Origin of the sequence: Methylotuvimicrobium sp. KM2 (genome assembly GCF_038051925.1) — a bacterium.
Classification (GTDB): Bacteria; Pseudomonadota; Gammaproteobacteria; order Methylococcales; family Methylomonadaceae; genus Methylotuvimicrobium.
In genome coordinates, this window is record NZ_CP150634.1 from 4901413 (window position 1) to 4959083 (window position 57671).

General features: G+C 50.1%; 48 protein-coding genes and 1 pseudogene (2 of these 49 only partly in view). 17 read left to right on the forward strand and 32 right to left on the reverse strand.

The features are described from left to right. Together WJM45_RS20650 and WJM45_RS20655 are read right to left on the reverse strand one after the other, a co-directional pair. Positions 1–355, reverse strand: the beginning of a protein-coding gene (locus WJM45_RS20650) for an IS110 family transposase (protein ID WP_341326888.1). It extends 662 nt beyond the left edge of the window; only the first 355 of its 1017 coding nucleotides appear in the window; it begins with the start codon at positions 353–355; the stop codon falls past the left edge of the window. A 266-nt stretch (positions 356–621) separates the two neighbouring features. Continuing rightward, positions 622–2763, reverse strand: coding sequence for an AsmA family protein (locus WJM45_RS20655; RefSeq protein WP_341326889.1), 2142 nt, complete (start codon positions 2761–2763; stop codon positions 622–624). A 271-nt stretch (positions 2764–3034) separates the two neighbouring features. On the opposite strand from WJM45_RS20655, the gene WJM45_RS20660 reads away from it, so the two are divergent. Then, a complete protein-coding gene (locus WJM45_RS20660) occupies positions 3035–3331 on the forward strand; it encodes a hypothetical protein (RefSeq protein ID WP_341326890.1) in 297 nt (98 codons plus the stop codon). A 76-nt stretch (positions 3332–3407) separates the two neighbouring features. Here WJM45_RS20660 and WJM45_RS20665 read toward each other — a convergent pair whose 3' ends face one another. Beyond that, positions 3408–4013 carry a peroxiredoxin C gene (locus WJM45_RS20665; protein WP_014150373.1) on the reverse strand — a complete coding sequence of 202 codons (606 nt, stop codon included), beginning with the start codon at positions 4011–4013 and terminating at the stop codon, positions 3408–3410. 286 nt (positions 4014–4299) lie between these two features. On the opposite strand from WJM45_RS20665, the gene WJM45_RS20670 reads away from it, so the two are divergent. Further along, on the forward strand, positions 4300–4809 hold the full coding sequence (locus WJM45_RS20670) for a hypothetical protein (RefSeq protein WP_341326891.1): 510 nt from the start codon (positions 4300–4302) through the stop codon (positions 4807–4809). A 61-nt stretch (positions 4810–4870) separates the two neighbouring features. On the opposite strand, the gene WJM45_RS20675 is transcribed toward WJM45_RS20670, so the two are convergent. From WJM45_RS20675 to WJM45_RS20700, 6 genes are read right to left on the reverse strand one after another with little or no spacing between them, the layout of a single operon-like run. Further along, positions 4871–6085, reverse strand: a complete 1215-nt coding sequence (locus WJM45_RS20675; protein WP_341326892.1) for a tetratricopeptide repeat protein — start codon at positions 6083–6085, stop codon at positions 4871–4873. Further along, on the reverse strand, positions 6082–6753 hold the full coding sequence (locus WJM45_RS20680; protein ID WP_341326893.1) for an energy transducer TonB: 672 nt from the start codon (positions 6751–6753) through the stop codon (positions 6082–6084). Before WJM45_RS20680 ends, WJM45_RS20675 begins: the two co-directional genes overlap by 4 nt. Further along, positions 6750–7163, reverse strand: coding sequence for a biopolymer transporter ExbD (locus WJM45_RS20685; protein ID WP_341326894.1), 414 nt, complete (start codon positions 7161–7163; stop codon positions 6750–6752). Before WJM45_RS20685 ends, WJM45_RS20680 begins: the two co-directional genes overlap by 4 nt. Before the next feature lie 15 nt (positions 7164–7178). Then, complete coding sequence (locus tag WJM45_RS20690; protein WP_341326895.1) at positions 7179–7703, reverse strand: MotA/TolQ/ExbB proton channel family protein; 525 nt, start codon at positions 7701–7703, stop codon at positions 7179–7181. After that, the gene (locus WJM45_RS20695) at positions 7703–9031 is read right to left on the reverse strand and encodes a DUF3450 family protein (protein WP_341326896.1); all 1329 of its coding nucleotides are present in this window, start codon (positions 9029–9031) and stop codon (positions 7703–7705) included. The genes WJM45_RS20690 and WJM45_RS20695 overlap by 1 nt, the downstream gene beginning before the upstream one ends. Further along, the gene (locus tag WJM45_RS20700) at positions 9028–9801 is read right to left on the reverse strand and encodes a DUF3450 domain-containing protein (protein WP_341326897.1); all 774 of its coding nucleotides are present in this window, start codon (positions 9799–9801) and stop codon (positions 9028–9030) included. Before WJM45_RS20700 ends, WJM45_RS20695 begins: the two co-directional genes overlap by 4 nt. 186 nt (positions 9802–9987) lie before the next feature. Between WJM45_RS20700 and WJM45_RS20705 the strand changes: the two genes are divergently transcribed. Together WJM45_RS20705 and doeB2 are read left to right on the forward strand one after the other, a co-directional pair. Beyond that, positions 9988–10422, forward strand: coding sequence for a hypothetical protein (locus tag WJM45_RS20705; protein WP_341326898.1), 435 nt, complete (start codon positions 9988–9990; stop codon positions 10420–10422). 462 nt (positions 10423–10884) lie between these two features. Further along, positions 10885–12120 (forward strand): N(2)-acetyl-L-2,4-diaminobutanoate deacetylase DoeB2, encoded by a 1236-nt coding sequence (gene doeB2, locus WJM45_RS20710; protein ID WP_341326899.1) that lies wholly within the window; start codon positions 10885–10887, stop codon positions 12118–12120. A gap of 3 nt (positions 12121–12123) precedes the next feature. Here doeB2 and WJM45_RS20715 read toward each other — a convergent pair whose 3' ends face one another. Then, complete coding sequence (locus WJM45_RS20715) at positions 12124–12324, reverse strand: hypothetical protein (RefSeq protein ID WP_341326900.1); 201 nt, start codon at positions 12322–12324, stop codon at positions 12124–12126. Here WJM45_RS20715 and WJM45_RS20720 point away from each other — a divergent pair. From WJM45_RS20720 to WJM45_RS20730, 3 genes are all read left to right on the forward strand, one after another. Beyond that, the gene (locus tag WJM45_RS20720) at positions 12323–13600 is read left to right on the forward strand and encodes an aspartate aminotransferase family protein (protein ID WP_341326901.1); all 1278 of its coding nucleotides are present in this window, start codon (positions 12323–12325) and stop codon (positions 13598–13600) included. The two genes, WJM45_RS20715 and WJM45_RS20720, sit on opposite strands and share 2 nt — an antisense overlap. Next, positions 13597–14772 (forward strand): ectoine hydrolase, encoded by a 1176-nt coding sequence (gene doeA, locus WJM45_RS20725; RefSeq protein ID WP_341326902.1) that lies wholly within the window; start codon positions 13597–13599, stop codon positions 14770–14772. Before WJM45_RS20720 ends, doeA begins: the two co-directional genes overlap by 4 nt. Before the next feature lie 441 nt (positions 14773–15213). Next, positions 15214–16575 (forward strand): NAD-dependent succinate-semialdehyde dehydrogenase, encoded by a 1362-nt coding sequence (locus WJM45_RS20730; protein WP_341326903.1) that lies wholly within the window; start codon positions 15214–15216, stop codon positions 16573–16575. A 511-nt stretch (positions 16576–17086) separates the two neighbouring features. Here WJM45_RS20730 and WJM45_RS20735 read toward each other — a convergent pair. The 8 genes from WJM45_RS20735 to WJM45_RS20770 all read right to left on the reverse strand — a co-directional run bounded on the left by WJM45_RS20735 (position 17087) and on the right by WJM45_RS20770 (position 25706). Next, a complete protein-coding gene (locus tag WJM45_RS20735) occupies positions 17087–17977 on the reverse strand; it encodes a hypothetical protein (protein WP_341326904.1) in 891 nt (296 codons plus the stop codon). 4 nt (positions 17978–17981) lie between these two features. Continuing rightward, on the reverse strand, positions 17982–19208 hold the full coding sequence (locus WJM45_RS20740) for a hypothetical protein (RefSeq protein WP_341326905.1): 1227 nt from the start codon (positions 19206–19208) through the stop codon (positions 17982–17984). Further along, positions 19205–19837, reverse strand: coding sequence for a hypothetical protein (locus WJM45_RS20745; RefSeq protein WP_341326906.1), 633 nt, complete (start codon positions 19835–19837; stop codon positions 19205–19207). Before WJM45_RS20745 ends, WJM45_RS20740 begins: the two co-directional genes overlap by 4 nt. Beyond that, positions 19830–23504, reverse strand: coding sequence for an ATP-binding protein (locus tag WJM45_RS20750; protein ID WP_341326907.1), 3675 nt, complete (start codon positions 23502–23504; stop codon positions 19830–19832). The genes WJM45_RS20745 and WJM45_RS20750 overlap by 8 nt, the downstream gene beginning before the upstream one ends. A gap of 17 nt (positions 23505–23521) precedes the next feature. Continuing rightward, positions 23522–24226 carry a transposase gene (locus tag WJM45_RS20755; protein ID WP_341326908.1) on the reverse strand — a complete coding sequence of 235 codons (705 nt, stop codon included), beginning with the start codon at positions 24224–24226 and terminating at the stop codon, positions 23522–23524. Between the two features lie 111 nt (positions 24227–24337). Then, positions 24338–24637, reverse strand: a complete 300-nt coding sequence (locus WJM45_RS20760) for a hypothetical protein (RefSeq protein WP_341326909.1) — start codon at positions 24635–24637, stop codon at positions 24338–24340. A gap of 479 nt (positions 24638–25116) precedes the next feature. Beyond that, positions 25117–25455 carry a type II toxin-antitoxin system HicB family antitoxin gene (locus WJM45_RS20765; RefSeq protein WP_341326910.1) on the reverse strand — a complete coding sequence of 113 codons (339 nt, stop codon included), beginning with the start codon at positions 25453–25455 and terminating at the stop codon, positions 25117–25119. Further along, positions 25452–25706 (reverse strand): type II toxin-antitoxin system HicA family toxin, encoded by a 255-nt coding sequence (locus tag WJM45_RS20770; protein ID WP_341326911.1) that lies wholly within the window; start codon positions 25704–25706, stop codon positions 25452–25454. The genes WJM45_RS20765 and WJM45_RS20770 overlap by 4 nt, the downstream gene beginning before the upstream one ends. Positions 25707–26288: 582 nt before the next feature. Between WJM45_RS20770 and WJM45_RS20775 the strand changes: the two are divergent. Continuing rightward, positions 26289–27404, forward strand: a pseudogene (locus WJM45_RS20775) (class I SAM-dependent DNA methyltransferase); the annotation flags it as partial. Positions 27405–27797: 393 nt separating this feature from the next. Here WJM45_RS20775 and WJM45_RS20780 read toward each other — a convergent pair. From WJM45_RS20780 to WJM45_RS20810, 7 genes are all read right to left on the reverse strand, one after another. Further along, on the reverse strand, positions 27798–28418 hold the full coding sequence (locus tag WJM45_RS20780; protein WP_341326912.1) for a hypothetical protein: 621 nt from the start codon (positions 28416–28418) through the stop codon (positions 27798–27800). A gap of 628 nt (positions 28419–29046) precedes the next feature. Continuing rightward, positions 29047–29826 (reverse strand): energy transducer TonB, encoded by a 780-nt coding sequence (locus tag WJM45_RS20785; protein WP_341326913.1) that lies wholly within the window; start codon positions 29824–29826, stop codon positions 29047–29049. Continuing rightward, positions 29823–30257: a biopolymer transporter ExbD gene (locus WJM45_RS20790; RefSeq protein WP_341326914.1), complete on the reverse strand. Its 435-nt coding sequence runs from the start codon at positions 30255–30257 to the stop codon at positions 29823–29825. The genes WJM45_RS20785 and WJM45_RS20790 overlap by 4 nt, the downstream gene beginning before the upstream one ends. 168 nt (positions 30258–30425) lie before the next feature. After that, positions 30426–30953: a MotA/TolQ/ExbB proton channel family protein gene (locus WJM45_RS20795; protein ID WP_341326915.1), complete on the reverse strand. Its 528-nt coding sequence runs from the start codon at positions 30951–30953 to the stop codon at positions 30426–30428. Between the two features lie 204 nt (positions 30954–31157). Continuing rightward, entirely contained in the window at positions 31158–32321 is a 1164-nt protein-coding gene (locus WJM45_RS20800) for a MotA/TolQ/ExbB proton channel family protein (protein ID WP_341326916.1), read from the reverse strand. 2 nt (positions 32322–32323) lie between these two features. Then, positions 32324–32905, reverse strand: a complete 582-nt coding sequence (locus WJM45_RS20805; RefSeq protein WP_341326917.1) for a DUF3450 domain-containing protein — start codon at positions 32903–32905, stop codon at positions 32324–32326. Between the two features lie 261 nt (positions 32906–33166). Next, the gene (locus tag WJM45_RS20810; RefSeq protein WP_341326918.1) at positions 33167–33679 is read right to left on the reverse strand and encodes a PepSY domain-containing protein; all 513 of its coding nucleotides are present in this window, start codon (positions 33677–33679) and stop codon (positions 33167–33169) included. 217 nt (positions 33680–33896) lie between these two features. Here WJM45_RS20810 and rpe point away from each other — a divergent pair, with 217 nt between their 5' ends. Then, a complete protein-coding gene (rpe, locus tag WJM45_RS20815; protein ID WP_014150400.1) occupies positions 33897–34568 on the forward strand; it encodes a ribulose-phosphate 3-epimerase in 672 nt (223 codons plus the stop codon). A 206-nt stretch (positions 34569–34774) separates the two neighbouring features. On the opposite strand, the gene glgP is transcribed toward rpe, so the two are convergent. From glgP to WJM45_RS20830, 3 genes are all read right to left on the reverse strand, one after another. Beyond that, positions 34775–37306, reverse strand: a complete 2532-nt coding sequence (gene glgP / locus WJM45_RS20820; RefSeq protein ID WP_341326919.1) for an alpha-glucan family phosphorylase — start codon at positions 37304–37306, stop codon at positions 34775–34777. 203 nt (positions 37307–37509) lie between these two features. Then, entirely contained in the window at positions 37510–38847 is a 1338-nt protein-coding gene (gene mgtE / locus WJM45_RS20825; protein ID WP_341326920.1) for a magnesium transporter, read from the reverse strand. Between the two features lie 575 nt (positions 38848–39422). Then, on the reverse strand, positions 39423–40337 hold the full coding sequence (locus WJM45_RS20830) for a MerR family transcriptional regulator (protein ID WP_341326921.1): 915 nt from the start codon (positions 40335–40337) through the stop codon (positions 39423–39425). A 158-nt stretch (positions 40338–40495) separates the two neighbouring features. Here WJM45_RS20830 and WJM45_RS20835 point away from each other — a divergent pair, with 158 nt between their 5' ends. The 6 genes from WJM45_RS20835 (at position 40496) to WJM45_RS20860 (ending at position 47618) form a co-directional block, all read left to right on the forward strand. Next, positions 40496–41920 carry an RNA polymerase sigma factor RpoD/SigA gene (locus WJM45_RS20835; protein ID WP_341326922.1) on the forward strand — a complete coding sequence of 475 codons (1425 nt, stop codon included), beginning with the start codon at positions 40496–40498 and terminating at the stop codon, positions 41918–41920. 90 nt (positions 41921–42010) lie between these two features. Further along, a complete protein-coding gene (gene hflK, locus WJM45_RS20840; protein WP_341326923.1) occupies positions 42011–43171 on the forward strand; it encodes an FtsH protease activity modulator HflK in 1161 nt (386 codons plus the stop codon). Beyond that, positions 43168–44034, forward strand: a complete 867-nt coding sequence (gene hflC / locus WJM45_RS20845) for a protease modulator HflC (RefSeq protein WP_341326924.1) — start codon at positions 43168–43170, stop codon at positions 44032–44034. Before hflK ends, hflC begins: the two co-directional genes overlap by 4 nt. Positions 44035–44069: 35 nt before the next feature. Beyond that, positions 44070–45968, forward strand: a complete 1899-nt coding sequence (gene ftsH / locus WJM45_RS20850) for an ATP-dependent zinc metalloprotease FtsH (RefSeq protein ID WP_341326925.1) — start codon at positions 44070–44072, stop codon at positions 45966–45968. 81 nt (positions 45969–46049) lie between these two features. After that, positions 46050–46496: a hypothetical protein gene (locus tag WJM45_RS20855; RefSeq protein ID WP_341326926.1), complete on the forward strand. Its 447-nt coding sequence runs from the start codon at positions 46050–46052 to the stop codon at positions 46494–46496. A 207-nt stretch (positions 46497–46703) separates the two neighbouring features. Next, a complete protein-coding gene (locus tag WJM45_RS20860) occupies positions 46704–47618 on the forward strand; it encodes a TIGR01777 family oxidoreductase (RefSeq protein ID WP_341326927.1) in 915 nt (304 codons plus the stop codon). 360 nt (positions 47619–47978) lie between these two features. On the opposite strand, the gene metG is transcribed toward WJM45_RS20860, so the two are convergent. From metG to WJM45_RS20880, 4 genes are all read right to left on the reverse strand, one after another. Next, positions 47979–49997: a methionine--tRNA ligase gene (gene metG, locus WJM45_RS20865; RefSeq protein WP_341326928.1), complete on the reverse strand. Its 2019-nt coding sequence runs from the start codon at positions 49995–49997 to the stop codon at positions 47979–47981. A 690-nt stretch (positions 49998–50687) separates the two neighbouring features. Then, positions 50688–51887 carry an HlyD family efflux transporter periplasmic adaptor subunit gene (locus tag WJM45_RS20870; RefSeq protein WP_341326929.1) on the reverse strand — a complete coding sequence of 400 codons (1200 nt, stop codon included), beginning with the start codon at positions 51885–51887 and terminating at the stop codon, positions 50688–50690. A 4-nt stretch (positions 51888–51891) separates the two neighbouring features. Further along, positions 51892–54258 (reverse strand): ABC transporter permease, encoded by a 2367-nt coding sequence (locus WJM45_RS20875; RefSeq protein WP_341326930.1) that lies wholly within the window; start codon positions 54256–54258, stop codon positions 51892–51894. Next, positions 54258–55046, reverse strand: a complete 789-nt coding sequence (locus tag WJM45_RS20880; protein ID WP_341326931.1) for an ABC transporter ATP-binding protein — start codon at positions 55044–55046, stop codon at positions 54258–54260. The genes WJM45_RS20875 and WJM45_RS20880 overlap by 1 nt, the downstream gene beginning before the upstream one ends. A 159-nt stretch (positions 55047–55205) precedes the next feature. On the opposite strand from WJM45_RS20880, the gene WJM45_RS20885 reads away from it, so the two are divergent. Together WJM45_RS20885 and WJM45_RS20890 are read left to right on the forward strand one after the other, a co-directional pair. After that, positions 55206–56096, forward strand: a complete 891-nt coding sequence (locus tag WJM45_RS20885) for a PfkB family carbohydrate kinase (RefSeq protein WP_341326932.1) — start codon at positions 55206–55208, stop codon at positions 56094–56096. 127 nt (positions 56097–56223) lie between these two features. After that, positions 56224–57671, forward strand: partial view of an ABC transporter substrate-binding protein gene (locus WJM45_RS20890; RefSeq protein WP_341326933.1) — the 5' portion only. The gene runs 1087 nt beyond the window's last position; the window shows 1448 of its 2535 coding nt (coding positions 1–1448); it begins with the start codon at positions 56224–56226; the stop codon falls past the right edge of the window.

The following is a 57671-nucleotide window of genomic DNA, read 5'->3' on the forward strand; positions in this document are numbered from 1 at the left end:
GTTGCATATCTTGCTGTACTTCGGTTTTGATCGACACCACCCGCTTATTGGGCCGGCCGACCGCATCAAAAATCGCTTGGGCATCGTTAAAATCATTCTTGTTGCCGACCACGAAGCTCTTGACAAACTTCGCGTTCAATAACATCACTTCATGGCCCAGTTTAGTTAATTCTCTAGCCCAATAATGGCTACTGCCGCACGCCTCGATACCAATCGTGCTGACCGGATAATTGGCGAAGAAGGTCAAGACTTGCGCCCGTTTGAGTTTTTTCTTGATGACTTTATTATCCGCATTCAACGTATACAGATGAAAAATGTTCTTTGCGATATCTAAACCAATTACGCTAGTATTCATCTCGGACTCCTCTTGTTTTGTTTTTTACTAAGGTGCTATTTGACACCAACAGAGTGAGAGGAGTCCATATCATCATCGTAGATCAAAATTCGGCCTCGGGGTGCCCGTCAAAGGACGCCGTGAATACGTCCATGTAGGCTCTATGCCAGCTCCATGCTGGCAAAGCCTTTACCGAGCACCCCGAGGCCTCCTCCGGCACTGCCGAAATTTGAAGTGTGAAAGGTATACCTTTCACGGCTCAATCTTCGGCATTGCCCTACACGCCGTCAAAAAAACTTTTTCAATATATCAGAGACGCCGGGACCGACTTTTTTGTCGAGTTTGTCCAGTAACTTGTCTTTTTTGCGCTCGAGCTCTTCAAGTTGCTGGTCTTTGAGGATGGATGCAATATCGAGTTTATATTGCGGATCTTTGAAATTACCGGTGATGTTAATGACGATTGGCAATTCCTTGATTTTGTCGAGCGTACTTTCAGCCGCTTTGCTCCGTACCAGTTTCGCATTGACCTGATAATCGACCCGTTCGGATTTCAAATCAGCGGTACCTTTCCCGGTGGCTTCGATCTTGGAAGCCGTAGCAATAAGATCGTTATTGTTAATAAGCCCATTGACAATTCGCGCGCTACCCTTGATTTCGGAAAAAGCGGTTTGATCCTTCGGGTTGTCCCGGAGAACCGGCGTCCCTTTTAACAACGATTTAGCATCGTCGATCATTTGTTGCAGATTAAAACCGCGAATAATGCTGTCCTTGAAAAAAAAATCAACTTGGCCGTTTAACGAAGATTTGAGCGCCTTGCTATCATTGCCGCTTGCTTGTAATTTAGTCGATGCGGTTAATGCGCCGGCAATTTTCGCACTGCCGGCATAATCGTTCAATAAGGGTTCGATTTGTATCCCGTTGAATTTTTCGTTGAGCCTCCATTGCGGCAACTCGCCGGTCACATCTAGGTTCATCGCACCTTCATAAGAGCCCCGATACAATGTTTTTACGCCTTGTTCGGTATTGACAATACCGTCTTTGGCAATCAGTTTGAGATCGACTCCGTGCAGCAATAGATTGCTTATCGTAAGCCGACCGATCGATAACAAACCGTTAATATTCAAACCTCTCAGGGTTTCAACCGGAATCATCGAAGCGCCCGCAGCGGCGGCGGCCGCCGGTCCTGCAATCGGTTGCGCCGTCTTATCCGATTCTTCTTCAGGCGCTAAATAACGATCGGCATTCAAGGTATCGACGTTTAAGTCGAATGAAATTGCCGGATCGTCGAAATTATCGACGCGAACGTTACCTTTAATCGCGCTATTGTCGAGTTGAATGCTAATGCTTTGTAAGTCCGCCGACTCGGAAGTAACCTGTAATCTGAAATCCGCGCCAAATGACGTCAATGCTTGTGTATCCCTCATAACAGGAGGGTCGATGCCGGCCTGCTTTAACCATGCCGATGGATTAAAACGGGCAATACTCACCGGGCCCTCGAAAACGGGCGCGTCGACGATATTCGTGCCGGTTAGCGTTGCGGTCGCATGTAATTGTCCGGATTCGACATCGAGCTTGGTCAATTCCAGCGTTTGTGCATTTAAATTCAGATCGGCTAAAGCCCCCATCTTTGCCGACTGGAAGCCGACTGGAATGTCTTTTCCTCTAATCTCGGTAGATAAATCGAATCGGGTCACTTGAAAATGATCAAAATTTTCGTTAATCGACACGGCAGAGGACAATTGGTAATGACTGGTTCTTTCTTGTTCAGGCTGATCCAATATAAATCTAAGTTTAAAATCTATTGGCTTGCCAAAAGCCAGGTCGCCCGAAACAAGATTTAATTCCTTGATTAAAAAGTGCTTATCGTTTTGCCTGTCGTGCCAATTCAACCGAGCGTTTTCAAGCGAAACACCGGCAACCGCTAGGCCGGCCACCGCCTTAAACTCTTCGGCGTCTTTATCTGTGTCGACAATATCGGCATCTTCCCACTCGGTCGATGTTGCCGCTGTATGCGCCTCGGGTTTTGTTCGCTTTAAGTCATCCCAATTGTTTACGCCAGCATCGTTTTTTTCTAGATTTAGCATCAAACCTTTCAAGACGACGCGATCCACTTCAAACTTTTTCGAAAATAAGGGCAGTAATTTGGCTCTGATTTGCGCGTTTTCGATTTCAGCGAACGGAATTTCTTGAAAGCCCTCGGCATTGCTTAAAGACAGTTTTTCGGCAGTAACGCCAATCCATGGAAAGATCGATAATTCGATATCGCCCCCGATAGTCAAATCGCGGCCGGTTTTGTCTTTAACCGCCGAAGCAATTTGCGGCTTGAAATCATTAGGACTGAACAATAACGGCAAAGCTACTGCTGCTATCACAATGAGCAAAATAATAGCCGCAAAAACCGATAAAACTATTTTCAGGGTTTTTAACACAGCCAGTCTCCTTCGTGAATAAAGATGTGATTAGCGATTCAATTTGAATTATTATGTATTGCTCATTCATTACGTTAAGCGTTAATGCGGCTTAAATCAATCGAAATATTGCACAAGGCCGCCGGAAGCTTCTGCCCCAAATGGGTTAACGAAATCAGATCGTGGTGGATCGATTACATGATTAAAAAATACGCCGTGACCTCGTGAAGTATTTAAAAGTGCTTTCATTAAGGCACACGACTAAATAAAAAAGAATAGGGAGGGTAACTCAATGTTGTTTGCTCAAATTGCCGGAATCGTTATGCTGGTATGGTTTTACCATACTGCGAAAAAACTGGGTGAAAACCCGATGAACTGGGCGATAACCGGCTTGGTCGGTTACTGGTTGACTTGGTGGATCGCCAAATTAACGATTAAAAGTTTACATTTGGATACGCTTGCAGGAAATTCGGGTATTTTGAAGTTCGTGATCATTTTAACACCTGCATTACTTGCGATACTTGCCACACTTTTCATTCGAAAGAAATATCTGGTCGATGCGGCCGAATCGAAACAAGACAATCAGTAAATTACGGATTATTAAAATAAAAAAAGGCGCATTGCCAAACGACAATACGCCTTTTTAAGCCTATCGAATCATTCGATTAGAGCTTGTCGGCATTTTTCTCCAGATAATCCGCAACGCCTTCAGGGCTTGCATTCATACCTGAGTCGCCTTTGTTCCAGCCCGCTGGGCAGACTTCGCCATTTTCCTCAAAGAATTGCAGGGCGTCGATCATACGAATCAATTCATCCATGTTACGGCCCAGAGGCAGATCGTTAACGACTTGATGACGAACCACGCCGTCCTTGTCGATCAAGAAAGTTCCGCGATAAGCAACGGCCGGTGCTGCAGCTTCGACATCGTAATCTTTACAGATACCGTGTGAAATATCAGCCGCCATTGTATAACGGACCGGACCGATACCGCCTTTGTTGACCGGTGTATTACGCCATGCATTATGTGTAAAGTGAGAATCGATCGAAACGGCAATCACTTCGACGCCACGGCTTTTGAACTCGTCAATGCGATGATCGAGAGCGATCAATTCGCTAGGGCAAACAAAGGTAAAGTCCAGCGGATAAAAGAAGACTACCGCATATTTTCCTTTTGTCGCTTCGGAAAAATTAAAAGCATCGACTATTTCGCCATTGCCTAATACGGCAGGAACAGTAAAGTCGGGGGCTTGTTTACCTACTAATACGCTCATCGAATGTCTCCAAGTGTTTAAAAATAGAAGGTTATGAGTTGAGGACAACCACCAGGAGGTGGCATAGCCGCATTCTACATCAAATTACTAGGGAATTGTCACAATTACCTAACTTTTAACTTGCTTTTATTTTGGGAATGAGGATAATTTGTAAGCATAGGCTTACATTAGTAGGCTTTCATAAATTTGTAATATTTTTCTGCTTCACGCGGAATAACCTCGATGTATTAGCGGCAAATATTCTCTGTTCAACAAATGGTGAAAACCGTTAGTAGGTTTAAATGCTATGGTAAAACATAAACAAATCACAGAACCCGATGTATTCGGGTATCAGGTCCGAATCGTTCGGCGAGGCAAGGAAACCAGTCGTTATTTTTCTCATAAGCTTTGGGGAAACAAAAATAAATCCCTGAAAGCCGCTATCGCTTGGCGCGATCAAATGTTAGTGGCTCTGAAAGGGAGCAAGACACGCTTTCTCAAGCCGCCGAAAAATAAAACGACTACGGGACTGACCGGCGTTTCCAGAACAATCAAATACGACCACCGCAAGGATAAGAGTTACTTATGCTATACGGTATTTTGGGTCAAGGACGGTAAATCTAGAAACAAAACATTTCAGGTCGGCAATGTGGAAACAGTCACTGCCGACGATGAATTGCACGCGTTTCGCACCGCCCGCTTATTCCGTAGTTGCTATGAATATGCGATAGACAATGATCTAGAATTCGACGATAGCCAATTTGCCGGCTGGAAAAAACGTCGATTGTACGACGACCCCAATCTCAAAGTTGTTTAAACCAATCGCCTTGTAGCAGAGCCCATAGTATTTAAGCTCTGCTAGCGAGTGGCTTTTCCGCTCAAGAAGTCTCGTTGGCTTTACTTAGATAACTGAGCCATTGCTCTGCATTTTTTCTATTGTTCGGAAAACTTTTCGCCTTGGCAAAAGATTGGCGGGCCTGTTCGGTGTTATTGTTTTCATAATAACTCATCCCGAGAATCATATAAGCTTGGCCGGGCTGTTTCAATCCTCCCTTCGCCAATGCCTTATTCATCGAGGCTATAGCCGCCTTCCAGTTCTCTTGTTCATAATAAATTTGTCCGAGCTGTTGATAAAGACTGCCTTTGTCATCGAGTTTAGAGGCCATCTCGAAAGCTTGAATTGCTTTTTCCAGCTCCCTGGCCTGCTTCCAGGCGTTAGCCAGTAATTCCCAATTTTTTACCGTACTCGTAACTTTTTTCGCATCAAGCTCGGACCGCAACACTGAGCCGGCTTTATATGGCAGCCCAGCATATAGAAATAAATTAACTAGACCCAAAATCTCCTTTTCCGAATTCAATAGGCCTTTTTTGTATGCCAGATGCATGACCGTGGCCGCTTGCGTAAACTGGTTCAATTGCTGATATACAGAAACCAACTGCGTCCAATAGTCTTTTTTTTCCGGATTAACGGCCATCAGCTTGCGCAATAACGGTATCGCCGATTGATAGTCTTTTAATTCATAATACAACGCGAGCTGCAGCTGATACCATGAATCCTCAGGCTTGGCCGTTAATTGAATGGCCTTGGAAATATGCGGCAAGGCATTGCGGTATTGTTTCAACTGAGTATAGGCATTCGCCAACAACACATGTGTTTGTGCATCCGGCACCGGATTTTTTGCCAGCCATGGTTTTAAAGTCTCAATCGCCTTGGCATATTGCTCGGAAGCCAAATACAGCTGCCCCAGATTCAAAAGCGCATCTTGCTGTTGTTTGTCAGGCAGGGCATTTAATGCAACGGCTTTTACCAGCCATTGGGCAGCCTTTGCATACTGTTCCTTGAGCGCATAAACCGAAGCCAGGCTCCGCATCACTACGGCTTGATCCAAGCCGCCGGCCTTGACTTCGTCGACCATCGACAATAATTGCTGTTCGGCCTTGCCGTATGCCTTATCGGCGATAAGCCGGTCCGTGGACTGAATTTTTTGATACAGCGCCGGAGAAATTGTCGCTTGCTTGGAATCAGCCGCGTCTGCAACCGGGGCGTTAATTAATGAAACAAGCAGTAAGCTAAATAAGTGCGTTCGCTTCATTTGGACAGTTTAAACTCCAAGGTTTGTTGAGCCCTTTGTTCGTAGGCCTTGCCATCGACCACTTTCGCTTTGAATTTCCAGCGCTTAACGGCGGCCAGCGCTTCGCGGTTAAAAATATTGCTGGGGTGCGATTCGACCACAACAGCATCGCTGACTTCACCGGTTTTCGTAATTGTGAATTCCACCTTTACCCAACCTTCGATACGCCGGCTCGCCGCACGCATCGGATAACGAGGCGGAATGCGTACCAAAGGCGTAACGTCGGTCGAGATCGTGCCGGTACCGACCACTGCGCTAGGCGCGGCAGGCGAAGCTGCCGCGCCAGCTGTCAAGCCTTCCAGAGCCGAACCGCCGAAACGAGCGCTCGGTAACTGCACGCTCAAATTCGGAATCGCTAAATTCGGTTGAGCGGCGGCCATCGGTTGTGTATGCTGCGTTTGCATCGGCGGGGGCGGCGGACGTTTTTCCGGAGGAGGTGGCGGTTTGACGGTCTTTTTTTCCTGAACCGGAGGCTTGATCTCTCGTTTCAAGCGAACGAATTCGACCATTTGCAAGTTATCGGTTTTCTTGAAACCGCTCCCTCTATTCATCACCATTGCTTGCATCAGCCAAAACAAAGCCAGCGTAACGCCTAGCCCGGCCAATAAAGAAATCGCAAGACGCTTCACTTCGATTCCGTTTCCGTCGCAATCGCCGCATTGGTGATACCGGCCAATCGAATTTGATCCATAACTTGAACCAGAACGTGGGTCTTGGTATCGCGATCGGCGGCAATGATGACCGAACCGAGCGGATTTTCGGCCTGCAAGCGCGCGACATTAGCCCTGACCGCACGGACATCGACCGCGCGTTTATCGATCCATATCTCGCCGTTAGACTTGATCGACACGATAATATTGGCCTGTTCTTTTTTTTCGGCCGTTTGCGCGGTGGGTCGATTAACATCGATACCGGATTCTTTGACGAAAGACGTCGTTACGATAAAAAAAATCAGCATGATGAACACGATGTCGAGCATCGGTGTCATATCGATATCGGAAATTTGATCGGATGTCGAGCGGCTGGTAGTACGTCGCATAAATAAACAATCTCGTTATTGGAATTTCAATAAATCGGCTAAATGATGGGTTTCGTCGCTGACGCGTTCTTCAATTGTTTTACTGAAATAAAGACCGGCGATCGCAATCACCATGCCCGACATGGTCGGAATCGTCGCGAGCGAAATACCGGAAGCCATCGCCCGGGCATTACCGGTTCCGGTCACGGCCATTACATCGAATACGTGGATCATACCGGTCACGGTACCTAATAGTCCGAGTAGCGGACATAAAGCGATCAGCATTTTGATGATAGTCAACGACTTACCCATTGTCAGCTTCGCTTCGGAAATAATAAAATTTCGAATGTTATGCGCATCGTAAGAACTTTTATCGACACGGCTATCCCATTGTTCCAGCCATACTTGCCGATCCTTCGGATAATTAAACCGAAAATACAACAAACGTTCGGCGATCAGGCACCACAAGCCGATAGAAACGAACAAAATAACCTTCAAAACGATGCCGCCGCTATCGAGAAAATGGCCGACCGAATCGAAAATAGCGAACAACCCGTTCATTACTTCCCGGCCCGGCGACTGATGATGCCGGCACTTTGTTCATCGAGAATTTGAATCAGTGCACGGCTACGGTAAGCCAACAGACTATGCAAAAACAGTAAAGGAACGGCTGCGCACAAGCCTAGCATCGTCGTAACCAAGGCTTGCGAGATGCCGCTCGCCATCAATTTCGGATCGCCGGTACCAAACAGACTGATCGATTGGAAGGTCGCGATCATACCGGTAACGGTGCCGAGCAGTCCCAAAAGCGGTGCGACGGCGGCCAATAGTTTGATCATCGACAAGCCTTTTTCCAAGACCGGCACCTCGCGGGTAATCGCTTCGTCGAGAATCAATTCCAGCGTTTCGGTGTTTTGTGTCTGATTTTGTTCGACCGCGACAATGATGCGGCCTAGAGGATTGGCTTCGGAAACGTCTTTCGAGATGATTTGCTCGCTAACCCGTTTATGCGTTTGCGTCAACATCAAAAACCGATACAGTCCGTAAATCAGACCGAAGCTGCCCAACGCCAAAATAATGTAGCCGATCGCGCCGCCTTGTTGAATTCGTTCAATAGAATCGGGCGCTTGGATGAGCATGCTTAAAATCACTCCGCGCGTGGGATCGACGCCCAAATCGGCGGTTCCGGACGAAGCCGAGGCAAACTTTTCGGCAAGACTGTTATAATTGCCGCCCGGTTGCCGTGCCAATTCGGCCAATTTTCCGGTTTCTGATAAATAGCGGAGATACTGCCCGTCGGCAATCGCATTGAAAGTGCCGATGCGCACAACTTCGGCCTGGCGCGGCTCGCCCGAAGCCGTCAAAATATCGCTATTAAATTTGACGACCTTGCCGGATTCGGCCATTTCCTGAAGCAGATAGAACCAAAGCGATTCAAGCTCCTCCAAGGTTGGCAATGCCTTGCTTTGCGTCATCGCGGCCAATTTTCCGGAACGTTCCGGAAACTGCGCTGAAACGATCGAATTTTCTAGATCGACTTTCAAATCGCCGGCAGCTTGGTTCGCGACGCCGGTCAATTCGCGCAAGATACCGCTACGGTTATCGAGCTCGGTTTGCAAACGATCGAGCTCTTGCTCGTTCGCCTCCATTTGATCCTTTAATTGCTTGCTCAAACGTTCTTGAGCCGCCAATTCGTTTTTAGCCGACTGCAGCAATTCCTGCTGTTTGGCATGATCGGCAACGAACCGAGCCTCGCGTTCGCGATTGATTTTGCCTTCGATGCCCTGAGATTTTTGAATTTCCTTCAGCAATTGATCGAGCGAAAGTCGGTCGGCGATCGCATTGCCGGACAATAACAATCCGGTCAGTAGTAAAGTCATTACTCTCATTGGCTTACCTCCGGCGCCGGCAGCGGTAACGTCAGTAAATCGGGCGCAGCTTCCTTACGGGCGATTCTTAGCCCGTCACGTATCGCATTGCGATAGCTCGAAGGTAAGGTTTCCCAAGATTGCGTCTCTTTATTCCAGTAACCGGTTTCGCTACCGTCGAGACGTTGAAAATACAACGCGACACGGCCCAAGCGTAAAAAATCGACCGAACTGACAGATCCGCCCAATTCGAGATCGGCCCGATAGGCTTCGATGGTATTGCCGTATTCGTTTTCAACTTGAAACGCTTCGATGATGCGGCGAAATTTTTCGGCCGGGGTGACGTCGGCGCGATTGATCATATCCTTCAACTGACTCAAGCGCTCCTGACGCTCTTCAGGCAAAAACGGCACATCCAACGCGATGAATTGCTCGAGACTGTCGAGCATGCGCAGAATCAACGGCACGATTTCGCGTTGCGTGTCCTCAATCTGATCGAGCTGCCGTTCGAGAGAGGCTTTCTCCTGTTGCTGTGAAGCAAGCAAATCTTTCAGATGTTTGTTGTAAGTCTGCAAGGTATCCGCATTACGGCTTGCCGTGCGGAATTCCTCTAGCATTTTTTGAGTTTGATCGCTGAGCCGATCGATGGTCTTTTGCGAATCGACGGCTGCTTTATTGGTCGCCAGACCGGTGTCGATTGCTTGATTCAAAGGATCCGAATAAGCGCCGGCTGACAAAAATAATACGGTAACGCCGGCCAGAGCCTTGGGAAATCGGCGCGTTAAAAACATAAATTAAATCCGAATAACGTTAAGACGAAAGTAACTTTATCACAGTTGTAAATGCAAACAAGAGTCATTTAGCTATGTCATGAAGTAAATTACGGTTTCTCTCTATCTTCCCGAAGAATCAATTAGCTATTGATAGGCTATGCCACAAGCACTATTGAGCAGGATTAACAGAGTTAAATAATTTATTTGCAAATAGAAATCGTTCTCATTAATATTATTACAAAGAATTCATTGCTCCCCGAAAACCACCACATAAAGCCGCATATGAACGTTTTAAAATTAAATCCACTATCGCTATCTGTTGAATTAGCAATCAAACAATTGCTAGCATTATTTTATTCTCGAATAGCACAAGGCCGTTGGTTGTTTGCAAAAATGTCGGCAATTCGTTTCCGACGCCAGAAAGCTTCTTTCGCGGCAACTAACCTAATGCAAGAAAAGTCGGATTTCTATGACAAACCATGCCCGATACGCATCGAGATCGATCCGGAGAAAATTCAGTTACTTCTAGCAAACCGACAACTCTGTGCGGCTGATTTTCATTGCCTGGACCAAGCATCGCATCGTTGTATTCGCGAACTATGTTTAAAAACCTGCCTGCATCCGCTGGGTCATAATTAAAGTTACCGATATATCTTACGCCAAAGCTTGATAAAAGCGATTATGCCCATCATCGTAGATCAAAATTCGGCTCAGTAAATGAAAGTGCGAAGCGCCGGGGAAGGCCTACAATACTTTCGCCGGCTTGCTGAAGCCTGAAACTGCACTCACACTTCGTCCAGGCTCTCCTGAGCGCAGCCGAAGAACTCAGGGCGAAAGGTAGTTTGAATCACTCAACTGCTCTTTTTAGAATTAAGCTGTAAATTTTAAAATCCTGCTTTTTTTCCTTATTTTATATTCCAAAAGCCCACTTTTTACCCTTTCTTTTTGTTCTGATTAGTCAAAAAGGGTATGGTGTATACCTATAAGTCCATTCAGGGTACCTATAACCGACCTGTGATGAGAGTCTGCTGTTTACTTGTTTAGGTAATAGCAATCTCTAGCGTCGTAGCAATCCGGAAGCCCAAACAGGAGTATTGAAATATGGCCGTACAATGGGATCAGCTAATTCAAGACGCAGTGGCATTTCGCCATACCCTGCATCGGAATCCCGAACTAAGCTGGCAGGAGCAAAAAACCGCTGAGCGAATTCGCAATGAACTTTCCCGTTTAGACATCGCTTGGCGAGCCTGCGCCGAAACCGGCACTGTGGCCCGATTGGCGCGTAATAAAAGCGGCCGCCATATCGCATTGCGGGCCGACATCGACGCACTTCCTATCCATGAAAACAGCGGCGTGGCTTGGTCCTCGCAAATGGCAGGCTGCATGCACGCCTGCGGCCATGACGGCCACACGGCCACGCTGATCGCGGCCGCACACTGGCTCAAAACTCACGAAGACAGCTTGCCGGGCCCGGTAAGTCTGTTGTTTCAACCGGCCGAAGAAGGCGGTCATGGCGCCAAACGCATGATCGAAGACGGCGCACTTGAAGGTGTCGACGTCATATTCGGATGGCACAATTGGCCGGCGATTCCATTCGGTCAGGCAGTCTGTCCCGACGGCACGGTCATGGCGGGTAACGGAACTTTCGAAATCGAAGTACACGGACAAGGCGGTCATGCGAGCCAACCGGAAGCCTGTCGAGACCCTGTACTTGCGGCAGCAGCTATCGTCATGGCCCTGCAACAGACGCTATCGCGTCGACTTCCGCCTCAGGAAGCCGCCGTACTGAGTGTCACCTCGATCGAAGCCTCCAGCTCGCCCACCGTGATTCCCGACAAGGCTCTGATCGGCGGCAGCTTCCGCATTGCTCACGAATTCACACGCGACCGATTGACGCAATGCATTCAGGACATTTCAACGGCCACCGCCGCGGCTTATGAGGTCGATTGCCACGTTACCGTCTTTCCAAGATATGGAGCGACGATCAATCACCCCGAACCCGCAGCTTTTTATCGCCGGACATTGATGCAGGAATTAGGTGGGGGTAGCCTAAGCCAAAATACGCCTGTTCCGATCATGGCCTCTGAGGATTTCCATTATTACCTGAACGCGATTCCGGGCGCTTTCGCGTTAATCGGCTCCGATGACGGCATAGCGACACATCAACGCTCCTGCCACAACCCCGAATACGATTTCAATGACAAATTGATCGATCGCGTCGCACGCATTTACGCCCGTTTGGCCGGCGCACCCTTGCCGGAAGAAATTATACCCATCGGAGATCAAAATTCGGCGCCGGGGTGCCCGTCAAAGGACGCCGTGAATACGTCCATGTAGGCTCTATGCCAGCTCCATGCTGGCAAAGCCTTTGTCGAGCACCCCGGCGCCTCCTAAGGCACTGCCGAAACTTGAAATGCGAAAGGTATAACTCGCTTCGCACTCGGACCTAACACAAAAAAAAGCGTTATCCGGCAACAATATTGCCGGATAAGCATTAATCGGGCGACTTGTTGCCCTGTCAACCGTAAGGAGAGTATTCATGAAAGTCTTTGAACAATGGGAATCCGAAATTCGCGGCTACTGCCGTGTGTATCCGACCGTTTTCAAATCGGCCTCCAATGCCCGTCAAGTGGATGAGTCGGGAAAATCCTATATCGACTTCTTCGCAGGCGCCGGTGTACTCAATTTCGGCCACAACAACCCGTTGATGAAAAAAGCCTTGATCGATTTTATCGAGGCGGATGGCGTAGCCCACAGTCTGGACACCTACACCACGGCGAAACGCGATTTTATCGAAGCCTTCGCCAATTCCGTGCTTAAACCGCGAAACATGAATTACAAAATGCAATTCATGGGACCGACCGGAACTAATGCGGTCGAAACCGCGCTGAAATTAGCACGCAAGGTCACCGGGCGCCGTACGATCATTGCGTTCAATCACGGTTTTCACGGCATGACGCTGGGCTCGCTGGCCTGCACGGCAAACCAATATTTCCGCAATGCCGCAGGCGTACCCTTGGAATATGTCCGTCATGAACCCTTCGGCTGCGAAAAGCCTTGTATCGGTTGTCAATTAGGCTGCGGCCTGGAATCGCTTGAGCAATTACGCGCGCAATTTTCCGATTCGTCGAGCGGCTTGGAACCGCCGGCGGCGTTTTTAGTCGAACCGATTCAAGCCGAAGGCGGTGTCAATGTGGCCAGTCGAGAATGGTTGCACGCCGTGCAAAAATTGGCGCATGATCTGGGCGCGCTATTGATTTTTGACGACATCCAGGCAGGTTGCGGGCGCACCGGTCAATATTTCAGTTTTGACGGCATGGATTTGGAACCGGACATTATCACGTTAGCCAAAGGCATCGGCGGCTTCGGCACACCGCTGGCGATGAATTTGGTCAAGCCGGAACACGACCAACTTTGGCAACCCGGCGAACATACCGGAACTTTCCGGGGCCAAGGCTTCTCCTTTATCGCGGGCAAAGTCGCGCTGTCCTATTTCGACAATGACGCATTGATGAACGATGTCACGCTCAAAGGCGCTAAGATGCAACAGCATCTCGAAGACTTGGCGGAGCGCTTCGGTCAAGGGCGGTTTCAAGTACGCGGCAAAGGCATGCTGCAAGGACTCGACATCGCCGACGGCGCCTTAGCGAAAAACATCGTCAATCTTTGCTTCGAACGCGGACTGCTACTCAGCGCCTGCGGAACGGGCGGCAAGGTCATCAAAATGATTCCACCGCTAACGATTCCGGAAGCCGATCTGCTCGAAGGTTTAACGATTTTCTCGGGCGTCTTAGCGGATGCTTTGGAGGCCTTATGATTGAACGCGACGACATGACTTTTCCGTTCGCGGAATACCAACGCCGAATCGATGAACTGCGTGGGCGGATGCAAAAACGGCTGCTCGACGCGGTCGTAATCAGCGATCCGGAAAACCTGATGTATCTGACCGACTATCAAACGACCGGCTATTCGTTTTTTCAGGCCCTGGTCATCCCGCTCGACAACGAGCCGTTCATGATCACTCGAAAACTCGAAGAATCCAATGTTTACGCGCGGACGTGGGTGGAAATCACGCGGCCATATCCCGATACCGGCGACGCGATTCAAATGCTCGTGGAATCGCTTCGAGAATTCGGCTTGAATGGCAAACATGTCGGTTACGAACGCAACAGCTACTTCTTTCCGGCCTATCATCAAGACTCGATTCACACGACCTTTACCGACGGGCGTTTATTGGATTGTTTCGGCATCGTCGAACAAGGACGCATCACGAAATCTCCTGTGGAAATCGAAATCATGCGCAAGGCAGCCCATGCGACCGAAGCCGGTATGAAGGCCGGATTCGAGGCTTGCGTGGCTGGGGCGACCGAAAACGAAATCGGAGCCGCGATCAGTGCCGGCATGTTTCGAGCGGGCGGCGAAACTCCCGCAGTAATGCCTTATGTCACCAGCGGCCCACGCACGATGATCGGCCACGCCACTTGGGAAGGACGCGTTGTGCAACCGGGCGAGCACATCTTCCTAGAAGTCGGCGGCTGTTATAGGCGCTACCATACCGCGATGATGCGCACCGTCGTTCTGGGCGATATGACGGATACCTTCTATAAGGCTCAGCAAAAAATGAAATTTGCGCTGCAACGGCTGAAAGAAATCATGCGTCCCGGCCTGACGGTCTCGGACGCCGACAATCTGGTGCGCGCGATCATCACCGACAACGACATCGGCGGCAGGCTGATCACGCGTTCGGGCTATTCGATCGGCATCGCGTTTCCGCCAAGCTGGGACGAAGGTTACATAATCAGCCTAAAGCAAGGCATTTCGACGGTGCTGGAAGAAGGCATGACGTTTCACATCATCCCGTGGATGTGGGGCGTCGAAGGCGATAAAACCATGGGCATATCGGACACGCTTTACGTGACAGAAAATGGCTGCGAATCCTTTTTCACACTGGATCAGGATTTTGTCGTGAAGCCCGAATACGGAGCTTAGGCAAAGAAAGTTACTCAACGGCTCCCACGCTCCAGAAACTGTGAAATTATTCAAGAGCATGAAATCACATGAAGAATTAGATTTTTAACTTTTATAGACTTTTTCTTCATAGTGAATGAATTTTTTAAGATGAATTCATTAATTTACATGATTAGCAAGATGCTTCAGCTTGTCGAAGCCAAGTGTCCGAGCGGGGGATAGTAATAGTCGCAACCACTTCTGCGGGACGGGTTATTTAACCCGTCCCAAACGTTTCGGTTTGCCCTAAACATTTCAGCTGACTTCGGCCAAAATCGAAAAGCTTCCGCTCCTGCTCACGCCCCTTACCTACATCTATGTAGGTAACGTTTAGGACGGGGTTGCAAACCCCGTCCTGCTAAGGAATGGGAACGATGAATAATGATATTTTTAATTTAGCTTATTCAACGGAGAACAAAACCGATGAGCATACCAGTTATTAATCCAACCACCGGCGAATCACTGGGTGTAAGCCCGGAACTCGTCTCTGCCGATCGCGATGCGGCGCTCGATCGCGCGCAAATGGCCTATGCCGATTGGAAAAAACAATCCTTTTCGCAACGCGCGCAAGTACTGCTCAATATTGCTCAATGCCTTCGCGATAATGTGGAATCCTTGGCGCCGCTGATGACCCTGGAAATGGGCAAACCGATCAAGGAAGCGCGCGCCGAAGTGATGAAGGCGGCTCTCTGCGCCGACCATTACGCCGAAAATGCCGAGAGCTATCTTGCCTCGGACACATTGGCATCTGACGCCAGTCTTAGCTATGTGCAATATCTGCCTTTGGGCGTGGTACTGGGCATTTTGCCTTGGAACGCACCATTTTGGCTGGCTTTTCGCTTTTGCGCCCCGGCGCTGATGTCCGGTAACACCTGTCTGATGAAGCACGACCCGCATGTTCCGGCTTGCGCCGAAGCAATCGCTCGGATTTTTGAGCAAGCCGGTGCGCCAATTGGACTATTGCAAAATCTGCCCTTGTCGAACGCCGATGTCGAAGCGGTCATTCGCGATCCGCGCGTACAAGCCGTCTCGTTGACCGGTTCGGATAGAGCCGGCAGTGTTGTAGCCGCTATCGCCGGCGCCGAAATCAAACCGGTCGTTCTGGAATTGGGCGGTTCCGACCCCTGCATCGTACTGGCCGATGCCGATCTGGACAAAGCCGCCGATGTGATTACGCTGTCGCGCATCATCAATGCCGGCCAATCTTGTATCGCCGCCAAGCGCATCATTGTCGAAGCCGGCATTCATGACGAACTCGTGACACGGCTTGAAGAACGTCTAAGCAAGTTGAAACTGGGCGACCCGAATGAGGAAAGCACCGACATCGGCCCCTTGGCGCGAGAAGACCTGCGGCAAAACCTGCATCGCCAGGTTCAAGAAACGATTGCCGCCGGCGCGCAATGTCGACTCGGCGGAAACGTACCCGACGGTCCGGGTTATTTTTATCCGGTAACTTTACTGACCGGCGTCACGAACGACATGACGGCCGCCCGAGAAGAAACCTTCGGACCGGTCGCCGTCGTTATCAAAGCCAAAGACCAGGACGATGCGATTCGCATAGCCAACGACAGTCAATACGGCCTAGCCGCCAGCATCTGGACCGAACGATCGCGTGGAGAGGCGCTGGCTCGGCAATTGGAAACCGGTCAAGTCGCGGTCAACGGCATCGTCAAAACAGACCCCAGATTACCAAGCGGCGGCATCAAGCGCTCAGGAGTCGGCCGCGAGCTGGGACCGCATGGCATGCACGAATTTGTTAACGCGCAGCAAGTTTGGCTAGGTTAAGACTCTTGGAGTTTATCGTTCGAACTTTTACAAATTCTGACCTGATTAGTGAGTTTCTTCAGCTAAAGCCGAAAGATCAGCATATCCCTAGCAGGACGGGGTTCGCAAGCCATGCCCGTCCTGCTGAAAACGGCCAACCCACATCACGCTCTTTCCCAAGCTCCAGCTTCCTGAGACCGACACAACCTCCGCACATTCTCAATCAACCCCGACTCCGCTCGTTCAATCTTTCTTAATTGTCGGGAAGCTAGAGCTTCCTGAACAGGTTACCCAAGCTGGAGCTTGGGTAACAGCGTAATTTTCAGGTCAGGAAAAATGACTGTTTTGTGGATTTTGAGAAAATAACTGGCGCTTTATAACTTATGCTCATCAACAATTTTCAAGATATTTTAAGCACCGTAGGGTGCGCATCGCGCACCTTTCCACGGCAGCGAACCCGACAACAGATCCCGCGACCCAGGTGTGCGATGCGCACCCTACGCCTGTCGTTACGTTTCATCAAGGTCTTACGCTAGCGTATCGGCAATAAGCCCAGCTCGATTTTGTGGCTGTACATGTGCTCTTGCCGGTAGCTGCTGCGTTCGGCCTGCAAACAACCGATCAAATTTTTCAACGGTTCGGTTAGCAAGCCGGCATCCGACAATCGCTGCAAATAGGCTATCGACCTAGCCTGAATATCGAAGCCTTCGCGTTGTCCGACGCGGCTTCGCAGACAGTCTTGCCATGCGTCCGGCACGGGACCGAGCCAGTAATTTGCATGCGGCATCGTCAACGCGATTTCCAGCCCCTTCGGGTCCATGTCGCTGAACACGATGACCGTTTTATCCGTACCGAACCGATCGACGAAATCGCGGCAGACATTAGTTTTAGAGCCTGTTTTTGAGTCGCCCCGATAAACCCATAATGCCTGCCGCGCTAGAGGCGGCAATTCGAACGAAGCGCATAAAGACATAATCGCGAGGTTTTCGACCACCACGAGGGCGTCGCGCTCGACCGTTTCGATGCCGGAACTCGGGCAAAACACGCCAGCCGCCATGATCGAAGCTGGCTGCAGCGTGATTCGACCGCCGTTGATGCAGAGCTCACCGTCCGGACTGTTCAGCAGCAGATAATCTTCGCTGACAGGCTTCCCTGCCAGTTTTTCGTTCCCGTGATGTTTAGCGACTGTCAGCCTGTCGTCCGGCAGGCGTTCGCGCAGGGGGTCGAAGCCGGTTTCTTCCGCGACCCGCCGGCGCAGTTCGAGCTTGTCCTGCGCGGTAAAGACCAATTTGCCTTTATTCAAATGGCCGCAGCGATAACGTTCGATCACCTCGCTGCCCAGCGGACTGACGGGGCGGGTCGTGCTTTGGTCCGGTCGGTTCGCGACGAGTTCGCTGATCCAGTTGAACAGTTTCCGGTTCATTCGACTACACCCGGCGCAGCGAAATCTCGTGAATCACTTGATTGCCGTTGAAATCGTCGAGGGCCTCCCCGTGCATCTCCAACGCGACGGCGCTTCTCATGCGCTGCGGCAGGCAGCAATATTGCGCGAACACCATGTCCAGCCACAATTCGGCCTTGATTTCGATCTGTTCGACGCGCCAATGCTGCAGTGCCGACGTGTTGCGTCCTTGTCGTTCGAGCGCCGACGCGAATAGGTTTTCGATATGGGCCTCGTAAAGGTCCCGGTGATATTCGATCCGTTCCGGCATCTGCATATCGAGCGGCGCCGAGGCATTGTCTCGGGGCGGCGGCGCGAGCGGTTTGGTCTGCCGTCTCAATTCTTGAACGATCTCGACGAGATCGGCTTGCAGGATCGGATTGGCCGTATCGATGCCGGGAGACAAGTTCAGGCCGGAACCTCGCCTGAGCAGTTCCGGAGCGGCCGCCTCGATGCTCCAGTCCAACGGTTCCCATTCCGGATGCTGCCTCAGAAACTGGGCCATCGCGCGGGTTCGGTTCGCGGTCTGTTCCTGCAGCCGCAGCGTGAACAGCAGGGTCTTCATGCGGGCGACGATGCTGGTCAGCCGCTCGACGATGCTCTTGTATTGATCGATGAAACGGATGATCTTGCGGCTCAGCTCGGGCGGAATCGCGGCCCAGCTCAACCAATCGTAGCAATCGTTCAAATTGACCTGATTGAGTTCCTGCACCAAGCGCTGCGCATACGCCAAGGCGCGCCGGTTCTGCCGGATCTTGCTGTTCAGCGACGAGACGAAGCCGAACTGGCTCGTGATCGCCGCGAACATCACGGACAGACTCGTTTCCAACGATTCGATCGCCTCGTACAGCGTGTCGTCGATCTGTTCCAGATGATAGCGAGCCTCGTCCTGTTCGTTTCGCTCGAGCGCGCGCCGGTAGTCCTCGATGTCTTCCTCGACGGTCAGTATCATCTTGCCCATGTCGATCGCCTGCTGATAACGCTGATTGCGCAGCAGCAAGCGATCGATCAGGCGCTTGACGTCGCCGGTCAGGCGGTATTCGTCGCTGACATCGGCGGTGCGCAGGATGCCGGCTTTTTTCAGGCTTTCGATCGCGGCGCGGTTGTCTTCGTCGACAAAGACCGTTCCGTCGATATAGGTCTGCGCCAGCAATCGATCAGCGCCGGCCAGCTTGCGGATCAAGCCCGCGATCTGCTCCCGGTCGAAACTCATAGAAACAATTCCTGCTGCTCGACGTCCTCGCCATTGGCCGCGTGCTTGTCCAGCTCCAAGGCTTCGGCGTCGTTCAGAAACGCGATGATGCGGTGCAGATAATCGATCTTGCCGGTCGCGAGATACAGCGATGCCTGCGGATTCGGCTTGACCAGATAGCCGCTCTGTTCCAGTTTTTGCAAGACCCAAGACAATTGTTCGGAGATCGCGGTCTTGCTGGTCTTGAACAGCGCCAACTGGGTCAGCCGGTTCAACTGTTCGGACAGCGACGGCTCGTGCTCGATCGCGTTCAAAAGCTGCGTCATGCGGATTTCGTCGCGCGCCCGGATCGGCATGTCCTGCCCGAGCGCGGTCATGACCATGTCCATCCATTCGACGACCGGGCGCAATTGCGAACGGACTTCGGCGAAGGCCTCTCTGATCGGACCGCGGTTGCTATCGTCGACGACCGTGTAGGCGGCGTAATAGACCTCGCCGTCCAGCGACAACAAGGTTCTATCCAAGGGCTTCAGAAAGGCGTCGATCTTGTCCGCATTGGCTGGCTGCGACAAATAGTCGTAGGCATCGTGATAGGCGGTCGGGCAAATAAAATGACCGCTCAGCAGCGCTTCGGCGACTTGTTTAAACATCGGCGCGCTCCCGTTGCATCGCATTCAACAACTGATCGAGCTTGCTGGCCGGCAGTTCAACCTCATGCAGTCTTTGCTTGTTCAGCAGATAGCGCCGGCTGAACAGGGCGAGTACATGCCGGTCGGCGGTCGGCGTCGCGGACAGAATCTGAATATTCTGTTTCGCGAGCAGATTCATCATTGCCTCGATGTTCTCGGGCGCCAAATCGCCCAATTCGTCGATCGGCCAGCAGACGACGGTCGGATTCTGCTTGCGCAGCATCGCCGTCACGCCGGTGAAGAACGTAATCAAGGCCAGATAGGACAGTCCGGTAGAACTGACGTCCTTCAGCTCCTTCGCGTTTCGAGCGTGCTTGAGCTGGCCGTTCTCGTAGATACTGAATTCGATATCGAACAGCGACACATGCTTAATCTTGAAGCCGGACGAAGGCAGCAGCGCGGTCAGTTCGCTCATCGCCTGAATCAGTTCGTCGGGAATGTCCCGATGGCCGATCAACTCGGCGTTGTCGCGGTATTGACCGTAATTGTCGCCGAATTTTTTCAGCGCCTGCCAATATTCCAAATCGTTCATCTTCGAGCGAACATTGACGGTGATCTCGCCCAGCGCGGCGAAATACCGTTCTTCGCTGATGTATTTGGACAGCTCCGAGCCGGTGTGCTTGATCGCGCGGTCGAAGTTGTAGAGATGCTGATAAAAGGCATTGACGCCGGTCGCATGCAGCTCGATCTGTTGCGCGGTGGCTTGCCTGAGGTGTTCGGCCATTTGCAGCACAACGATCAACGGCTGTTCGATCTCCAAGGCCTCGTTCTGAAAAAACGAACCGCCTTGCGCGGGCGCGGCCAACGCCTGTTGCCAGGCTTCGGCCAACTGGCTGCGGTGATGTTTGCCGAACAATTGCACCAGGATCTGCTTGCCGCCGTGGATCGCATGTTCCTGGCGCTTGCGCTCCTTGACTGTCTCTTGGGTCAGGCGCGGCAGCGTGTCGGCCGCGAATGCATGCAGCGCTTCCGCATAGACCGGCGGGCAGCTTCTCAACAGCTCCATGCATTGCTCCAGTTGATTGAGCAAGCCGAGACGCTTTTTCATTTGGTCCTGCTGTGCGGCGATTTGTTGATTCAACTCCGTCCGCCGGCGCTTGAATTCCTGCTTGAGCTGCTCGATCGCATCGTTCAGTTGCCGGATTTTGCTCTCGCACTCGCCGCGACGGCGGCACAGTTCGGGATGCTCCTTCCAACGTTGCTGCAGCCACGTCTGGTATTCTTCATGCTTGCGCTGGAAGTCTCTCGCTTCTTTTTCGAGACGCTTCGCTTCATTGAGCTGTTCCGACAATTTCACGATCGTGTCATCGGCGCCGCTGTCTTTCAGCTCGCTTTTCAATTGCTGCTGTATGCGGCGTTTCTCCTGTTCGAAGCGTTCGGTATCGGCGGTGATTTGCGCCTTGATCGTTGCAATCAGGCGTTGGCCTTCCGACTCGATGACACCTTTCCGGCCCAGATATTCGTCATGCAGTGCGTGCATCGACTGTTCATGTTCCGATTCGATCGCGGCGATGGTTTGATTACAACCTTCGATGTCGGAAGACAGGCGCTGCAGGTTCGATTCGATGTCGCTGCGCGCTTTTTCCGTTTCGACCTTGATCCGGTCCGCCAACGCATTCGCTTCGTCTTGCAGATGCACTTCGTTTTTTTCGACGCGCTTGATCCGTTGCTGTACCTTATCGAGCACGGTCTTGGCCTGCTCGCGCTGCCTGTTCGCTGCATTCAGACTCGCCTCGAGGCGTTCGCTTTCGACGCCGAGCGCATTCAGTTTGTCGAACAGATTTTTTTCCTCTTGCTCCAGACGCAGTTTGTCGGCGGTCAGATAGCTTCGCTCGGCCAACGCATCGAGCGCGATCCGTAGTCCGTAGAAATCATCGCCGCCGTTTTCGCTCCACTGCGGGTCGAGGCCGGTATGGTCGAGCAGTTCAGGCGCAATCACGCGGCCGATGGTGTTTTGCCAACCTTCGACTTCATTGTCGAGATAATGCTGTAACGTGCCGGGTTCCGGTCTCAGGCGTTTCAGGCACTGCGCATGGCGCTCGCGCAGATTCCTGAGCTCGGTATTTTTATCCTTGAGCTGTTGTTCGATCTGCCGGAATTGATCGAGCTTGCCCTGGTAGTCGTTTTGCGCGTCATGCCGGGCCTGATAGGCGAGTTTGTTTTCCTTAGCGGCCGCTTCGAGCGCCTGCCGGTTTTTGCCTTGCTGTTCGGCCAAAGCGTCCGGAATGGGCGGATTCTTCAGACGGCTCTTTTCGACTTCGAAGTCGGTCAACCATTGTGATTTTTGCTCCTTGACCGGCTGCAGCCTTTCTTCCTTGATCTGGCGCAATTGCTCCTTGCGTTGCTGAAACTCCGCATCGGTCTCGCGTAGGATCTTCTCTTGTGTGAACTGCGCTTCGGCGCATTGCCGCTCGAAAGTCTGGATTTGGCTGTCGTGACTGTGCCGTAATGCGCCGAGTTGTTTCTCGTAGTAAGCCTTGATTTCCTGTGTCTTGCTTTCCAGCGCTTCGATCTCGCTCTGGATCTTTTCCTGACGCTCTAAATACTGCTCGAGCAGCGAAGCCTTAAACGCAAAGCTTTCGGCATCCTGCCGTTCATATTCGAGTTTCTGCGTTTCGAGCGCGTCGATCCGATAATTCAGTTCTTTCAGCCGCTCGTTACATTCGATCAGCACGTCGGTTTTCGGGTCCAACTGCCGATCGTGTTCCTGCTGCAATCGGTCGCGTTGTTCGTTCAGTTCGCTCAGGCTTTGTTCGAGCGCGTCTTTTTCCTTCAGGCCGGCTTTATGACTGTCGAGCGCGAGCGCGTGAATATGCGACAGCGTCTTGAGCGTTTCCTTATACTCGCCTATCGTCTGCAGCAAGTCGTCGAAATCGCCGCGCTTGGCCTCGATTTCCCGCGCCGCGGTCAAGTCGGACAACCACGCGTCGATGTGCTGTTTGTTCAGTTGAAAGGGTTGCTGCTCGTCTTCGTTCTGCAGGAAGGTCTGGCTGAGCTTGTTGCGCGAGATATCGATCAACATTTGTTTGATCACGTCGAAATCGCCGATTTTTTCGATGACCGAACCGATGACCTTCTCGATGTGCGTCATCGGTGCGAAACCCATCGCAAAGCGTTGTTGCAGCGGGCGCAACCAACGCTTGCCGCTACTGACCTGATGACATTGGATGATGCTGCAATAATCGTCGACCGCGACGAAACGGGAAGCCTCGGCGTTCAGCGTCTTGTAGAGGCGCTCGATGCTGTGGCTGTCGCGCGGCAGACCGTTCTCGCCGATGTAATAATCCTGCCGATAAGGGGCGTCGATGAACTTGTATTTGGCGCCGCGTCCGTCGCTCTGCACCATGACATGACAGACCTGACCGTGCGGACGTTGGTATTCATATACCAGACAACTGCTGCCGCGCGGCAGGTAATAATCCAGAAAGCCTTTCTTGCTGCCGCTACCGCCGACGATATTGCTCGGCCGCTCGCCCCAAAACAACTGCATCAAACGCAGAAAAGTAGTCTTGCCGGCGCCGTTCGTGCCGCTCAGATTGGTATGGCCGTCCAGCTTCAGCAAAACGGACTTGCCGGGCCAAAAACTGTCGATCAGGATGATTTTTTGCAGTCGAAAACTATCAGACATTTCCAAAAGGGGTCAGGTTACTTTTTATTGCCATCTCTGGCTTTTTTGGGGCGGCCTTGCGGCGCAATTTTGACGCGTCGACCTAAAACAGTCTCGATTTCATGCTGAAACTTGTCCGAACCGAGCGCGCAGTCTTTGTTCAAGTGGGCGCGTATCGCTCGAATGTCATTGTCGGCCAAAGCTTGCTTGCAGAGTTCGCGGTAGGCCATTGCTCGGGTCTCGGGGTTCGCAGCCAGCAGACGATATTCCGGCGGCTCCTCCAACCATTCCATGCCGCTTCCGGTCACATGATGACGGCAACTGGACCACCGGTAATCCCACGGACAGTCCACCATGCCGGCCCGCACCGGATTCAGTTCAATATAACGCATGCACGTCAACAAGTAACGCTCGCTGTCGATCAAACTCGATTTGAAACGCCCTTCGAAGAGCGTTCCGGTGCGCCGGTAGGTCTTATTGATGTAACGAACATATCGCCGGCCGATCGATTGCATCAAAGCGGAAATCCCGCCCTGCGCCTCGCTCACCGCCAACAAATGAACGTGATTCGTCATCTGCACGAACGCGTAAAGCTTGCACTGGTTTTTCACCAAGGCTTCACGAAGATATTCGAGATAGATCGAGTAATCATTTTCATCAAAAAAAATGGGCTGGCGATTATTGCCGCGTTGCACAATGTGCTGCGGAACATTCGGCAAGTCGAGGCGCGGGAGACGAGGCATGGCTTTGGTATATTTTAAGGACTAACGAAATCATAGCACAAGAATGTAACCTGACCCCTTTTCCGACCTTTTCCCAAAAAGTAACCTGACCCCTTTTTTAGTTAAGTGTGATTATGACCACTTGGTAAGTTCTCCAAGAAAGGCACAGTGCATATTGTTTACATATTCCATTATTTCTGACAGCGCTTTTCGGACATCCTCAATAGGCTCTGGAACTAAATTGTATGTACCAACCACATTATCTTCAGAATCAAGCATGACTGCACACTTTACGGGGGTTGAACCTGCTTTTCTTTCTTCAGCCAGCGCAGATTGCGAGATCCATTGGCTGAACTGTTGATTTCTTTTTATCCTGACTGTCGCTGCTTGCCTTTGGGTAGCGAAAGTAAGTGCTTTTTGGGTCGTACCCACTCACTAAATCAATTTGCTTTCCAAGATCATCAGAAATACTCCAGTCGGTTGACTTCGGCAGTAAATCAACGTGCGAATCAAATACCTTTCGGAAATACTTATATAGATCCGACAAATTATGCGTGTTAGAGAAAGGGCGCCACTTGCCATTTATGGCGATGGCTGGATTCTCTAGGTTAAAATCTTGTCCAAACTCTATATTGTACTTCCTGTGTAAAATGTAGATTAGTGATTTCAAGTACAATTCAATTGCATGCCTCTGCAAGTAGCCAATAGGTGACACAATTTGACGGCTACGTTCCGACTCTAACAATATTTTGCTGCATCCCTAAATCGCCAAGCTGAAATGCCCAGCCCTCTATCGAAATGCTTTTCAGGGGGAGTTATCAGTATATTCATTAGAAAATCTACCCAGAACGATGCAAACACATAACGCCCTTATTCACGCGCCAGCTTCGCTGGTCGCGTGCAATTGATGGTTAGCCGGCATTTGCAATCTCTTTCTGTAATGCTTCTTGCGCTAGCTTATTTACACTTGTACCTCTCACTTGAGCTGTAATCGCTAGCTGCTCGTGCAAGTCCGGAGGGATCCTGAGGTTGAACTTGCCAGAGTAGTGGCGGCGAGGCTCGATGCCTTTCTCTTTGCATACCTCAAGGAAGGTATGCAAAGACTTCCAGAACTCCGTCCGTAACTCCTTTGGGTTGCGACCGTAGAAATCAGCGCCGCCATTCAGCCCCAGGATTTCACCCCGGAACGTATCCAGTTCAGCGTCGTACTCAATTTTGGCGTGATAGCCTTCTAGCGTCATCGTGTTCATAGCGATACTCTGTGCTGCTTTAACCATTTGCGAATGCTGGCAACAGCTCCTTTGTCGGTATTCGGACTTGGATGAGGTCGATGAAATATTCGAACCTCCCCAAACAGAACCACCGCAACCCGGCTACCTTCGCGCTCGCTCACCTCAGCACCAAGCTCGACAAATAGTGCTTCAATATCACGCCACTGGATATTGGCACTCGTCGGGCGGGCGAAAATAGCCTCCAGGGTTTTCTGGTGCTTCCGTTTCATGATCATATGGTACCATATAACAGTACCATGTCAAGAAACCTTGATCATGGCACCAAACCTGAGAAATGACAGCTAATCGCGGCGCTCACCAGCGGAGCGGGTGGCAAGCTGTATGCTTGACGACCGGTCCGTCTGGTGAAGCGCCTTGTTCCGGCGTAAGGCGACGGGACAAGGCCGAACGAAGTGAGCGCCGCGATTCCCGGCGGCGAAGCCGCCGGGAACAAGCTATTGACCCGATCAAACTAACATACGGCTTTTCCTGCTTAATTGTCAATAATCCAGCTTCAATGCTAGATTTTCTAAACGGTATAACTTACATTTCATTCATGATAAACCGATCGGGATAATATTCATAAAAGGGGGCAGTTTCTTTATTATTACTACTATCTCGCTTTTTTGGGACACCCTCGTACCTGTGATCCCTAAATTAGGAATTTCCAAGATGCCTGCGGGGATTAAGCAAATCGAAACGTCCATGATAGGATAATTCGTAATAAATTGGATCGACCGAAGGCCCTGCGGCTCATACCAAATTCCCAACGCCAAAAAATAACGGAAGCTCGCTAACAACTCGAAACCGAACTCTGGGCTAGCGCCGATAATCTGCGGGCCAATCCCAAACTGACGGCGGCGGAATACAAAGACCCTGTGCTAGAGCTGATCTTGCTGCGCTATGCGCAAAACCGCTACGAGCAAGCGAAGGCTGCCATTGAAGCCGCCATGCCGGAAACCCCGCGCGGCAAACTAAAGCCGACTAAAGAACACTTCTTGGCGGCGGGAGCCATGCTGGTGCCCGAACAATCGCAATACGACTATCTCGCCAATTTGCCCGAAGGCGTCGGCATTAGCGAAGCCTTGAATACAGCGATGCGGCTGATCGAGGAGGAATACCCCGATCTGGCCGGCATTTTGCCGAAAAATTATCAGGAGCTGGACCCCGATTTACTGCGCGAACTCATTCGGGTATTCAACAAAGATTCGGTCAAAAACCTTAGCGGGGATGTATTCGGCCATATCTACGAATATTTTTTGATGAAGTTCTCGATGAGCGGAGCCGGCGCGCAGGAAGGCGGCGAATTCTTTACCCCGCCGTCGTTGGTGCAATTGATCCCCAACCTGATTCAACCCGACCACGGTATCATTCACGATCCGGCCTGCGGTTCCGGCGGCATGTTCGTACAAACCGGCCACTTTATCGAAGAGCACGGCGGCAAAAGCGTCAACGAAACCATCAAATGCTACGGTACCGAGTTAAAGTCCAACAATGCCAAATTGGCGAAAATAAACTTGGCGATCCACGGCATCGAAGGCAAAGTCATCGAAAGCAACAGCTTTTACTCCGACCCGGACGACCTGATCGGCCAATGCGACTTCGTAATGGCCAATCCGCCGTTCAATGTCAACAAGGTCGACAAAGACAAGGACTACGTCAAGACCGACCCGCGCCTGTTTAAAGAGGTCGGCATCCCCAAGGCCGACAACGGCAACTACTTGTGGATACAGTATTTTCTCTCGCTCCCAAGCTCTAGCTTGGAAGTGTATATAGCCCAAGCTCCGCTCTCATCGTTATACACATCTTCCGCTGTTTCCCAAACTCTGTTTGGGAAATCCGTCTCGCAAGCTCTGCTTGCCGGCTTCGGGAAGCTGGAGCTTCCAAGACTTCTTGCCCAAGCAGAGCTTGGGCAAGAGCCGACATAGGGGGGTGAGAGCCGGAGCTTGGGAAAGAGCGAAAAATATCGATATACATGCTAAACAGAAGGCATCGTATACCTGGAAACGGTGCTGTTTGATAAATCTGCGGATATTGGATATCAGTGGCTCCGAGATCGCGATCTGGGGATCGCTCCCACAGAGCATCCGGCCCCTTGTGGGAGCGACGCCTTCGTCGCGATTTCGAAGCCTGGAACGTTGAGCGACAAAAAATGGTATCGAAGCCTCATTAGCTAAGATTGCAAAACCGTAATTTTTGACTTATGTATAACGATGAGAGCTCCGCTTGGCGTTTGTACAAGCAGAGCTTGAGGGTAGGCATTCCCAAGCTGGAGCTTGGTAACCAGACAACGAAATCCGAAGTTGCAGTACCGTTTCGTTTTACGACGGTTTGCCGTCAATACGCCATTGCGCTTGATCCCGACTCGGCAAGTGCCGGTCTCGATCGTAAGGAGGCTCTTCATGCGGAGGCATGATATCTTCCGGCCAATCTTTCGCCCAGCGGTGTCGTTCTTCTTCATCCGCATAATACCGCAGATATAGCTCAATATCCGTTTCGCTGCCGCTGCCCAATATGTCGATATGAAAGGCCGAGTCGTTGTCTAACGGCATGACCGGACCTTCCTCGCGCAACACGTCATGCCAAAGTATTTCGTAGAGTTCGCGGTCGTTAAGGTGATCCGTGCTGTAGAGAAACATGCGCAGCATCGCTAGGCCATTAATGACTTCCCACAATTTGGCGCTGAGTTGCGTATCGTCCAACTCTTCCGGGTTCGGTAAGGTCATGCCGCATTGCAACAGTAAGTCGAAGGTCGCTACCCATTTCGTATCCTCGTACGGATCGATATAGCCCATAAACTTTTTATTCAAGGCTTCGGATAACTCGTCCATTGCATCGGACATGAACCCTTCATTGATGAATTCATCGGCGCGGCGTTGCAAATCCTGCCGCGTTTCTTGATTTTCGTCGTTTTTTGGCTTTTTCGCGGTTTTTTTGGACATCGCGGCCTCCTTAAATAGGTCGGTCAAAAATGTTTTGATGCTTCGGATGTTGTTTGTTATGTCTCTAATTTCGATATTTTAACAGAGACTTATGTCGAACCATTATGTTAGGCCCCTATTCAGGTTATGCAACCTTGTGGCATTTGCAAGCTTTATGAAAGGCTATGTTCGCGTTAATAGTTGTACTATGCCAATGCCGAAGTTTTTAAGATTTTAGGATGCACCGCGTTGCATTTCGCTTGTTTTCCAGAGCAACCAAGACTAAAAAGGTACGCAATGAGTACATCTATGTAAAGCGTATACCCTAGATTCGGCAATTAGCCTGCGAAAATCACGAAATACATTTAAGTAATCATAGAATTCATATTCTCACGACTCTCTCTGGAAACCCATTCCTTAGATGTCTAGGCAAGATCGGTATGCATTCCCACGCTGGAGCGATGGGAACGAGGAGTTTACAGCGGTTTACTGGTTCACTTAAGGGCTGATGAAATATTGCTTCGGGTTTCAGGAAAATCGATTTTTTGGTTAAATTGCTCTATTTCACAGCGCTAATTCAATGACACAGAGTATGGAAATCATTTGAAGAAGTTATTTCAGCTTGTTCCTCAGCGAATCTAAAGTTAGATTAACGCCGCCTATCGAGTCGAAAGCTGATTTCCTGAACTACTCTCTGTTCGACGGCGCGGCCGCCCTTGTGTGTCGGTTTGAATCGCCAGCGCCGGATCGCTTCGAGTGCCGCCTGATCGAAAATTCGCTTCGGGCTGGCATCGATGACTCGGGCATCGCCGACCGTCCCATTCGGCTTCACGACGATTTCCAGGCGAACCCAGCCTTCGATTCCGCGTTCGCGCGCCCGACGCGGGTAACGCGGCATCTTGCGCGATAACACCACCAAGGCTCGATCGCCTGAACCGCTGCCCGCGCCGGTGCCGTCTCCGCTTGCCGCCTCTTCGGTCTTATCGGTCGACCAGTCCGACGGCGGCGCGGTCACGCGTGAATCGGTTCCCGGCACTGGGGCCAATTCAAGTCCGTGTCCATGTGTTGGAATGTCGATGCGGGGGGGCGGAACGCTTGGCAATGGCGTTATTTTGGGGGCCGGTTTCCTCGGCGCGGCACGCTTGACCGGTTTCGGCGTGACGGCTTTGGGTTTGGGCCTTACCGGCTCGGGCTCGGCTTTCGGCTCCGGTTCGAGTTCGGGAGGCTCAACCGGTTTGGGCTCCGGTTTCGGCTCTTCGACCTTCGGCGGCAAGCGAATGAATTCGATCCCTTGCGGTTTCGCTTCCGAAACCAGCGCGGCTTCGCGTTGGCTGATCAATGCACCGATCAAGAGCAGCAAGGCTAGGTTAATGATCAAGGCAGCAACAAACGACGCCGACAACACTCGGCCCGAATGCGCCGGCTTCATGAAGGGTCGGGCTCCGTACTGGCCGCCACCGAGATTGTGGCCAAGCCGGCTAAGCGCAGTTGGTCCATGACCTTGATCAACAGCCCGGTGCTAGTCTTTTGATCGGCCAAAATGACTACGGACCGGCTCGGCCCAGAGAGTCCTTGTTGCTCGATCCGAGTACGCAGCATGCGTATATCCACCGAATCGTTGTTCAGCCAGATTTGTTCATCCGAACCAATCGTCACGATCAAATCGGTATTTTGCTGTGGTGTGGCCGTCGCGGCTCTCGGGCGCTGCACCGCAATCGCCGATTCGCGGATAAACGAGCTGGTCACCAGAAAGAAAATCAACAAAATGAAGACCATGTCGATCAACGGTGTCATGTTGATCGTGTCGGAATGATCCTCGTTGTTGTCGTTACGGCTTTTGAATATACTTCGTGCGGTCATGTTTGCGGCTTTTATGGCAATGCTATTTTGTTCGAGAGCAAGGCGTGAAAACAGGCGCATAGCAAGCTATGTAACTGTTTTCGCAACGCAGCTATCGAACAAAAGAGCGAGTTAGCTTACCAGCAAATGTGGCCGCGCGAAGTATAATTTTTTTCGATTCATGGCAATCTATTCATAACGACCGATTTGACTGCGAAATCGGCGTTCGCCTGTGCGCGCTCGCCGAGTGAGATCGTAACCGACCGCGACGCCGAATAAACCCAACACCAATCCGGCCATTGTCGTGATCAATGCCTGAGAGACCCCGCGCGCGACGATGCGCGGCTCGGCGCTACCGAACACGCGAATCAAATCGAAGGTTTCGACGATGCCGGTCACGGTGCCCAATAAACCCAGCATCGGCAGAATACCGGACAATGTTTTGATGAGCCGCAGATGGCGGCGCAGTAAAAAAGTGACTTCAGCGGTCTCGATGATCAACGCGGTACGCGAGCGCAAGACCGGAAGATTGTTTTCGATATAGGCGGGAAAAACACGCAACAAATACCAATAACGTTCCAACACCAATGTCCACAATACCAGCGAAACGGCCAGCAACGGCCACATGACAGGCCCGCCCATCGCGATCAAATCCTCGATGTGCTGTTCGGCGCGCTGCAGCGAGATGATCAGGCTTTCGATAATATCGCCGTTCATCCCCGTTTCCCTTTAGGAACTAGCATGAAATAACGTCTTCAAATGTTGGAAGGGGGTTCGGTGGCTCGATTGACAGGTGTCGGCGGCAGGGATAGCCGCCGTCAAGCCTACACGGACGTATTCACGGCGTCCTGTCAAGCGAGTCACCGAACGCCAACAAAGCTTGCTGTTTCGCGCAGTTATTTTGTGCATATTCCTTAGGTTTTATTCTGCGTCATGCCGCTGCTCGAGGCGCAAAGCCAGAGCCGCCGCGACATGGGCATCCAGTAAATTGCCCAAATTTTGGCATCTGCCCAGCAACAAGCTATGGAACAACAAAATCGGAATCGCGGCTACCAGCCCCAGCACGGTTGTAACCAGCGCTTGCGAAATCCCCCCCGACATCAATTTCGGATCGCCCGATCCATGCAGCGCAATGGCTTGAAAGGTTTCTATCATGCCGGTGACGGTACCGAGCAAACCCAACATTGGGGCAATCGCCGCCACCAATTTCAAAAAAGCCAGAGCGCGCTCCAATTTGATCCGCTCGCCGGTCAAGGCTTCTTCGACGGTTAAATACAAAGCCTCTTCATCGGTTGCGGTCTCCTGCTCCAGCTTGGCGAGAACCCTACCCAAAGGGTTGTCGAGCCGCAAATCGGTTGTTTGCAGTTGCTGTTTGATGCGTTTACCGACCAGGCCCAGATCCACGAAACGGTATCCGCAGAGCACGTAAGCGAAACCGGCCAAGATCAGAATCAAACAACCGACGATGCCGCCTTGGGCGATGCGTTCTTGCAGATTCGGAATTTGCACCAATAACTGCAAGGTCTGCCCGCCGGACGGGTCGAGCGCGACAGGCGCCAGCGTATCGGCATGCGCTTGCTGAAATCGGCGCGCCAAATTGAGCAGGCTCGACGCCGGCTGACGCGGCAATTCGACCAATCGGTCGATCTCGGGCGAATACACCAGATAACGCCCTTCGGCGATGAAGCTGAAACCGCCGAGCCTCAGCACGTCTTTATCGATGGCCTGACCGCTAGGCTCATAAACCGGCGCCTGAATAATAGACACACTCCCTAAGGCATCGAGTTGCTGCTGTAGACTGGTAAATAATCCTTTTAGATCTTTTGTGGTCGGTATCTGTTTGGGGTCGGCCAATTGTTCAAGCAAGACCCTTTGCCGGGCGGCATCGCCGGCTAAAAAAAGTTGCTGGTATAAGGGCTTGAGGTCCAAAGCGCTTTCTCGAATCGCCAAAAACAATGCGGCCTTGGCCGCCAGTTCTTTGTTCAACCGGGCATCCAATTCCGTCGGTGTCAATACGGCTTCGGTTTCGGCTTGGGCGAATGGGGCTAAAGCAAGCGCGAGGCATAAGACATACCAAAACTTCATAGTCACGGCTTCCTAGGTCCCGGCAGCGGCAGTTCGATCAATTGCGGCGGCTCCAATTTACGCGCGGTGCGCAGCCCTTGAGTAATCGCTTCATTGCCTTCCCCGGACAAACGCTGCCAACGGCGACTATCGTTAAGCCAAATGCCCGATTCGCGGCCATTGAGGGTTTGGTAATAAAAAGCTAAGCTCCCGATGCTGAGGAAGTCCATCAAGCGCTCGTTGCCATCGGTCTTCAGTAGGGCTCGATAGGCATCGATGGTCTTCGCATAATCGAGCTCGACCCGGTACGCTTCGACGACGCGCCGATATTGTTCCGACAAATCGGCATCGGGATCGTTCAGCAAGGTTTCCAGCCGGGCTATACGCTTTTGACGCTCTTCGAGCTGGAAAGGCGCACCCTGTTCGATACGCTGTTTCAATTCGGCAAGGGCGTCTTTGAGCTGTTCTCGTAATTCGGAATCGAACAGTAACAATGCATCGAGCAAGGCAACCTTATCTTCGGACTCGCCGGGCGGACTTATTTCAGTTTGTGTCGAGACTTGCGCTTCCTTTTCGACTGGCTCGACCGCATGAACAGGCGGCATCAGTGAAATGAAAACGGTGATTGAAATCAATCGGAAGGGGAAATATGGCACTGCGAAATTTTAGAGAAACAACTGAAGAAAGAGGAATGCGCTGGCCAAAGACTCTAGCAGGTAAAGATCGATCAAGGCAACGGGAAAAACTCCCGAAAAATACCCCTGTTAAATGGCCAATCTACCGAATGGTTGGCAACATCCTGGCCCGTGCCAAAAAATCGGATGCTATTGTAGCGACAATAGCATCCGAAATTACGACTCGTCTTATCAATCCAAGCCGATTTGATAGACCACTTCTTCCGGATCGCTGAGCTTGCCGTTGATTGCATCGACTTCAACTTCAAGCAGCTTGCCGTCGGCGGTTTTGATATCGAACTCATAGGCAACGCCATTGTCCGCTTCTATTTCGTATTCGATTTTCATGAGGCTGCCCGGATATTTATCCAAAGCCGTTTTTAATGCCGCATCCAATCTGACTTTAGCCTTAGAAGTAAATTCCGGATCGTCGACCGCGACTTCGCGCTCGGTTTCGATTATTTTACCGCTTGCGGCATCGCATTCGACTTCCCAGTGCTTACCGTCCTTGCCGTGAATATCCAATTCATATTGAGGCTTACCATCTTCGATTTCGGCCCTCATCGTGACTATATCGCCGGGATGGGCATCGAGCGCCGATTTCACGCAACTATCGATAGGTCCTTTGTGATGTTCGAATTGCGCATAAGCAGCTGGAGCAACGAACAACGGTGCCAGCAACGCAATTATCATTTTCTTGTTCATAATCATTCTCCTTACTATATGATCGGGTTCTATAAACATACAGAACTTCGACTCGATTATAGTCCTCGTCTATCTGACTCTACAATAGTTCCAGAGTTGTTTTTTGAACTTAAACTTGATATCGCTTGCGTCACTGAATACACTAAATAAATCAATGCGGATCAATTAATAAAAAAAGACTATAATTGTTTGTTTTGTTTTAATCGAGGATAAAAAAATGGCCCAAAACTGGATAGCTCCTTCCATTCTCTCTGCCGATTTCGCCCGCTTAGGCGAGGAAGTCGATAATGTTTTAGCGGCCGGCGCCGATGTTGTCCATTTTGACGTCATGGACAATCATTTCGTACCCAATCTAACGATCGGCCCATTGGTTTGCGAGGCGCTGAGAAATCATGGCGTTACCGCTCCGATCGACGTGCATTTGATGATCGATCCGGTCGATCGAATCATCCCGGACTTCGCTAAAGCCGGCGCCAGCTATATTACCTTCCATCCTGAGGCTTCGGTTCATCTGGATAGAACCTTGCAATTGATCAAAGACCAAGGTTGTAAAGCCGGCTTGGTATTCAACCCGTCGACTTCGCTGCATTATCTGGACCATGTGATGGATAAGCTCGACATGATTTTATTGATGTCGGTCAACCCGGGCTTCGGCGGACAATCGTTTCTTCCGTCGGCATTAACCAAACTGCGCGATGCGAGAAAACGTATCGATGAAAGCGGTTTCGATATTCGTTTGGAAATCGACGGCGGCGTCAAAGTCGACAACATCCGCGAGATCAAAGCGGCCGGTGCCGATACCTTCGTTGCCGGTTCGGCGATTTTCGGCAAACCGGACTATAAAGCAGTCATCGACCAAATGCGCGCCGAAATTGCAAAAGCCGAGTAAAAAGGCTTTTTTCTATACCTATCGCACTTCATATTTCGGCATTGACGTATGGAGGCACCGGGGTGTTCGGCAAAGGCTTTGACAACAGGGATGCTGTCACAGAGCCTACATGGACGTATTCACGGCGTCCTTTGACGGACACCCCGGCGCCGAAATTTGACCAGCAAAGGGTATAAATCTCTACTGCAAGCGAGACAAGATTTAATTTACCCTTGTCGCGCTTGCACCCAGTAAATCTGATTGGCTTCCAGCGGCAAACTGCAATTCGAATGGCTGGGTCTGATTCTCGGCGTATAATCGCTTATCGGTCTGGTTTTCGGTATCGTCGCTTTATAGATATAACCGTTTATCGCGCCGGCCAATACCTGTTCTATCGACATCGAATGAATCTCAAATCGCTCCTCGCCTGACGATTCCGCGAATAATTCCACACAAACATCTTCCTCGCTAAGCTCTCCAAGATAAACCTGCATACTGAACGCGTAGTCGTTATCCCGGGTTTCCGCCACCACATTATCGACATGGATTTTAGCCCAGAGATCATCGATGCGTTTCAACCATTCGACCAGCTGCTTACCCGGCTGCATATTTCCGCCCAACCTTTTGCAATAGTTTTCGGCTAGAGGTAAATAAAACTTGGACGTATACTCCCTGACCATGCGATTGGCTGAAAAATAAGGCGTCAGCGTCGCCATGCTTTCCCGCATGATAGCCAGCCAGCGGCGCGGCAAGCCCTGTTGATCACGCTCATAAAACATCGGCACGATTTCCTGCTCGAGCAGTCGGTAAAGTATCTCGGCTTGTTCATGATCGGCTTGTTCGACCTCTTGCCCGTTCAATGACCAGCCGACTTCAGGGCGATACGCTTCCGCCCACCAGCCGTCGAGTTCGGATAGATTCAAGCCGCCGTTAACCAGAATTTTCATGCCGCTGGTCCCGCAAGCCTCCCAAGGACGTCTTGGCGTGTTGACCCAAAGGTCGACCCCTTGAACCAAATATTCGGCGGTAATCATATCGTAATCGCTCAAAAAAATTGCACGCTCCCTGATTTCAGGCCGACGGATAAATTCATGCCAGGCTCGGATCAACACTTGACCAGGCAAATCGGCCGGGTGAGCTTTGCCCGAGATAACCAATTGCACCGGCCGACTGGGATTGGTTAGTATCGCGGCCAAACGATCGGGGTCGGTCAACAGCAGGTTAGGGCGCTTATAGGTTGCAAACCGGCGGGCAAAACCGATGGTCATGACATTAGGGTCGAACAAGCGTAGCACTTGATCTTTGCGCTCGGTTTTCGAGATATTGCCTTGAACATCGAGTTCTCGACTGTACTCATCCCGGACGAACTCGACCAAGCATTTGCGGTTTTGCGCACGCAAATTCCATAACCGCTCATCCGTGACCCGCTGGAATTGTTCCGGCAAATCGCCGTATTCACATACCCAACGATTTTTACCGCACAAATCGGTCCATAATTCGTCGGCTTCCTGCGAATCCCATGCAGGAACATAGACGCCATTGGTGATATGGTCGATCGGTGTTTCTTCCGTCGGCCAATTCGGAAACAAGGGGCTGAAAATACGCCGACTGACCTCGCCATGCAAGCGGCTCACGCCATTAACCGCAGCGCTGCCGTGAATTGCCAGATAGGCCATGTTGAACGATTTATCGTAGGTTTTTAAATCCGGATTGCGGCCGAGATTTAATAAAGTTTCGATATCAATATCGAGTTTTTGCGCATAATTGCCGAGCCGTTTCCCAATCAATTCCGGACTGAAACGGTCGAAGCCGGCTTCGACCGGCGTATGCGTGGTAAACAGATTACCGGCGCGCGTGATGGTCAGCGCGGTTTTAAAGTCCAGCCCGGTTTCTTTCATTAAATCGCGGGCTCTCTCCAGTACTAAAAATGCCGCGTGTCCCTCATTCAAATGGCAAACTTCAGGCTTAATACCTAAAGCCCTCAACACTCGCCAGCCACCGATGCCCAATAAAATTTCTTGTGCCAAACGGATTTCGAGCCCGCCGCCGTACAACTCGCTGGTAATGCAACGATCGACCGGATGATTGACCGGATCGTTACTGTCCAATAGATAAAGCGTAATTCGACCGATTTGCGCTTGCCACACCCTAATCCACAATTTAGACGGCGTATTGAGTTTTATCCGCAACCATTCGCCGTTATCCTTGCGAACCGGACAAATCGGTAAATCACCGGTATCGGCATTAGGATATAGCGCGATCTGATTGCCGTCATCGTCGAAAGCTTGACGAAAATAGCCGTTTTGATACAACAAACCAACACCCACGAGGGGAATGCCCAAATCATTGGCGGCCTTTAAATGATCGCCGGCCAATAAACCCAAGCCGCCGGAATAAATGGGCAAAGCTTCGCTAAGGCCAAACTCCATACTGAAATAGGCGATTTGCGCTAGCTTAGTGTTTTGTTCGATTTCGTTCTGGAACCAGCGAGGTTCGGCTCGTGAGGCGCGATGCTCCGCCACGATGCTCTGCAGTTTTTGGCAAAATTGTTCATTATTGGCTAGCTCCTGCAACAGACTCGCCGAACAGGCTTGCAACACTAGCCATGGATTACGGGATTGCTCCCATAAGGAGCTATTCAATCGATGCCAGATTTCGTCGGCCCGGTGACTCCAGGAAAAATTACAATCCAAGGCCAATTCGGATAAACCATCCAGTTTTTGACTCAATTCGGGCGTAAAAAAACGAGGTGCGGTCATCAGCTTTCTCCTGTAAAAATACGAGTATGCCCTTAGTAAACCGAGTTTCGTGATGCGATGAACATAAAGCAGCGGCGCAAATTTTTTCTATTGTCGCTTTGAATTATGACAGCATTGAGGCCTCTCTATTCCTATCAAACTTCAACTTTCATCGTTGATTCGAGGGGGCATCATCATTTGATTAGCAAAGAGCCTAATGTTTATCACAATAAAAAAACGGTCCCCAAACCCAAAAAAGCAACAAAACCGACAACATCGGTCACGGTTGTTAGTATGACCGAACCGGATAAGGCCGGGTCGATATCGAGCTTATCCAAGACCAATGGAATTACGACGCCTGCAAAAGCTGCAATGATAATATTCACGACAATCGCGGCCGCAATCACCGAACCGATAGACAGGCTTCCGAACCAAATACCTGCAATAGCGCCGATCACTAAAGCCCACAACAGGCCATTGAGTATGCCGACGCTGACTTCTTTAATCAAAAGCGGCTTAAAATTCCCCTTGCTGATTTGACCCAACGCGATGCCTCTGATGATCAATGTTAAAGTCTGACTGCCGGCAATCCCGCCCATCGATGCGACAATCGGCATCAACACCGCTAATGCAACGATTTGTTGTAAAGTACCTTCAAATAAGCCAATGAACCAAGAGGCCAGAAAAGCCGTTAACAAATTGATTCCTAACCAGGTGGCTCGGCGTTTGGAGCTACGAATCACTGGAGCGAATAAGTCTTCGTCTTCATCCATACCCGCGGTCGCCATCAATTGGCTTTCATATTCTTCGCGAGTAATTTCCAAAGCCAAGCGCAAGGTGATTCTGCCTAATAACAGTTGATCGGCATCGATGACCGGCAATGCAGTTAGCCCCGAATGCTCCATCTTTTCCGCAGCATCGGTTAAATAACTATCCGCCGACACAGTACCAGGATCGTCAATGCATAATTCGATCAATGGCGTAAGAGGATCCGCAGCATACAATTTATGAACAAGAACGGTGCCGACGAAAGCACCATTGCGCTGAATCAGATAAATACAATCGGTGTACTCGGGCAGGTTTTTTCGGATCAAACGCATCGCCTGTCTAACCCTTGCCGTCCTTGGCAAAATCAATAACTCATGATCGACATAGCGGCCGATTCGTTCATCGTCATATTGCGCCGACAACTGATAATGCTTTCGCTGACTGGCATCCATATTGCCAAGCGCCGTATCGATCACCGATTCCGGCAATGTTTCCGCCAGTTCGATTAAATCCTCGGCATGCAAGCCGCTCAGCAAAATCTGCAATTCCGATTCTTCGAAGCTTTCGATGATCGTCTGTCTGGGCTCGGAACGCATGGCGACCAAAACATCGACACGATCTTCGACAGGAACCTGCTGCCAACGCTCCAAACGTTGGTGCACGGGCAGGGATTCCAACAATAATGCCAATTCGGTACTTTCTAATTCTTCTATGGCTTGTTCAAAAACAGTTTTTTGATCTTCATTTTCTGCTTCGTTAAGACGCTCAACCAAATGACTGATTTCTTCATTCATTGCTGCCCTCCCTAATTGGGTCCCGCAAACGGGACTGTGTAAACGTTAACCCAGCCTAAACAACTATAGTGACTATGTCCCATAGAATTAAAAATTATTATTTATTTTTCAACATCTTATATTCATTCTCACTAAATGTTAAAGCTGGGTTAAGCCAAAAAAAAGGGCCCGTCCGGGCCCTTTTCACATTATTCTTCGGCAACCCATTTTAAGCATATTGTTGATTATTAAACATATTTAATGCCATATATTTCATAACCCTAAATCTACACTCCGAAATAACCACGCACAGCCTCAAGCGATAAACCATCCGCTCGGACGTTATTCGGTCAAAACAACCATGCATTGGAATTGAGAAAGTAAAAAAGAATCTGAGCATCGAATCAGCAATAACAGGCAATAGTCCTGTGTTAAATAAGCATTGAATTATGAAAGCCATTTACCGTGAATGCAATAAAAACCTCGCCTTCATATCATTTGAACGACTGAATTAAAAAAACCTACTGAATTCATAAGAAATTAAGAACTTTTCATGTATTGAAAAGTCAGAACTTAAATCAATCGATCGAGAATCGCTAATACGGCCGAGAGAGCGGACGACTTTCAATCATACGACCGATTCGATGGTAAAAGTCGTCAAGACTAGCGGTAAAAACCGACCTTTCCGGCAGTTGCTTCGACTTGAACAAATACTGTGCACCGGTACCGCCGACCCATAACTGGATATCTTTCGGCAACGCTTCGGACAGATTATTTAAGTTTTGAATCATAGCTTGTTCAGGCGGGGTATTAGCGAAACTCATCACGATAACAGAAGGCTTGAGCCGGTTTCCGGCGTTTAACAAGTCTTCCCATGGCAAATCGGGGCCGATGTAATAGCATTTACATCGCTGGCTAGCGGCTAACCAGCAACTTAGCAATATTCCGAATTCGTGATGTTCTCCGGTCATGGTCGAAAACATCACACCGGGATTGGTTCCGGAAAATGGCTGTTCGTGATTCACCATGCTTAACACAATTCGTTTAACACAGGCGGAAAATAAATGCTCTTGAGCAATTGTCAATTTACCTTCATGCCAAAGATTACCGACTTTTTCCAGCGTCGGCAAAAGAACCTCCCGGGCATAGCAGAGAGGGTCCATTGCGATCAGCGCCCTCCTAAGCAAGTCTTCGCAAACATCCATGCGAAACTGCAGCAGAGCATCGACAATCCGCACAAAAAACAATTCCTGATTAGCATTAGGCGCATTTTGATTGGCGCTCAACAGATTCTGTAACTCATCGTTACTCAAGTCCGCGATTTTGCTAATCGTAAAACCTTGCTGAGTGGCCGCTAGCAAGAGCGTCAAGCGCTCGACATCTTGCTGGGTATAAAGACGCCGACCTTTGCTGTCCCTAACGGGATTAACGGTTCCGTAGCGCCTTTCCCAAGCTCTAAGTGTTTCGGTGTTTATGCCTGTGAGTGAGGTCACGGTTTTTATTGTATACATTTATGCACAGGTTTTGTTTATGATTAATGTTTGACAAACATTGTACTCAGGAGTAATGTTTAATCCAAGCTTTAGTTGACTCAACAAAGTATTTACTCAGGGTATATAACCAGTTACCTGGTAAGGGGCAATCCACTATGACCCAAATGAACTATTCAATGCTAAACAATCAGTACCGTTCCGGCAGTTTTCGAGGCTTTTATAAGGAAGCTTCTCTTGAAACGGATTTAATGCATTCAAGGCGACCGCAAATCGACACCCTAAACAACGATTCCGATGAAATCGAATTGGAGCCTGCCGATGCCGAATTATTTGCGGAAACCGAAGCGCTGTCCTCATCGAATAATGCAATGACATTCATGCAGAATGGAGGCGACGAGTTATTGATCCATCAGCAAAATGCATCGGTTTTGACTCCCGAGGAATTAACCTCGCTAGCTCAACAAATGGAGCAGAGCCGCTTTAAATTATCGCGTTTGATGATTTATTCGGATTCGGGACTATCGGTTATCGCCGGCGAATTTGTTAGCGCTATCGGCGATGGCATCGATTTATCCGAGCTTATCAGAAAAAACAATCTCGAACCTGTACAAAAAGACAATGCTGCACAGGATACCGCTAAACAGCTCTCAAGCAAGTTATTAGAGTGTTTTCAACAAGTAATCAACGCCAAAGGCAACCCGCATTCAAGCACCGTATTGACCGAATGCAGGCAATTACTGGACGATCTTCATCTTTTACCTAATTTCCTGCAACAAATCGTCAAGGTCTTAACTTGCCGGCTCAAGGATCGAGCACTCAACGCTGATGACTTGGAGTTGTTGAAATCCGCGTCGATAGAGCAACAACGAATGATTTCCGCAAGACGTGCGATGATCAGCGGCAACCTTAGGCTAGTCACGTTCATTGCGCGTCAATATCACCATTCTTCGGTGCCGTTTACCGATTTGATTCAAGACGGGACCGTGGGTTTGATCAAGGCGGTCGACCGTTACGATTGGCGGCGATCGGTGCGCTTTTCCACTTATGCGATTTATTGGATCAAGCAAAGCATCACTCGAGGCATGGTGAGACAGGAAAAAATGGTCCGCCTACCTTACAACATCGCGGCAAAAGCGGCCGCGGTGTTCGAAACGATGAACGATTATCTGGTCAAACACAACCAATGGCCCACCAATAAAACACTAGCCGAAATCTGCGCCTTGCCCGAAGAAGAAATCAAAGCCATCGTCAATAATTATCAACCGACCATTTCGCTCGATAACAATATCAATGATGATGAAGATTTACCGGCGATCGTCGATTCGATGGAGCAAAACCATTTTCCGCAACCGATCAATATATTGGCTAATTCGGCACTGAAAAACTGTTTGAGGAAGGCTATCCAAACCCTGCCCGAACGCGAAGCCGACATCATCAATTGCCGCTTCGGACTCGACAGCGATACCGAAATGACGCTGCAAGACATTGCCGACCGGATGTCGTTAACCCGGGAAAGGGTCAGGCAAATTCAGAACAGCGCACTATTGAAATTAAAAAATAAATTCAGCAGTGATTTAGTCGATTTTCTCGAACCCGGCTAAAACAAGCGATTAAACCGACATTCGACCGAACAATAAAAAGGCCGGTTAAAAAATAAACCGGCCTTAACGCACGAGTATCAGGAGTCCGCTATGACTTGGAACAATAAAAATAATGGCCCGGAGGAACTAGGTGAAAATCCTAAGTCCGATTGGGAAGCTCAATTCGAAAATATATGGCGAGGCATCAATAAAAAGCCGCAAAACTTTCTTAGCCGTCATTACAAACCAATATTCGCTTACTCAAGCGCCGCGTTTTTGATTGCCTGGTTTGCCAGCGGCGTTTATATCGTGGACCAAGGCAACCGAGGCGTAGAAACCCGCTTCGGCGCCTATCAAGCCACCACAATGCCTGGCCCGCATTGGCATTTACCTTTCCCAATAGAAGACGTCTCTATCGTCGACGTCGAACAACAACGTTTCATTGAAATCGGTTATCAAACCGGAGGGCGTCAACTTGGAAACGGATCTGACTTACCCGAATCGCTAATGCTAACCAAAGATGAAAACATTATCAGCGTTAGGTTAGCCATTCAATATCAAATTAAAGATGCCAGGGATTATCTATTCAATGTCAAAAATGCCGAAGCCACGCTTAAGCAAGTGACCGAGAGTATCGAGCGGGGCGTTATCGGCAAAAATAATATGGACTTCATCCTAACTGAAGGCCGCAGTCAAATTGCCACAGCAATCAAGGATCAGGTACAGGAAGCGATGGACCAATATCAAACAGGTTTGCGTATCGCTAGTGTCAACCTTCAGGATGCTCAACCCCCCGAAGAAGTTCAAAATGCTTTCGAGGATGCCATTCGGGCACGAGAAGACAAACAAAGACTGATCAATGAAGCCGAAGCTTATGCCAACGAAGTGATTCCAAAAGCTCGAGGCGCTGCGGCACGATTGATTCAGGAGGCCGAAGCATACGAGGCACAAGTGGTCGCCAGAGCAACCGGCGAGACGCAACGCTTCGATCAATTATTGGTCGAATACGAAAAAGCGCCCAAAATAACCCGCAAACGCTTGTATCTCGAAGCTAAGGAAAAACTTTACAGCAACACCAACAAAGTAATTGTAGCGGTTGAAAACGGAAATAATATGTTCTACATGCCGATCGATTCTATGCAGAAAAATGGCGAACAGAAAGCCGGTAGCCCTAACCAAAACTCTATTGCGCAAATCGAAAAGGCCGCCCAAACCGACACCCGAAAACCCATCTATGCTTCTACCATCCGTTCCAGCAGGAGCAGACTATGAACTCATTACCTAAACAGTTATTGGTTCCCACCGGTTTATCGGTGCTGATTCTTGGTTATATGTCGGTGTTTTATGTTGGTGAAAGTGAAAAAGCGATAAAATTTCGCTTGGGCGAAATCGTCGAATCCGATTATCGGCCGGGCCTTCATTTCAAAATGCCGTTAATCAATAATATCAATGCATTCGATGCCCGTATTCAAACTCTTAATGCCAAATCCGAACGTTTCCTGACTTCGGAAAAGAAAAATGTGATTGTCGATTCTTTTGCCAAATGGAAAATCGGCGACGTTGGTCTGTTTTATACAACGGTCAGCGGCGATTCTTTTCAAGCCAACCTTCGACTCGATCAAATTATGAAAGATGCGATGCGCGGCGAATTCGGTTTAAGAACCATTAAAGAGTTGGTTTCCGAGGATAGAGGCAATTTACGCAAGGTGTTGATGGAAAAATTAAGCCCGGTCGCTGAACAATACGGCATCGAGTTGGTCGATATACGCATAAAGCGCATTGATTTGCCGGACGAAGTCAGCAGCTCTGTATTTCGTAGAATGGAAGCCGAACGCGAAAGAGTTGCCCGAGAATTCCGCTCACAAGGCGCGGAACTTGCAGAACAAATTAGCGCGCAGGCCGATAAGGAACGCGACATTATTTTGGCCAACGCTTATCGAGAAGCCGAACAAATACGAGGACGTGGCGATGCCAAGTCGGCCGAGATCTATGCGGTCAGCCATGGCAAAAATGAAGAGTTTTATGCATTCCACCGAAGCTTGAACGCCTATCAAAAATCGTTCGAAAATACTCAGGATACTCTGTTATTGGAACCGAAATCGGATTTCTTCAGGTATTTTTCGAAAGAAGAATGATATCCTCATACATCTCTAAAGAGGAGAAAATTTAAATGAAATCAAATGCACTTAAAATCGTCATCTGGATAGCGGTAGGGCTTACGCTATTCACGGCATTTAGCCGAATGGGTCCGCAAAACGACAGTAACTATGCCTTGTCATACTCTGACTTTATCGAAGACATACGGGCCGGAGTCGTTTCTGAAGTCACGATCAACGGCGAGGAAATCAATGGTCGCCGGCGTAACGGGGAAAGGTTTATGACCTATAACCCTAACGATGCCAAAATGATCGACGAATTGTTGGAATACGGCGTCAAAATTAAAGTAGCTTCGCCACCGAAACAATCGATGCTGATGCAGATCTTTATCTCATGGGCACCGATGTTATTGCTGATCGCAGTCTGGGTTTATTTCTTCCGAAGACAGCAAGGCGGCGGCATGGGCGGCCAGATGAATTTCGGTAAAAGCAAGGCCAAGTTGCTTGAGGAAAACCAAATTAAGGTCAAATTCACTGATGTTGCAGGCGTCGAAGAAGCCAAGGAAGACGTCGTCGAGATGGTCGATTTTCTGAGAGACCCCGCCAAATACGAATTCCTCGGCGGTCAGATACCGCGTGGCGTTTTGATGGTCGGTCCTCCGGGAACCGGTAAAACACTGCTGGCTCGGGCCATTGCAGGTGAAGCGGGTGTTCCGTTCTTCTCGATATCCGGTTCGGATTTCGTTGAAATGTTTGTCGGTGTCGGTGCCTCTCGCGTTCGCGATATGTTTGAACAAGCCAAGAAACGCGCGCCTTGCATCATCTTCATCGACGAGATCGATGCGGTTGGCCGTCATCGCGGCAACGGCATGGGCGGCGGCAATGACGAACGCGAACAAACCTTGAACCAATTGCTTGTGGAAATGGACGGCTTCAATGGCAACGAAGGCATCATCGTTATCGCCGCGACCAACCGCGCCGATGTACTCGATAAAGCCTTGCTGAGACCGGGCCGATTCGACCGACAAGTCACGGTCGGCTTACCCGATATCAAAGGCCGCGAGCAGATTCTCGGTGTACATATCAAAAAAGTACCGCAAGCCGCAGATGTCAACATCAACGACCTGGCCCGAGGCACGCCCGGCTTTTCCGGCGCGGAACTCGCGAATCTGATCAACGAAGCGGCTTTATTCGCGGCGCGTAAAAACAAACGCGAAGTGAACATGGAGGATCTCGACAAAGCCCGCGACAAGATGCTCATGGGCGCCGAAAGAAGAAGCATGATGATGCGCGAAGAAGATAAGTTGATGACAGCCTATCATGAAGCCGGTCATGCCATCGTCGGTCGAGTCGTTCCGGAGCACGATCCGGTTTATAAAGTTAGCATTATGCCCCGTGGCGGTGCATTAGGCATCACGATGTTCCTACCGGAACGGGATTCCTATAGCGCCAGCCGGGATAAGTTGGAAAGCCAAATCGCCAGCTTATTCGGCGGTCGCGTTGCCGAAGAAATCATTTACGGCAAGAACAAAGTGACCACCGGCGCTTCGAATGATATCGAGCGCGCCACTCAATTGGCCCGCAACATGGTGACTAAGTGGGGTCTCTCCGATCGCCTCGGACCGATGGATTATGGCCCGGATCAGAATCAAGGCTATTTCGGTCCGCAAAATAAAGCAATGTCGGAACAAATGGCACGCTTGATCGACGACGAAATTCGATCGCTGGTCGACAAAAACTATGAGCGTGCCAAACAGATTCTCACCGATCGCATGGACATCCTTCATAACATGGCGGATGCATTAATGCAGTGGGAAACCATCGATAAGTTTCAAATCGATGATTTAATGAACGGCAAAAAAATTGCGCCTCCGATACCGGAAGATGATGACAAGGACGAACAGCCCCCTGTTACGGTGACACCGGATACAACGGGCGGCAGCAATATCGGTCAAAGCGGCCTGGCAACCTAAACCTAGCCGCCGAAAACGTCCTCCTCTATAAAGTCCTCCTGTTCGGTTCTTTCAGGAGGACTTTTTTTTAAGGATAATTTCATGAATAGTTTTGCTACAAAAAGCTTAACCAGCTTCAAATATGCGTTGGAAGCTAATTATTATGTCTCTCTGGCTGTCAGCGTCGCGGCAGCAACCCTATCCTTTACGACTACTAACCAAGCATTTTTCGAGCTCAACAGCGACCTTTACGGCCCTTTGAGTAATAACATTAAAATCATGATGATTTATATTGTTCTAGCGGAATTATCGATGTTCGCCTATTGTTTCATGAAGCAAAGCTATAAAGAATTGACAGCCGCCGGTCTTTTTTTGATTTTGTTGAGTGGTGCTCTGGAGTTTTATGGTCGCGTCAATCAAATTCCGATCGATCATACTTATCGCTTGTTTTTTCTCTATGCCGGGCTTTCACATATAGCTTATGGTTTATTATCATTCCTACCCGTAAAACAGGAACACGACGATCAACATGTCGAAGAATCTCGATAAGCAAGCCGGCTAAATTTATTATTGCCACTCTCACTACGGAGCCCGAGTCATGAATAAATACTTCGCACGGCCACATTTGCGGCTTTCTGACGCGTTCTTTTGTCCGATAGCTGCGTTGCGAAAACAGTTACATAGCTTGCTATGCGCCTGTTTTCGCGTTTTGCTACCGAACAAAATAACATTGCCATTAAAACCGCAAATATGACCATGCGAAGTATATTACTAACAGGCGGCACCGGCTTTATCGGAACTCTTTTGACCAGACAATTGAGCGGCCAGGGTCATCAACTAACGGTACTTAGCCGAAATCCCGAACGCGTTCCGTTAATTTGCGGCCCCGGCACAAAAGGCCTGGACAACCTCGACAACATCACTCCGGACCAACGATTCGACGCGGTCATTAATCTGGCCGGCGCGCCAATTTTCGACAAACGATGGACCGAGGCGCAAAAACGCATTATATGGGATAGCCGGGTCTTATTGACGGATCGTTTGTTTGAAACGCTGGAACGATTGGCCGTAAAACCGGAAGTCTTGATAAGCGGTTCGGCGATTGGCTATTACGGCAATCAAGGCGACACGGTTATCGATGAAGAAACGGCTGCCAAGGACGATTTTTCACATCGTTTATGCTCGGCCTGGGAAAACAGTGCGCTTCAAGCCGAGCAACTCGATATCAGAGTTTGTTTAATACGAACCGGTTTGGTGCTAGGTCACGGAGGAGGGCTACTACAACGGATGCTCTTACCCTTCAAGCTTGGCCTGGGCGGTAGAATCGGTCCCGGCACCCAATGGATGTCTTGGATACACCGGCAAGATTGGATCAACATCGCCTGCGCAATGTTGAACGACGACTCGATGCGCGGCCCGTACAATGCTACGGCACCTAAGCCCGTTACCAATCGCGAGTTCACAGAAACGCTGGCCGCCAGCTTGAAACGTCCTGCCTTACTGCCGATTCCCGCTTGGGCTTTGAAGCTACTGCTCGGTGAAATGTCGGAACTATTGCTTGGCAGCCAACGCGTCATGCCATTAAGACTCATTAATGAACTAGGCTTCAGTTTTGAATATAACGACTTGCAATCGGCGCTTAACGAGGCCTTGTCACCCCACCGTGATTGAATACTCTCTTTTGATCGAGAAACTATCTAAGAATACTAAGTTATTTCAATTGCTTATAATTCCCATGTACATCACTAAGCAGGCTGGGGTTTGCAACCCCGTCCTAAACGTTTCGTCATACCGCACCGCTTTACCCAGCTTTAACAAGTGATGTGCCTACCGCCTATGCTATTGAAATAAAATAATTAAAAATCATGCCAAATTTAACTTTGCAGTGCCATTAAATTAATTATTAAATATTTATCAATTACTTATTGACGCTAAATGTTAAGGCTGGGTTAATATTTCGCAAGCCTCCCGAGCCTAAAAATGGTACGCGAAGCGCACCTGCGACTCGTTTGAGCTTTTAACCTATCAGCCTTATTTAACGCGCATACCCGGCACAGCCCCTTGATCCGGACTCAGTAACCAAATGTCCTTGCCGCCGGGCCCGGCCGCCAGCACCATGCCTTCGGATAGGCCGAAACGCATTTTTCTCGGTTTTAAATTGGCGACGACCAGCGTTAATTTGTTGACCAAGTCTTCCGGTGCGTAGGCCGATTTGATGCCGGCAAAGATATTGCGTGTTTCATCGCCGATATCGACGGTCAATTGCAACAACTTGTCCGCGCCTTCGACATGTTCTGCTTTGACGATGCGCGCGATACGAAGATCCAGTTTGGCAAAATCGTCGAACTCGATAGCCTCGGCGATCGGGTCGAAATGTTTCGGTTTCGGCTCCTCGGTTTTTTGCAGGTTTTCCTTTGAGGCTTCGACCACCGCAGCGATCTTGTCCGAATCGACACGAGTCATCAACGGTCGGAACACATCGACCTGATGATCGAGCAACGGCTCGGCTTTATCCGGCCAGGCCTCCGGTTCCAAGTTCAGAAAAATCTCGGCTTGATGCGCCATCGCCGGCACGACCGGCTTTAAATAGGCGATCAGTAATCTAAACAAGTTGATGCCCATCGAGCAGACTTCATGCAGCTCCGCGTCTCGACCTTCCTCTTTCGCGATCAGCCAGGGTTTTTTCTCGTCTATATACTGATTGGCGCGATCTGCGAGCGCCATGATTTCACGCATTGCCTTACCGAATTCCCGCGTTTCATAACAACGTGCAATACCTTCATTAGCCTCGATGAAATAATCAAACAGGTCCGGCTCCGAACAATGTTTCGAGAGCATACCGTCGAAACGTTTATGAATAAAACCGGCGCAACGGCTGGCGATATTAACGACTTTACCGACTAGGTCGGAATTGACGCGCTGAGTAAAATCGTCGAAATTTAAATCGATATCGTCGACGCCGGAACCGAGTTTCGCGGCAAAATAATAACGCAGATATTCCGGGTTCAGGTGGTCGAGATAGGTGCGCGCTTTAATGAAAGTGCCGCGCGATTTGGACATCTTTTCGCCGTTAACGGTCAAAAAACCATGCGCGAAGATTGCGCTCGGCGTTCTAAAGCCTGATCCCTTCAACATTGCCGGCCAAAACAATGCGTGAAAATAAATGATGTCCTTGCCGATGAAATGATAAAGCTCGGCATCGCTTTCCTCGGCCCAGAAATCGTCGAAATTCAAGTCTTCCTCGCGCTCGCATAGATTTTTGAAACTAGCCATGTATCCGATTGGCGCATCGAGCCAGACATAGAAATATTTGCCTGGCGCATCCGGTATTTCGAAGCCGAAATACGGCGCGTCACGCGAGATATCCCATTCCTGCAGACCGTTTTCGAGCCATTCGTTCATTTTGTTGCCGACTTCATTCTGTAAATGGCCTTCGGCGATCCATTCTCGCAACATGTTCTCGAAATCCGGTAACTTGAAGAAATAATGCAGCGATTCTTTTTCGATCGGTTTTTCGCCGGAAACGACCGATACGGCATTTTTCAATTCGGTCGGCGAATAGGTCGCGCCGCACGCCTCACAGCTGTCACCGTACTGATCCTTTGCGCCGCATTTCGGACAATCGCCCTTAATGAAGCGATCAGGTAAAAACATGTTTTTGACCGGATCGAAAGCCTGCGTGATGCTACGCGATGAGATATGCCCGCCCTCGCGCAAACGTCTATAGATCAACTCGGCAAGCGACTTGTTTTCTTCAGAGTGCGTACTATGAAAATTGTCGAACGCAACGCCGAATTCGGTAAAATCGGCCAAATGCTCTTCGGCGGAGCGGGCGATTAATTGTTCGGGCGTGATGCCTTCGCTGTCGGCCCTAAGCATGATCGGCGTACCGTGCGTATCGTCGGCACAGACAAAATAGCATTGCTGATGCCGTTGTTTCTGAAACCGTACCCAAATATCGGTTTGAATATATTCGACCATGTGTCCTAAATGAATCGGACCATTGGCATAAGGTAGAGCACTGGTAACAAGAATTTTTCTGTCTGACATGGCTTTAACCGGCGAAAATATGATGGGAAAAAACACGCTATTATGACATAAAACCACATTTTATTGGGACTCGCTAAACAACGATAACCGATAGCTTACCAATGCATTGACTTTCAATATCCTGATGGATGAAAAACGGAGAAGGGCAGGCTTTTACTGTGAAAGTTCGCAATTCCTCTGGTGAAGCAGAGCGTGGGAACGAGAAATATGAAAAACAATGTCGGTTCCGAGGAGGGTGCGGTTGCTCGATCGGCAGGCGTCGGCGGCAAGGACAGCCGCCGTCGAGCCTACAGGGACGTATTCACCCAGCACCTAAATTCCATAGTCCATTGGCTATGGTTAACTATCTTGGATATACCCATCGCAGATCAAAATTCGGCACCAGGGTGTCCGTCAAAGGACGCCGTGAATACATCCCTGTAGGCTCTATGCCAGCTCCATGCTGGCAAAGCCTTTGCCGCACACCCTGGCGCCTCCTCAGGCACTGCCGAAATTTGAAGTGCGAAAGGTATAATTCATCCAGCACCTAAATAAGCCATGATTTTGAATCATTGCCAAAGACCTATGGAATTTAGGTGCTGGGTTCACGGCGTCCTGTCGGGCGAGTGACCGTACCCTCCCCACCAGAGAACTTTCATTTGCCGGGGCGATGGCTAGACCTTCATGAACGTTATTTTGAAACACGCTGCCTTAAGAACCAAATGACGCAACGCGCGTGCCTTCGTCTATCGTATCATCGGGATGGTCGATTACCTCCTCTCCGAGTACGAGTCCTTCCAAAATTTCAGTCAATAAACCATTAGTCTGGCCTGTCCGTACCGATCTCAATCGAGCACGCCCATTTTCAACAACAAATACGGCCCTGCCGTCGTTGTGACGGAATAATGCATTACTGGCAACGGTCAGTGCATCTGGTTGTTCCCAAACGATGAATTTTGCTTCCACTCGGTAACCATCACCTAAGCGCCGCCAGATTTCTGAGGCAGAACGAATGTCCGCGATGACCACTACACGCTGCTCTTCGACTCCTAGCGCACTGATTTTAGTAAAGCCCGTCGGTTTGATGATCCGCACGACGCCTTCGAGTATGTCATTGCCTCCCCAACGCTCCAATAATACACGCCCACCGGGTTCGATACGTATCGCATCATGAGATAACACCTCAACTTCGATTTCCAGATTATGCGTATCGCCGACTTCCAACAACAAGTGTCCGGCAGGCACTACGCCGGCGCTTTTCTGTTCGATGTTTAAAACGCGTCCACCGATAGGCGAGCGCACTTGTACGGTTTCAACCGGCTTTGAAGTATCCGCTACAGCCGAATAACGAAGCGCCGCTTGCGCTGCCTCTAAGTCAAAACGGGCCACCTCGATTGCCGAATTAGCCGCTTGCGCCGCGGCTTTCAAGGCCAACATACGACTGCGTGCCTGGTCGAATTCCGAACGCGATATCAAACTACGCGATATCAATTCTTCGCGGCGGCGAAATTCTACCGAAGCATGTTCGGCCTCGGCACGGGCTTGTCCGGCTGAAGCCTTGACACGCGCTAAGGCTGAGCGTGCCGCGGCAACTCGTGCTTCCGCTTCCGCTCGGCTGCGGGGGTCCAATACTGTCGGCGGCAAGGGATCGATCAAGGCCAGCGGTTGACCTAGCTCGACAACATCGCCAACTTCCAGATCGATGCGTCTAAGGTAACCCGCCACTGGCGCATAAAGCATGTAACGCTCTTTAACTCGTGTTTTGCCTTCTTCTTCTATAATAATCCGCAACGGCCTGCGCGCAACGATGCTCGTTTCGACCAATACCGGTCTAGGCCAGAAACCCCATGCAATCGCCAGTATAACAAGCGCCATTAGTGCCGATATCCCTACAAAACGTCCTGACGGCATTACTTTACTCCCGTGTTTTTAATACTTCGATAAGATCGAGACGACTCAACTGCCGCCAGATCAACGCAGCAGTTACTGCAAAGGAAATCAACACGATGGAAGCCGCTAAAGCATAAGTCGACGGAACTACGATCATCGGAATGCGGTAAAGATCGGATGAAAATGACTTTGCAATGTAACTCGACAGACCGATTCCAACCAGAAAACCGGGAGGAATGGCCGCTAGGGTCAGCAAGCCTATTTCACCCAGCAAGATGTAACCGACTTCGGCGCGGGTAAAACCCAATACTCGTAACGAGGCAAGCTCCCGACTTCGTTCCGAAAATGCGATACGGGCCGAATTATACACGACGCCAAAAGCGACAAAGGCGCCCAGCAGGGCAGTGATAAAGGAAAACCATAGAATCGTTTTTTCCATCATTTCATTGAACTGTTCGATTGCCGTATCGCGAACGATGGTTCCAGCAACGCGCGGCATGTCTCGAAGTTGATGATAGAGGTTGATTTGATATTCGGGATCCACAGACAATCGTACACCGGAAATTGCGGGTCCTTCATGCATCAAACGGTTGAGTGTCGAGCGATTCATATATGCATTGACACCAAGATATTGCCGTGAAGTACCTACGACAGGGACCTTAAATTCAAACCTATTGCCCTCAAGAACTTCAATCGTCAGTAATTGACCGGGCTTGATTTGGAGAATCTGCGTTGCCAGGTAATCGGACAATATAATTCCTTCCTCGGGAATATCGATAGACTCAAGCGATGGGTTCAATATCCGCTGCAGTTCCCCGCCGGGTTCTATGCCGTCGACTTTAAAACGGTAACTGCGATTGCCGTGTATCAGACGAGCGGAAACGGATCGGAAGCCTTCAATATGATTCACTCCTTCTAATGCTCCTAACGAATAGAGCGCACGATACGATGTCGGATCGTTGAACATGACGGTTAAATCTTCACGGCTACTCAAGCCATACTGCACTTCGATAATCCAATTGATTGCATCCCGTTGAAAATTGGTCATCATCAAAATACCGCATGCGGCTGCGATACCCAATATCGTTAATCCTGCCTTGACGGGCTGCCGCGCGATGTGGCGAATTATCATACGCGACGGTTCGTCAAGATGTTTTTGTAAGCCGATACGCTCGATAAGCGTAGCTCGGTAGTTTAGAGGCGGTTCCGGGCGCATACCTTCCGCGGGCGGAAGCTGAGCGGCTCGCCGAACGGCAAAAGCTGTACCTGCCAGCGCTGCAAATAGGGTAACAAACACGGCTTGCGACATGACAGCAGGGTTCAATATGAAATGAAGATAGGGAAAACTATAAAGCTGTTGATACATGCTGCATAAGGCGTCTGCAAACCAAAGCCCGAGTGCGACTCCTAACACTATCCCAAAAAATGTTATGCTTATAACCAATTTGATATAGTGCGCTGCAATTTGCGATGTTGCATAACCGAATGCCTTCAGTGTCGCAATTTGTTCACGCTCTGTTGACACCAATCGACTGATGACGATATTCAATAGAAACGTCGCCACGCTCAAAAAAATCACTGGAAAAATGGTTGCCATGATTTCAAGGGCATGCAATTCATCGGTAATGAATCGATGACTGAACTGATCTTTACGACTGTAAGCGCCTAACCCGCCATAACGAGCAAGAATAAGATCGATTCCATCAATAACATCGCGCTCGGATGCACCCGACTGAAGCGAAAAAATTACATTGTTGAAAGCACCATCCATATCGTAGGCTGTAGCAAGCGCCTTACGGCTCATCCATAAAATGCCGTAACGTTGATAATCCGGAAATAGTCCTCCCGGCGGAATCGCATACATATACTCTGGCGTTAAAACAATGCCGGTAATATTAAGACGTTTGCGATGTCCTCGGATAATCACCACGATACGATCACCCGGCTTTAAACGATGCGCATCGGCAAAGGCTTCGCTAATCGCCACTTCGTTTCCGGGACCTGCCACCGGCAATCGTCCGCGCCGCACATATGGCACATTGAGCCGAGGCGCACCAAAATCGGGTAATGAAACAATGCGGCCGGTAATGGGATCGTCGAAACCTTCTACCTGGATATTAATAGCCGCCACGACGCGAGTTTCGACTTGGTTGATGCCCGGCAATTCCTCGAAACGCTGCGCCACTGCTTCGGGAGCCCGTACCAAACTTACGAATACTTCGGCGAAACGTTGATTAATGTAGTAACTCGTTTGAGTTAATTTGAGCGATTCGTAGGTAACCCGCGACATTATAAAAGTCGAGATACCGCCGATGATGACCAGAGAAATGGCCAAAGTCATACCTCGCATCAGCCAAAGATCGCGTAGTAATTTGCGGTTGAGCGCCCGCATTACCAGCTCAGTTCCGACGGCGATTTACGCGCTTGATTAAAGTCGGAACCTATAATACGACCATCGGCTAGCCGAATCACATGATGCGCCATTTCTGCAATGACTATGTTGTGGGTGATAACCACTGCCGTGGTGCCGAGTTCACGATTTGCACGCTCGAGCGCTTCCAAAACAACGATTCCGGTCGATGAGTCGAGCGCGCCGGTCGGCTCGTCGCACAATAAGACAGAAGGATTTTTAGCAATGGCCCGAGCGATTGCAACCCGCTGCTGTTCTCCTCCGGAAAGTTGGGCCGGGAAATGATCCAACCGTTTACCCATGCCGACAAGCTCGAGCGCATCTTCCGGTGTCATCGGTTGTGAAGCAATCTCGGTGACCGCGGCAACATTTTCACGCGCGGTCAGGCTCGGAATTAAATTGTAAAACTGAAATACAAAGCCGACATGGTCGCGACGAAATGCGGTCAACTCTCTCTCATTGCCGACGGTAAGGTCTTTATCACTGTATAGCACATGGCCGGAAGTCGCGGTATCCAGACCGCCTAGAATATTCATGAGCGTGGATTTTCCACTCCCCGATGCACCGAGTAATACGGCGAATTGGCCTCTATACAGATCAAGATCGACATTGCGCAATGCGACCACTTCGACTTCGCCCATACGATAAATTTTCGTGAGTCCGCGAGCCTGGAAAACAATTGGCGATTGTTCGACTATATCTTTACCGATCAATGCTTTTTTAACGTCTTCGTTCGAAAAGGATCGAAAAGATAGGCTTTTTTTCATCATCGAAAATAGATTGCATGTTTATTTGTAAAATATTATCGCATTAAAGTGTTTAAATAGAGATTATATAAAAGGCGTAATCTATGCTGAATTTCTCTATTGATCTACGATGCGTATAAACTGCAACACTTGCCTCAGTAATAACTAGCATTTATTCCGCTTATGAATCAACCTACGACTTGTATCGATGTCCTTTGCGCAGGACAAGCGACTTACGATTTGATTTTTTCGGTCCCGGCTCACCCCAACGCCGATGAAAAAGTGTTTGCCGACCGCTTTGCCGGCTGCGGTGGAGGGCCTGCCGCCAATGCCGCGATAGCGGTTGCCCGACTTGGTTTCAATGCGGCTTTTGCCGGTTATTTAGGCGATGACTTATTCGGTAACAAACATTGGCTAGAATTGCTCGATGATGGCGTCGATACTCGTTTTATTATTAGAGGCAAGGCACCGACACCACTGTCGGCAATACTGGTCAAACCCGACGGCCGGCGGTCACTGATTAATTACAAAGGCGCAACCCGACCCTTGCCCGCCAGTGCGATCGATTATTCGAACCTCGAAACCAAGGTCATGCTGTTCGACGGTCACGAACCGAATATTTCCTTACAATTGGCGCGCTATGCAAGATACAACGGTATTCCGACCGTGCTCGACGCAGGCTCGGTACACGAGGGCAGCATCGGCTTATTGGACTTATCGGATTACTTGGTTGCTTCGGAAAAATTCGCGCGGCAATACGCCGGCGACATATCCGCCGCATTGAGGCGGCTAGCGGAAATATCACCGGCTGTCGTGATCACCTTGGGCGAAAACGGTTTGATTTGGCAACGCGGTAATGAACAAGGCGAGCTGCCGGCCTATCCTGTGATCGCGATCGATAGCACAGGCGCCGGCGACGCTTTTCACGGCGCATTCGCCGCCGCATTGGCCGCAGGTCAAGACTGGCCGGATATTTTGAATTACGCCAGCGCGGCCGGTGCGCTATGTTGTACCAAGACCGGTGCCAGATCCGGATTACCGACGCAGGAAGAAGTGCAAGATTTCTTACGTTAGATTTGCTTTATTTGTTATAGCTGGATAGCTGTTTGACATCGCTTTTTTTAAATCATAGCATGCCCGAAATGCACAATCTCTGTGTCAAACGAATGCTTTCCATCCACTTTACCGATGCGAGCAGCACATGAACAAACTCGTTCTTGCCATGATTGCCCTATCGGTTCTCGCGGCGCTTATTTTCATTTTTTACTTGAAAAACGAGGGCTCGGCACCAGCCTTCGTCGAAACCGGTCGGCAATCTTCCGAAGAACGACAAAACGATGGTCGCCGCGGCGCCTTGGTCGACCAGATCGTCTTTACCCAGCAAGGCGATATCGGACAGGTGGTCAACCTGATCGAAAGCGGCAGCCATCATATTTTCACGCAGGCTATCACCAGCACCACGGTTTTTCAGCGTCTTCGCGATTCGAAAAACGCCGACTACGATATTTCCTACGGCAGCTCGGTGGAACTGACCCTCAATCCGGCTGGCCCCCATTTCGCCAATGGCGAACTCAATCCCTTTCATGTTCCGGCGATACGCGAAGCCCTCAATCAACTGATCAACCGCCGCTATATTGCCGAAGAAATCTACGGCGGATTGGCTGTCCCGCGTTTTCTCCCGCTGAGCACCGCATTTCCGGATTATGCGCATTTGGCCGACGTTGCCAGAGCTTTAGAACTTCGTTATCAACACGATCCCGAAGCCGCCAAACACATCATCGATAGGGAAATGCAGTCTTTGGGTGCTCGATTCGAACAGGGCCGCTGGTGGTATCAAGACCGGCCGGTACGTTTGCGTCTATTGATCCGAACCGAAGATGCGCGCAAAAATATCGGCGACTATATTGGCGCGCTGCTCGAGAATCTCGGGTTCGAAATCAGCTATCTCTATCGAACCGCCGGCGAAGCTTCACGCATTTGGCTTGCCGGCGATCCCCATGCCGGCCATTGGCATCTGTACACTGGCGGTTGGGTTGCCAGCCGCATCGAGCGCGATCTAACCGATAGTTTCAGCTACTATTACACGTCCAAAGGCCGCGCCGACCCTTTATGGCAGACTTATCGCCCTTCGGTCGAATTCGACGAGATTGCCGACCGCTTGCAACGCCGCGATTACCGCACTTGGCCGGAGCGTCGGGCTTTAATGAGCCGGGCACTGCAATTGGCCTTGGAAGATTCTGTACGGGTATGGCTGGTGGATCAAATCAATGCCTGGCCCCGGGCTCATAATGTGAGACTGGCGGTCGACCTAGCCGGCGGTGTTTCCGCCTCCGCACTGTGGCCCTATACCTTACGATTTGACGATCAAGTCGGCGGAAACATGGTCATAGGCTCGCCCGGCTTGTTAACCGAACCTTGGAATCCGGTCGCCGGCAGTAATTGGATCTTCGACCAAAAAATCATCCGCGCCCTACAAGACCCGCCTTTGTTGCCGGACCCATTTACAGGCCTGTATTGGCCCCAGCATATCCAATCGGCTGACGTCACAGTCCAATATGGCGTGCCATTGATCATCAGTCACGATTGGCTGACGATACACCGGGCCGAAACCATAAACGTTCCCGGCAATGCCTGGATTGATTGGAATAG

What these genes read in the sequence shown, in the direction of transcription:
- WJM45_RS20855 (WP_341326926.1), top strand. Translation starts at nt 46,050, where the DNA reads ATGAATAGTTTTGCTACAAAAAGCTTAACCAGCTTCAAATATGCGTTG.
- WJM45_RS20690 (WP_341326895.1), bottom strand. Translation starts at nt 7,703, where the DNA reads ATGAACGGGTTGTTCGCTATTTTCGATTCGGTCGGCCATTTTCTCGAT.
- WJM45_RS20870 (WP_341326929.1), bottom strand. Translation starts at nt 51,887, where the DNA reads ATGCCGTCAGGACGTTTTGTAGGGATATCGGCACTAATGGCGCTTGTT.
- WJM45_RS20770 (WP_341326911.1), bottom strand. Translation starts at nt 25,706, where the DNA reads ATGAAACGGAAGCACCAGAAAACCCTGGAGGCTATTTTCGCCCGCCCG.
- WJM45_RS20720 (WP_341326901.1), top strand. Translation starts at nt 12,323, where the DNA reads ATGAAAGTCTTTGAACAATGGGAATCCGAAATTCGCGGCTACTGCCGT.
- WJM45_RS20805 (WP_341326917.1), bottom strand. Translation starts at nt 32,905, where the DNA reads ATGCCGCCTGTTCATGCGGTCGAGCCAGTCGAAAAGGAAGCGCAAGTC.
- mgtE (WP_341326920.1), bottom strand. Translation starts at nt 38,847, where the DNA reads ATGAATGAAGAAATCAGTCATTTGGTTGAGCGTCTTAACGAAGCAGAA.
- rpe (WP_014150400.1), top strand. Translation starts at nt 33,897, where the DNA reads ATGGCCCAAAACTGGATAGCTCCTTCCATTCTCTCTGCCGATTTCGCC.
- WJM45_RS20740 (WP_341326905.1), bottom strand. Translation starts at nt 19,208, where the DNA reads ATGAGTTTCGACCGGGAGCAGATCGCGGGCTTGATCCGCAAGCTGGCC.
- WJM45_RS20800 (WP_341326916.1), bottom strand. Translation starts at nt 32,321, where the DNA reads ATGAAGTTTTGGTATGTCTTATGCCTCGCGCTTGCTTTAGCCCCATTC.
- WJM45_RS20675 (WP_341326892.1), bottom strand. Translation starts at nt 6,085, where the DNA reads ATGAAGCGAACGCACTTATTTAGCTTACTGCTTGTTTCATTAATTAAC.
- WJM45_RS20875 (WP_341326930.1), bottom strand. Translation starts at nt 54,258, where the DNA reads ATGCGGGCGCTCAACCGCAAATTACTACGCGATCTTTGGCTGATGCGA.
- WJM45_RS20780 (WP_341326912.1), bottom strand. Translation starts at nt 28,418, where the DNA reads ATGTCCAAAAAAACCGCGAAAAAGCCAAAAAACGACGAAAATCAAGAA.
- ftsH (WP_341326925.1), top strand. Translation starts at nt 44,070, where the DNA reads ATGAAATCAAATGCACTTAAAATCGTCATCTGGATAGCGGTAGGGCTT.
- WJM45_RS20765 (WP_341326910.1), bottom strand. Translation starts at nt 25,455, where the DNA reads ATGAACACGATGACGCTAGAAGGCTATCACGCCAAAATTGAGTACGAC.
- WJM45_RS20835 (WP_341326922.1), top strand. Translation starts at nt 40,496, where the DNA reads ATGCTAAACAATCAGTACCGTTCCGGCAGTTTTCGAGGCTTTTATAAG.
- WJM45_RS20670 (WP_341326891.1), top strand. Translation starts at nt 4,300, where the DNA reads ATGGTAAAACATAAACAAATCACAGAACCCGATGTATTCGGGTATCAG.
- WJM45_RS20715 (WP_341326900.1), bottom strand. Translation starts at nt 12,324, where the DNA reads ATGAATACTCTCCTTACGGTTGACAGGGCAACAAGTCGCCCGATTAAT.
- WJM45_RS20755 (WP_341326908.1), bottom strand. Translation starts at nt 24,226, where the DNA reads ATGCCTCGTCTCCCGCGCCTCGACTTGCCGAATGTTCCGCAGCACATT.
- WJM45_RS20745 (WP_341326906.1), bottom strand. Translation starts at nt 19,837, where the DNA reads ATGTTTAAACAAGTCGCCGAAGCGCTGCTGAGCGGTCATTTTATTTGC.
- doeB2 (WP_341326899.1), top strand. Translation starts at nt 10,885, where the DNA reads ATGGCCGTACAATGGGATCAGCTAATTCAAGACGCAGTGGCATTTCGC.
- WJM45_RS20665 (WP_014150373.1), bottom strand. Translation starts at nt 4,013, where the DNA reads ATGAGCGTATTAGTAGGTAAACAAGCCCCCGACTTTACTGTTCCTGCC.
- WJM45_RS20785 (WP_341326913.1), bottom strand. Translation starts at nt 29,826, where the DNA reads ATGAAGCCGGCGCATTCGGGCCGAGTGTTGTCGGCGTCGTTTGTTGCT.
- WJM45_RS20685 (WP_341326894.1), bottom strand. Translation starts at nt 7,163, where the DNA reads ATGCGACGTACTACCAGCCGCTCGACATCCGATCAAATTTCCGATATC.
- WJM45_RS20860 (WP_341326927.1), top strand. Translation starts at nt 46,704, where the DNA reads ATGCGAAGTATATTACTAACAGGCGGCACCGGCTTTATCGGAACTCTT.
- WJM45_RS20730 (WP_341326903.1), top strand. Translation starts at nt 15,214, where the DNA reads ATGAGCATACCAGTTATTAATCCAACCACCGGCGAATCACTGGGTGTA.
- WJM45_RS20795 (WP_341326915.1), bottom strand. Translation starts at nt 30,953, where the DNA reads ATGAACGGCGATATTATCGAAAGCCTGATCATCTCGCTGCAGCGCGCC.
- hflK (WP_341326923.1), top strand. Translation starts at nt 42,011, where the DNA reads ATGACTTGGAACAATAAAAATAATGGCCCGGAGGAACTAGGTGAAAAT.
- WJM45_RS20885 (WP_341326932.1), top strand. Translation starts at nt 55,206, where the DNA reads ATGAATCAACCTACGACTTGTATCGATGTCCTTTGCGCAGGACAAGCG.
- hflC (WP_341326924.1), top strand. Translation starts at nt 43,168, where the DNA reads ATGAACTCATTACCTAAACAGTTATTGGTTCCCACCGGTTTATCGGTG.
- doeA (WP_341326902.1), top strand. Translation starts at nt 13,597, where the DNA reads ATGATTGAACGCGACGACATGACTTTTCCGTTCGCGGAATACCAACGC.
- WJM45_RS20880 (WP_341326931.1), bottom strand. Translation starts at nt 55,046, where the DNA reads ATGATGAAAAAAAGCCTATCTTTTCGATCCTTTTCGAACGAAGACGTT.
- WJM45_RS20660 (WP_341326890.1), top strand. Translation starts at nt 3,035, where the DNA reads ATGTTGTTTGCTCAAATTGCCGGAATCGTTATGCTGGTATGGTTTTAC.
- WJM45_RS20750 (WP_341326907.1), bottom strand. Translation starts at nt 23,504, where the DNA reads ATGTCTGATAGTTTTCGACTGCAAAAAATCATCCTGATCGACAGTTTT.
- WJM45_RS20790 (WP_341326914.1), bottom strand. Translation starts at nt 30,257, where the DNA reads ATGACCGCACGAAGTATATTCAAAAGCCGTAACGACAACAACGAGGAT.
- WJM45_RS20810 (WP_341326918.1), bottom strand. Translation starts at nt 33,679, where the DNA reads ATGAACAAGAAAATGATAATTGCGTTGCTGGCACCGTTGTTCGTTGCT.
- WJM45_RS20830 (WP_341326921.1), bottom strand. Translation starts at nt 40,337, where the DNA reads ATGTATACAATAAAAACCGTGACCTCACTCACAGGCATAAACACCGAA.
- glgP (WP_341326919.1), bottom strand. Translation starts at nt 37,306, where the DNA reads ATGACCGCACCTCGTTTTTTTACGCCCGAATTGAGTCAAAAACTGGAT.
- WJM45_RS20695 (WP_341326896.1), bottom strand. Translation starts at nt 9,031, where the DNA reads ATGAGAGTAATGACTTTACTACTGACCGGATTGTTATTGTCCGGCAAT.
- WJM45_RS20700 (WP_341326897.1), bottom strand. Translation starts at nt 9,801, where the DNA reads ATGTTTTTAACGCGCCGATTTCCCAAGGCTCTGGCCGGCGTTACCGTA.
- metG (WP_341326928.1), bottom strand. Translation starts at nt 49,997, where the DNA reads ATGTCAGACAGAAAAATTCTTGTTACCAGTGCTCTACCTTATGCCAAT.
- WJM45_RS20735 (WP_341326904.1), bottom strand. Translation starts at nt 17,977, where the DNA reads ATGAACCGGAAACTGTTCAACTGGATCAGCGAACTCGTCGCGAACCGA.